Origin of the sequence: Asaia spathodeae NBRC 105894 (assembly GCF_025994195.1) — a bacterium.
GTDB classification, from domain to species: domain Bacteria; phylum Pseudomonadota; class Alphaproteobacteria; order Acetobacterales; family Acetobacteraceae; genus Asaia; species Asaia siamensis.
The window spans coordinates 1-57,671 of sequence record NZ_BAPY01000011.1; the positions used below are offsets into that span (position 1 = coordinate 1).

A 57,671-nucleotide genomic window follows, 5' to 3' on the forward strand; every position below is an offset into this window, starting at 1 on the left:
AATATATAATATAATTTAATAATTATTGAATATAATAATCAAAACCAATGTCTATTTACAAAAGGCATATTGAGGCTATTCAGTCCTTTCAGCCCATTTGGTCATTCCAGCCACACACTCGTCAAGATCCTGTGGCGTCCTTCTTTTGTCATACGACGTCCGCACTTCGCCTCTGTCGTTCACGAAACACGAGAGACCGCTACGCAACGCGAAAATATCTTGAGTTTTGATTTCTCTTGGATCCCAAAAGAAAACCCAAAATCTTTTTTCAAGTATTATAAATCTATCTAAAATTATTGTCTCTTCATTTATTATATTTGGCATGTCAATTAAAGAAGAAAGAACTTTCTTGGCTATTTTCTCGGCTTGGTCTAGGGTTATTTTATTTTTCATCATCTTATCTGTGGGTCTTTATGGTTTTATATATAGAATACTTATATTCTAGGTTCTGTTCATTTTACTTCTCATCTTTTCTGCCCACTCAGATAACGAATAACGCTCTTGTCATTGTAAGCTACGATAGCATGTCCGTCTCTATTCCCTGAACGAAAAATGTTAATGCCCCTGTATCACCGCCTCCGAGTTTCCTCATGAACCGTTCTATAGTTTCGATATTGAGAGTAGTGTATTCTCTCATAGGTCTGGCGACCTTCGATACCATGCACATCATAGGCTCAGGAGCCAAATCAATGGGTCCTGAGCCTGGTGATGAGTAGTCTGATGGGCATTTTTCCCAGAGAAAAGTTACGAGGAAAACGGGGGGGGAGGAGGCAATAAGAGATTATGAGCCATTGCCGGGCATTTCTTCACGCTGTCAAAGTTTTTCCGAGGCGGGATCTGTGCATGACCAAATTGTGAGCGTGAATGATAAGCACTGTGTGCATTTTTTCATGGTTGCTCTGGAAAACTATACGATCATAATGATAATTTTGTTGTGCTGTATTGCAGAAAGGGTAAAAAACCTTAGACGGCAGGTGCCGGTTGACTTGGTCCAAATCTACTGTTCGTTTTGTATGGCGATCAAAGAATGTCGATTGAGCGTATTTGCACGCGAAATGCGAAAGAAGTTGGCAATAAAATGAATATCGAAATAGTCCAGAAGAAGATATGTGAACGTTATGGGTCTGAATTTTTTCCGCCATCCGATTATGATAAGGTGGGAATAAGTCAAAATGTGAAAAATGGGACTCGTCCATTAAATGGGATGAGGATTAATCCAGAGCATAACACTTCAGGCTGGTATATATGGGGTGGTGAGATTCTATCGAAAGATCCTGATTTCTTTCTTCCACTTCACTATTCACATGTGGGGGCTTGGGAGAATTTACTTGTTCCTTATCTTGGTTTGGCTCCGGGGTGGCGGTTCTTGATCACCGAAACTTATGAAGATGTTTGGTTCGATGGCGATAACCTGCTTCGGTAGTGATTGATAATCGCCATCTCTGAGATTGCATCTGGCGACGTCACGCTGAACGGAGCCGTGATTGTGACCACAATCGTCTTGTTTGTCGGGTCAAGCGTTGGCAACATCAAGACGACCTCCGATTGCAATTGTTCCAGCATTCCAGCGCTTAACGGTGGTACTGTCACTACAGATACGCCGTCGAGCAGGACCGTCAGCAGCGCCTTCTGCCAGATGCAGACCCACTGCTTCTTCAAGACCTCTTAGATCCGTGAGGCGAGGTCGCTATACAGGATTATGATTGATGCGAGATATCTCGAGACGCTCCGCACGGGTTCAAGCCTGCGGCTGAAGATGGGGATCTAGGCCGCCCGATAGGTCGCGCAGAGGCGGAATGAGTACCGGGTTGTATGCGGTCACCGATTGGAATGGACGACCGGTCGGCTTTTTCATGACTGCAGGGCTGATCAGCTATCAAAGCGGGGCCGCTGCCCCGCTGAATAATCTTCCTGCAGCGCAATGGATGTCAGGAGATCCCGGGTATGACGCTGACGGGTTCAGGGGCGCTTCGGAAGAGAAAGATAGGAATCCCAGCATTCCAGGTCGGAAATCCCGCGAAAATCTCTTAATTAAGACAAGAGAAAATATGAACGCCGAAATCGCATCGGCATTATGTATGGAAATCTCAGGGATTGTCGGCGGGTCGCAACCCGCTACCACAGATGCGAGATCGTATCCTTCTCAGTCATCCGCCTCGCCTTAAACGTCGTGTCCTGAGCCCAACGCTGTAATCAGGAACGATTACTATGCAATCAATGCATGATCATTGTTCAAGTGCGCGATCGGGCCAGTGCGAATACGTCTCCCATTCGCCACTGTTCGTTGCGATACCGCGCGTCTTCTGCCCAGCTCCCCCAACCGGAATCACGTCGATAATCACCCGTTGTGACGTCAATAGCGGTAGGGTCATGTGTGGCAGTGGCGTCGGGGTGCACGAAAAGTGCATCCGTCTCACAGTAAAGCTCGCAGAGAAAGCAGGTCTGGCAGTCCTGTTGACGTGCGAGCACCGGCACACCGCCAGGACCGCTATCAAAAACATTGCTTGGACAGATCGTTACGCACTCGCCGCAAGCTGTGCATTGTGCATCGAGAATGAGCTCGATCATGCGTGAACTGCCTCCCTTCGGGACTGCACGTGCTCCAGCCCGCTACTGATGACATGATAGGCGGGAACATCCGACGCTTTGGTAATCGCATCTTCACGGCGGTGCATGCCGAGCGTCTCGGTACGCTCCAGAGCACTCGCTGTGCACCATCGCGCCACAGCGAGAAGGGCCTGCGTCTCACGCCGCTGTTGCCGCTGCCGCCAGGAGCCTTCAGGCGCCGAATGGGTCAGACTGTCATGGCAATTCTCGAGTTCACTTGTCGCGGCTCTCAAGCTCCCCGCATTGCGGGAAAGCTGGTTGGGGGCATCGAGCATCACTGCCTGAATTTGCTTGCGTATGGTTTTCTCTCGTGAGTCAGACCCGTTTTGCCCGTTGGAGCATGCCTCATTATCGGTGAATGGTTCCAGCTCTCCGGTGCTGACATGTCCTTCAGCCAGAGCAGCCTCTGCAGCGAGGCAACCCGAACTGAGTGCCCAAGCAGCATTGACGGCCCCACCGCCACTGATCGGGCCGGTCACGCTTTCTCGCGAGGCAACATCACCTGTTGCATAGAGCCCCGGCACCCCTGTCTGCCAGTTTTCGCCTCGTAGTCTGATACCGCCCACGCCCCTGATTGTCCCTTCGCCAACGAGATCGATCGGAAAACGCTCCCGAAAGGGGTCTATCCCCTGACGACGAAAGGGCAGCATGACATTGGGTGAGATAAGAGGCAGTTGAGCGCGGACCTTCTCTGGAGCCGCCGAGAGATCGCAAAGAACCCTGCCTCGAGCGAGCGCCCGCGCCAGACCAAGAAAGCTCTGGCCTTCTGCATCCGGTGCAATTTCCTGTCCTGCATCGTCGAGATAGCGCGCAAAGCTGTAGATCATGGCGCGCGACATGGTAGTGTTATGGGGCACGACGCTGAAAATGGATGAAAACTCCATTCCTGAAAACTGCGCGCCAGCTTCCGCGGCCATCAGATGCCCATCGCCCGTATTATTCGCCGCGCCGAGCAGACGAGACTGAAAGGCGCAGCCTCCTGTTGCGAGAATGACCGCACCAGCTTGTGCGCGGTAAGGCCCGAGCGCTCCCTGGAAATGGACGCCGTAAGCCCCTGCAACGCGCCCCGCCTTGTCACGCAAGAGACCGAAAACCGGGGAGTGATCGAGGATCTGAACACCGACAGCGAGGCAATATGTACGAAGCGCCCTGAGATATTCCGGCCCTCTCAGGGCATTGAGCCGGATCCGACCGTTGTCGTCGGGCTCATACTGATAATGGCGGCCGATATCCGGCAGGGTCTGCCATGTGCGGGCTATGATGCGGTGCATCCATGTCGCTTCGCCGAGGCCTTGCGCTTTATCGAGGCGGGCTTTTACTGCGTCTTCCCGAGCACCGGGGAGAGGGGGAACCCACCAATGACCGGGGCCCGCCGGTGCGGCAACGCCAGAAGTGCCGCAATACCCCTTTTCAAGCAGCAGCACGCGTGCACCGGCACGCGCCGCCGTCAGAGCGGCCCAGCAACCCGATAATCCGCCGCCAATGACGAGGATATCCGACTGATGATGGTGGAGCCCTTCCTTATTCACGGGACAAAGCTTTGGTCAAACGCGTCGTCCAGCTTTCGGGACGGGTTGATAAGTTGCGCCTTGCGATAGGTTGCGATCACACGGGCTTCTTCATTGACCGTTTCATTGGTGATCGGCCCGGGCGCGGTGATCTGTTCCTGCGCCACTTTGTTGGCGACCTCGGGGGGCAGACCAGTCTGATGTGAAAGCAGTGCAGCGAATTCCTGCGGATGAGCGCGCCCCCAGCCATAGGCCTGCGTGATGCGCTTGAGGAAAACCGCAATCTGCGGATGCTTGTCAGTTATCGCCCGCGTGCTTGCGACCATGAAGCCATTATTGGGCATGACATTCTGACCGTCAGCCACGACGCGCGCGCCGGTCTGGGCAGCGGCGAGCGTAACATAGGGCTCCCAGGTTGCCCAGGCGTCGACCGCACCGGAATCGAGCACCGACTTGGCCTGTGACGGTGGCAGAAAGACATAATCAGGGCGCTTTCCTGATGCGCTGTCGAAAAGACTGAGCGCCAGCAGGTGACCGATCGAGCCGCGCCCTGTCGCGATTTTCCGCCCTGCCAGATCGCTGAGGCTGTGCACCGGGCTTTGGGCTGGTACAATGATGGCAGTCATATGGCCACCACCGCGTGGCGGCAGAAGCAGGACAGCGCGGGCCGGAATGCCCGCAGCCCAGGCGAAGAGATAGGGCCCGTCACCTGCAATGCCCAGATCGACAGCCCCGGCACCCAGCGCCTGAAGGAGCGGTGCTGCAGCGTCGAATTCTACCCAGCGAATGTCAAACCCGAGATCCTTGTCAGCATGGGCCGCCTGAAGCAGGGCGCGTTGCATGCCGCGCTGATCGGCCACCACCAGGGTCTCGCCTTGCGCCGCGCATGTTGTCGCCCCCACGACGAGGGCAGCGAATGCAGCCACGCGATGCGCAAGGCGCGGGTATGGACGCGCCGGGGAAGGGCGAAGGGAAGGTCTCGCGACCCGTTGCTTGAAGATCATGGGGCAGTCGTAGCGAGGCCCCGGCGGCGAGAGGAAGCCAAAATACGCTCAAGAGTGACATATGAAAAATTTAACTGACTGAGATGATATTAAAGTCTAGCATATCCACAAATAACACATAAGGAATGTGGAATGGTCGAGCTGGTCATGAACCTGTTTCCCGCGCGCACTGCCTCGCATCAGCGAAGCCTGAGTACTGGCGGGCTTCTTCGGTTCTGCCGGCGCTATCTGTCGGTGGCCCTGCTTCTGGTGCTCTGGCAGGCAGGGGCGCAGGCGGGGCTTATCCCGTCGCGCCTGCTCGCCTCTCCAGTCCAGATTGTGCATACAGCATGGTCGCTCACTCTGGATCGTACACTTCCGCAGAATCTGCTCGTCTCTCTCGGGCGGGCAGGGGCTGGACTTGTGCTGGGCATTGCCGTTGGCGTTGCGCTCGCCCTTGTTGCCGGGTTGTCCCGGGTTGGAGAAGACATTGTCGATGCGCCGATGCAGATGGCGCGTACCTTGCCCGCTCTGGCGTTGGTGCCTCTGTTCATTCTGTGGTTCGGCATCGGCGAGCTTCCGAAGATCCTGCTCGTGGCTCTGGGCGTGAAATTTCCCGTCTATCTTAATCTGTACAAAGGTATACGCAGCATCGACCCGAAGCTGATCGAACTTGCCAAAACTCTCGGCTTGTCGCGGTGGAAGATTATTCGCGATATCATCATACCCGGAGCGCTGCCCGATCTTCTGGTCGGTATCCGCTTTGCCGTGGGTATTTCGTGGCTGATGCTTGTTGTTGCTGAACAGGTGAACGCCGATAGTGGCATTGGCCATATGATGATGGACGCCGAAGATTTCTTGCGCACTGACATCATCCTTGTCGGGCTGGCAGTCTACGCCGTGCTAGGTCTGCTCTCCGATCAGATCGTGCGCCTGGCCGAAGGACGCCTTCTGAGATGGCGCGGGCGGACGGCAGTGCAGGGAGGCAGACGCTGATGAGCGCGAACCCCCTGACAAAGGCCGAATTCGAGCTTGCTGGGAACGCGGTAAGCATACGCCATTTCACGAGACGCTTTGGTGAAACAACCGTCCTGCGCAATCTCAATCTCGATATTGCACCGGGCGAGTTTGTCGCGCTTCTTGGGCATAGCGGCTCAGGTAAATCCACCCTGCTACGTGCCCTGGCCGGACTTGATACGGTGGAGGAGGGGCAGATCGACCGGCCTTCAGCCGTTTCAGTCGTTTTTCAGGAGCACCGGCTCCTGCCTTGGAAAAACGTGACCGATAACGTTACGCTTGGTCTCGATGGCAAGGAATGGAACGCTCAAGCCGAGGCGATACTGCACGAAGTCGGGTTGGGACATCGCCTCGAGGCATGGCCGCTTACCCTGTCTGGTGGCGAAGCCCAGCGTGCCGCACTGGCCCGCGCCCTCATTCGTGAGCCTAAGCTGCTGATGCTCGATGAGCCCTTTGCTGCCCTTGATGCGCTCACGCGACTACGCATGCAGAAGCTGGTTCTTGACCTGTGGAAGCGTCATGACTGCGCCGTCCTTCTGGTCACGCATGATGTCGATGAGGCGCTCGCTCTTGCAGACCGTGCCCTTGTTCTCGAGCGTGGCGAAATCCGCACGGAGGTCGAAATTCCTCTCGCCCGCCCGAGGCGCCACGCCGAACCGGCATTCGAAGCCTTGCGCGAGCGCTTACTGCACGCGCTGGGGGTCACATCGTGACCCCGCAATAGGCTCAGCGATAAGGGGCTATCGCAGGCAATGACGGAATAACCCCGGAGTCCTTGAGGACTTTGGCGACATTCATCTGCTCGTCAATCATCGACTGATCCATGCTGTGGAAACCGAAAGAACGGCTCGAGAGCGCGTGGCTTACGGCATCCAGGGCAAGCCCGGTCTCCTTCGCGAACAGGGCTGCAACCTGCGCCTTGTTCGCCATAGCCCACTCATCCGTCTGAGCGATGGTACTCGAGACCGCAGCCACGATATCATGGGGCTGCTGCGCAAAGGTTTTGCTGATCAGGAAAAACTCGCGGTTATTCACTATGCCTTCAGCGGTGGTCAGGATACGTGTCTGATCGTTGAGCGCGCTGGAGAGATACGGGTCCCATATTGCCCAGGCGTCAATGTGACCATTTTCGAAAGCCGCCCGGGCAGCGGGCGGGGTCAGATAGCTGACATGCACATCGTGAAAGCCCAGCCCGGCGCGCCTCAAGGCCTCCAGCAGAAACCAGTGAACATTGGACCCACGATTGAGTGCGATACGCTTGCCCCGCAGATCGGCCACCTGCCGTATGGCGCTGTCTTTGCGCACCAGAATGGCTTCGGCATCTGGTGCCGGGGGTTCGTAGCCGAGATAAACCAGCCCGCCGGGCTGTGCGGCCTCAGCAAAGACGGGCGGGGCATCACCCGTCTGACCCAGATCTATCGCGCCTGCCGCCAGAGCCTCCAGCAATTGCGGGCCTGCCACGAATTCCGCCCAGCTGACATTTATGCCGTGGGGAGCCAGCGCCTTTTCCATCAGACCGAGATGTTTGGTGACGATCAATGTGCTGTAACGCTGATAGCCGATACGGAGAGCGGGGGCCGCCTTCGCAGCAAACGGAAAGAGTGCGGCGGCGCCCGCTGCGATCAGGGTGGCCCGTCTTGTCACTGTCATCGCGCAAATCCGATCGTGAAAACCAAAACAACGATAATTTGTGGTTGTTAAGAAGATCTACGATTCAGTCTAGATGATTTTTGCCTGACCGGGAAGAGATGTCGCCACGATCAGGGGCGACATTCGGCGAACGACCTCAATGCCTAAGTCGACCCAGAGGATCGCAAGGGGCAGGGAAGCTGATATGGTGAGAGCGGTACTGTATTCAATCAGTTCCACTCTGCGCCGCATCATGCCGCTAAAGCCGCCTCGTTCTGATAATCAACTTGCATTCACGCGCGTCAGCGGCCGCGGCAATATTTTTGCCTGTGACGGGCACTGTCTTGGCTCGCTTATCTTTCCCGCAAAAGCAGCCGCAGCGCCACAACGTTCACAGTGATTATAGAGTGTCCTGGGTGGGTCATACTCCCGAGGGGTATCCCGCCAGCGCAAGTCGTTGTGGTTCACAAAAGTGAGCCCGGTCAACACGCGCCGATCATCCAAGCGTGGCCTGCCATCGCTCTTTGGGAAAAAATGGCGACAGACAGGCCATCTGCTCGTCCGTTAGCCAATACAGGTCGCTCATCCTCTGGCCTCATCGCGTAGCTTGGGACAAAGCTATTTATCCAAATCCATGAGGCCTAAGCCTAGCAAAATCCCTCAAATTCCGCCCCGTCAAGCCTTGCGCGAAGATAACCAAGCTTTGCTCGAACACAATATTATTCAAAATAGGCGTTGAAGAACTCCCCATCGACCTGTCTGTATGTCTGGATCACAAGTCGGGAAAATAGCAAGGACGACATATCCGAAACATCCTTTATGGTCCATCCATCAAAATGGAATGTAATTCTTATAAGACCCACTTTCTTTTCGGTTGAAAAAAACAAACTATCGGAAAGAATATTTATACAAAGTATAGTATTGTGATTATTCTCCATGATCTCACTAATCACATCCTCTTCGCTATCCAATATCGCGCCTGGTTCTCCATCATCGGAGATTTTTTTGAAGTCGCATTGAGCACCCGCTCTAAAACCGCACTCAGCGAGGAATGAGAGAATTACACGTACCCCCTCCTCCCCAGAAACACTGCACTCGCAATACATTTTCATTTTACTTCTCACTAGGTCACGTTGACAGAAGGCCCATACGGTCTACCTGAGACCGGTTTCATCTTCTGCCCGTGGAATAACAGGCAGAGAGAACAGGTATGGCACGAGGCAATCTAACATTTCAGGAGTGGTCGAAGAATTGGCCCGCTCCTTCCTTCTGAACGCGGACGTTAGGTCCGTCCAGCCGGAGATAGCCGCCTGCTCCTAAATGGCATGCTGCAATAGCGACTGTTTCCGCCAAGCGATTCTGATCCACGGGATTCTGCTGGTTCTTCCATCACACAAAGGCCGTAAGGCTTTTCAGCAAACAGACCGGCAACGTGATCGGCACCGAAATCGCATCGAGCGGGATGTTCAACAGGCTTAAACAGATGCGCCGTATCGCAACCCGCTACGATAAGGCAGCCCATGCCCTCCATGAGTGTCCTCAACCCCGCCGCCGCAAGGCATCGGATCAGATATTTTGTCGACGTGACCTGATATTAAGGGACAATTTAATACTGTTTAGATAGAGACAAACGTAATTTTTCTACTTCAAACAGCCCAGATATGGTGGAAGAGATATGTCATAACGAAGTCGAAATGGAAGAGTCTGCAAGAAAAGCGGTGTCGACGGAGGAGACGCCCAATCTTGTCTCCGCATTTCTGTATATCAATGGGAATGACATGCATGTCTCTTTCGTTTTCAAGTCGCCCCCAGATGAAATCGATATTGAGGCAATAGAGTTGATGGTTACGTATATTTTCGCGGATCTCTGGAGGTGGATCGGGAAAATTCAGACCGGGTGGGGTGTTGCTGGTTACGCTCGTCTAAAAGAGGGTGGAAAACAGATCTTTTCCCGCGAGGCGCAAGATATCGGAACCGATCGCTGGGGATCTTTCCGGTTTTTGTAGTGAAATCTTCTTCGTTTATTCGCTCGAACCTTGTCCGGCGATACGTTCGCCAAGGAGCGCCTGCAACACCAGGTGCAACTCGAGATCGGGGCGAGCGCGGCACAGCTGTCTCGGCTGCTTCGCCTGTCAAATGAGCGCCACGAAATAGACGGGTAATCTCGTGTAACGGGAGCTTGAGCCTTCTGGCGCGACTTCCGGAACCAAGCCTGAAAGATCTCTTGCGAATCTAAACGCAGACTCATATAGTCCGCGTTATGGCACTCTATGGCGCAAGCACTGAATATGTTCTTCACAGCCTGATCTGGCTTGTTGAAAACAACGAACCCGTCAGCAGTCTCGATCTGGCTGAACTGCAGGACATACCTGCAGCATTCATGGCCAAGCTTCTCCCGAAGCTGGAAAAAGCCGGACTTCTTGTTGCGTCCGAGGGGGTGCGGGGCGGGTATAGTCTTGCCCGGCCTGCCAGTGAGATCAGCATTCTGGCGGTGGTTGATGTGATTGAAGGGCGGAAAAGCCTTTTCAATTGTCAGGAAATCAGAGGCCGATGCGCCTTGTTTGCCGAAGACCCGCCGCGATGGGCAACCCAGGGCGTCTGCGGCATTCACGCCGCCATGCTGCGCGCCGAACAAGCGATGCGACACGAGTTGACGCAAATCACGCTCGCTGACCTGGCCGGGCAGGTGCGTGACAAGGCCCCTCCAGATTTTATTGGCGACGCACAATCCTGGTTCGATACCAGGATCAAGACACGTCGCGGTGGTGCCGTACGCAAAAACAAATCTCTCAAAAACAAAACGACGATAACGAGGTCATCATGAAGAAATATCTCTGTGCAGTTTCAGCCCTGCTGCTTCTTGCCGGAGCTCAGGCACGGGCAGAGACGCGTGTGACGCCCTTGGTAACGCATGATCTTTCCGGCATTCCCGGCAAGGAGGGGGCTATGCTTGTGGTGGATTACGCTCCTGGAGGCAGTGATCCGATCCATCGTCATAATGCTTCGGTTTTTGTGTATGTGCTTGAAGGGTCGGTTGTCATGCAGGTACGCGGCCAGAAGGCGGTAACGCTTACGAAAGGCGAGACATTTTTTGAAGGGCCAAATGACGTCCATCTCGTTGGGCGAAACGCCAGTCAGACCAAACCCGCAAAATTTCTGGCCTTTTTCGTCAAGGACGCGGGCACGCCATTTGTCCTGCCGGAAAAACACTGAGGGTTCTCTGCCATGAAAATATTTGTTGCAGGCGCCACAGGCGCTTTGGGGCGCCCTCTGATCAAACGTCTGCTCGCTGCCGGTCTCGAAACCTACGGATTGGCGAGCAAGCCAGCCAGCGCCGCCCTTATGACAAGCATGGGCGCAACACCGATAAGCGGTAATGCCCTTGACCGGGAGAGCCTGTTTGACGCGTTGCGAGACGTGCGTCCTGATGTGGTTATCGATCAACTGACGTCTTTGCCTTCCGATCCAGCCGAGATGCCTGAGCGTTTGCCCTTCGACCGGCAATTGAGGCTCGAAGGGGGCGGAAATCTTTTCGCCGCAGCTGAGGCTTTCGGTGTCAGGCGCTATATCCAGCAATCATCGGGCTTCTATCTTGACGGGGAAGGGCAGCTTGCGACCGAGGCTTCGGCACTTCGTATTGCAGCCCCGGGGCACATAGGACAAAGCGCGAAAATGTACGCAGAACTCGAGCGTAGGGTTCTGGGCGCGAGGTCGATGGAGGGGGTCGCCCTGCGCTATGGTTTCTTTTACGGTCCGGGCACGTGGTACTGGAACCAAGGCCCGTTAAGCGACAAAATCAGGAATGGTAATTGCCCGATTTGCGGCGCTGGGCGCAGTGTTTTTTCGTTCGTCCACGTCGATGACGCAGCAGAGGCGACTGTATCTGCACTGACCGCACCGGCCGGACGATACAACGTCGTAGATGATCACCCGATTGAGGCGGCTCGGTTTTTTGCCGCGTTCGCAAAATGGCTCGGCGGGCCGCCGCCTCAGGCAATTGAGGCGTCAAAGACGCTGGCAACATTTGGTGAGGAAGCCCTCTACTACCATAACGAATTGTCAGGGGCCGATAATCGGAAAGCAAGAACGGTTTTTGCTTCTCATTTTCGTCAGCCCCCTTGGCTCTTAGATGACGTCGACAACAGAGCGTGTTGATCCGGCCGAGCGCTGATTTGTTTTTCGAGTATCGGGTATCGGGTATCGAAGTGAGAAAAGCAGCATTGAGCGATCTGTTTACTTGGCACTCAAAAAAAGAGTGCTCTGATTTGATGCTCAATATCAGATGATTGCGAGACCCATTTGGGGAAAAATCCGCTTTTCCAATAACACAGTCGTTGTTCCCCGAGTGGGTCGCTCGATCAAAACGCGCGAGAGCGATGCCCTAGGCGGGTCGCTGAGTATGTCTCTCACAAATATAGGACAGAGCCAGGAAGAGGGAGTTCCGCAGCGCTGCAAAAAAAGGCCGCAAGGAGTGTTCGTAGGGTCGCATCATGCCATCGAGAAACGAGCGGTTATCTTCGGCTGAGCGGGCCCAACATCGCCCATCCCTGACCCGTCAGATCTCCTTGTACAATACCCGTTCTCTTGACCTGTTATTCCATAGTCAGGGAGTGAAACCGGCCTTGCCCCAAACCGATAGGCCTTTTGTCGACGTGACCTGATGCGATCCTCTCAGGTCGAACAGCATCTGCCACCTACATTTATTACAATCGCAGAGTATCGACGGCTGCGTTGGAGGAGGAATTCGGATCATCAACGACTTCTGATAAGATGGTAGAAGAAATGCAGGAGGCTGGAGACGTGCTTTTGGTATCATGTTCGGTGCCGTTCTGAAGAAGAGGTCGGGCGTGTTTTTGACGTGGTGGACCAGAAGGGACACGTCCGTTTTCCAGACGGTCAAGCCGGGAGGCTTGCGTGACTTTTGTTCTACAAATATTACCAAATGCCAAGGACGAACAAATGATTGATTTTGATGATGCAAGAGGTAAAATTGAGACTTATTTGAATAAATCGGGCGTTGATCTGGCTATATCCAGATCAGGAAGTTTCTCGGATGGATGGTATTTTTTTTATCAGTCTAAAAGATACTTGGAAAGCGGAGATCTTTCTGACTTACTGCTCGGAATGGGGCCAATTATCGTGGATAAATTCACAGAAAAGTTCTATGCTCTGGGCTCTTCAAATATAGGCACCAACTACATAGAAGAATATATAAGACAAAAAAAACAATTCTGAAATTATTTTTCAAGAAATATATTAAACAAAATATCAAGAAGGCCTTATAGGCATTTTGGTAACGTGACTTGGTGCGTCTTTCTCATTGACAGCATCGACCGATCGAATATCGGCTTCTGCTTCCGATTTCCGTCGAATTACATCAACCTGACTTCATGATGGGTTCCAAGTCTGACGTCGGAAATAAGCTCGCGCTGTATAAGCGGTCAACTCAGCAGAAGACGATAATATCTAAGGCGTTGAGATGACGCTCTTCTCGACCGGCTTCAGCGCGCACGATTTATCGTTATCCTAGACGATAGGGGAAAAGGTTTCGATTTCCTGATTAATCACGGGCAGGGGCAGCACGAAAGAATTCATCCCGTCACGGTGACGCAACGGGATGAGACGAAGTGCTCACATGGCGGCTTCAAATACGCCTACGATTTCATCGAGCGTGGCTTTGCGGGGGTTGGTCAACATGCAGACGTCTTTTTGTGCGTGCGTTGCCATGATCTTGTGATCTTCCGCCTTCACGCCCAGCTTGGCGAGGCCTGAAGGGATACCAACGGATTTCGACAGCAGGGCAATCGCGTCAATCGCCGCCTCGGCTGCTTCATCGCGGCTCATGAGATCCGTCGGTACGCCCAGAAGGCGCGCAATGCGTGCGTAGCGGTCTGCAGCTGCAATGAGGTTGAACCGGCAGACATGCGGCAAAAGCACGGCATTACACACACCATGGGGAAGATTATAAAATCCTCCCAGCTGATGCGCCATGGCGTGCACATAGCCCAAAGACGCATTATTGAAGGCCATGCCCGCGAGATATTGTGCGTAGCACATGGCGACCCGTGCCTCCATGTTTTCACCATTGCCTACAGCCTTCGCCAGATTATCTGCAATCAACGTGATCGCCTTCTCGGCGCAGGCATCGGTGATTGGGGTGGCGGCGGTCGAAACATAGGCTTCGATCGCATGGGTAAGGGCGTCCATGCCTGTTGCGGCAGTCAGGGCGGGGGGCATGGCGACCATCAGATTAGGGTCGTCTATGGCAATCATCGGGGTGCAACGCCAATCGACGATTGCCATTTTTACATGCGTTTCCGAGTTCGTGATGATGCAGAAACGTGTCATTTCCGATGCCGTGCCGGCTGTCGTATTGATGGCGATCAAGGGGGTCATCGGCACTTTGGAACGATCGAGCCCCTCGTAATCGCGAATATTGCCACCGCCAGCGGTAACCAGCCCAATTCCCTTCGCGCAGTCATGGGCAGAGCCACCGCCGAGTGACACGATGAAATCGCAGTTGTTCTCCTGAAATAACCGCACACCTTCATGCACATTGACGTCGGTGGGGTTGGGCTCGGCTCCCGCGTAAATGACCGTTTCAAGACCGTCTTCCAGCAGGTAGCCGGAGATAGTGTCGGCAACGCCCAGTTTTTTCATCCCGGCATCCGTCACGATCAGAGCCTTTTTTGCTCCGAGCGCCTTGGCGCGGTCGCCCGCCTGTTTCGCGCAGCCGGGGCCTATGAGCGTGATGCAGGGGATGAAGAAACTGTCGGTGTGATCGGCAAGGGCGATATGTGCCATGATAAAATCCTCTAGTCAGACAACGCTTTCGGGCAGCCCGCGCCATGCACGACGATCACCCGCTTGCGTAGTGAACGCGCAAAATTGCCTCCATGATCAACAAAGCCCTCATCAATAAATCTCGATTGAGTTCTTGATGAATGTTTCATATAAAAAGCTATATATAATATTATTGCTTGATATATAATTGCGGTTCAATCAGCACTTGGTTAGTTCTAAATAAATTCTCAGTTTCCAGTATGGTGGCGTCTGGAAGACGTTGCCTGTCTCCACTCAGCATCGTGTCCCTCTGGTTTGACCAGCCGCCAGGGGTATTGATTGTGTCTGGACTGTAAGGTCCTTTGTGGGGTCGTTGAGGAAAGAAGAGGCTCGGCCAGGGAGACGCGTCATTTACGTTCCAGCATCCAAGGCAGAGCTTCTGTCTGCACTCTGTATGAATTTCGACAAGCTCATGATCGATCTGGCGAGAGTTCCCCAGCGCTCTGCCCGCGACAGGACGCTCGCTGGGCATGCTGCAGGGACGGTCATAAGCCCTGCAGATCTGGTCTCTTATCTGCTTGGATGGAATCTGCTGGTTCTCAAATGGCTCGATCGGGATGACAGAGGCCTTGGCGTCGATTTTCCGGAAACGGGTTTCAAATGGAACCAGCTTCGGCTTCTGGCACAGAAATTCTATGTTGATTACGCTGATCTCAGCTATCCGGAGTTGCTGGAGCGTCTCTCCATAGCGAAGCAGCACCTTATTGCGACCATCAGCGCCAGAACCGACGCAGAGCTCTATAGCCGTCCCTGGTATGATAAATGGTCCAAGGGGCGCATGATCCAGTTCAATACGGCTTCGCCTTATGCAAACGCGCGAGGCCGTATCCGCAAATGGCTCAGGGATAATCAGAACGCTTCATCAGTTGTGATGGGCGTGAGCCGCAATGAGAGCGATGTGGCGTGACAGCGCAGAGGGAAGGATGACCTCCCGCGCCTCCTGCTCGGAAATCACGTCCCTATTTCCCGGTATCATTCAGGCATTCCGGCGTTGCGCCCTAAAGTGCGAGCATGGTGAGCTTATGAACTGGTCGGCGGGGGAACGGCTGTACGTTTGGAAACACAGGTTCAGGCCGGACGCTGGTGCGTTGCCACTGTGAAGCAGCAGTGAAACGGAAGCTTTCCCACCGTGGAGAGTGAAGCTGCGACTTATGGGAGGACCCAGACCGATACGATATCAATCAGGCAAGCGCGATGACATCTGGTATGGCAACTCGGCGAAGGACAATGCGCCCGCCCATCAGTATCGGTTTCAGAGATGAGAGCGGCCGATTTTGCGCGCCTTCAACCGAAAGGACGGGCATTTATCGGCGACCCAGGCGTGCCGCTCAGCCCACTCGGTGCAGGAGCGACAATTCTGGCGGGGGAGAGAGCGAACTCTCTCCCCCGTGCTTTCAGAGCGCGGCGAGCAGGGCTTTGGTGAGTTCAGCCGTGCCGGTCTCACCGCCGAGGTCGCGCGTGCGCACGCCGTCGACGCGGATGACGCGGTCAATGGCGTTATCGACGCGGGTCGACAGATCCTGACGTCCCACATGCGCGAGCATCATGCTGGCTGCCATCAGCATGGCAAGCGGGTTGGCGACACCCTTGCCTGCAATATCCGGGGCAGAGCCGTGCACAGCCTCGAAAATGGCCGCGTCGGGACCGATATTGGCACCGGGTGCCATGCCCAGACCGCCGACCAGACCTGCCGTCAGATCGGAAAGGATATCGCCGAACAGATTGGTGGTGACGATCACGTCATACTGCCATGGATCGGTCACGAGCTGCATGGCGCAGGCGTCGACGATGCGCTCTTCTACGGCCACCTTGCCTTCATATTCCTTCGCAACCTTGCGTCCTTCCTCAAGGAAGATACCGCTGAAGATCTTGAGAATATTGGCCTTGTGAACCAGCGTGACCTTCTTGCGTCCATTGGCGACGGCATAGTCGAAGGCAAAGCGCACGATACGGGCGCATTCGCGGCGCGAGTTGAAGCCGGCGCCGTAGGCCAGACCCTTGGGGTCGTCACCATCGGGCAGATAATGCTCCATGGCGGCATAAAGCCCTTCGATGTTCTCACGAACGACGACCAGATCGACCTTGTCGAAACGACCGCCCGGAACAACCGTGCGCGTCGGGCGCAGATTGGCGTAAAGGCCGAATTCCTGACGCATCGTCACGTTTACCGACTTGAACCCGGCGCCAACCGGTGTCGTCAGCGGCCCCTTGAGCGCAAGGCCGGTCTTGCGGATGCTGTCGAGCGTGGGCTGCGGCAGAGGGGCGCCGAATTTCTCGATTGCACCGAGCCCACCCGACTGATGGTCCCACTCGAAAGGCGCCCCGATTTTCGCCAGAATCTCGACAACCGAAGCGGTGATCTCGGGACCGATACCGTCGCCTTCGATAAGGGTCGCGGGGATCATGTGATCAGCCATTCTGTCTTTCCTTTGTCAGTTCGTAATCGGCGCACAGGCAGCAGCGAGCCAGGTCCTGTCCGTTTCGTCCAGAAGCGGCCCGATGCGCGCAAGCGTATCCTCATGATAGGCATTCAGCCAGCGCAGCTCTTCGGGTTCCAGTAACGATGCCATGATCAGCGTCCGGTCGAAGGGCGCGAAGCCCAGCACCTCGAATTCGAGAAAAGCTGTTTTCGCCTTCACTGGCGCGGGGCGAACCAGAAGCAGGTTTTCCAGCCTGATGCCATACTCGCCCGGCAGGTAATAGCCGGGTTCATCAGACAGGATCATACCGGCTTCCAGCCCGATTGGACGTGCAACGGAGCTGATATTCTGCGGCCCTTCATGCACCGAGAGATAGCTGCCGATGCCATGACCGGTGCCGTGATCATAGTCGAGCCCGGCCTGCCACAAGGCGTATCGTGCGAGCGCGTCGAGGCGGTGCCCTGTCGTGCCAGCGGGGAAACGCGCGCGCGCAAGGGCGATATTGCCCTTGAGCACACGGGTAAATGCGTCACAGAGCGCGGCAGGAGGGGCATCCGGGCCATTCCAGATGGTGCGCGTCACATCCGTCGTGCCTGCGCTGTACTGGCCGCCGCTATCGATCAGATAGACCTGATTGGCTTCCAGTACGCGGTCTTCACCGGGCAGGGCGCGGTAGTGGGGCAGGGCGGCATTGGGACCGACTGCTGAAATCGCAGGGAAGCTCTCGCCGTGGTAGTCAGGTGACGCCGCACGGAAGTCATTGAGAATCTCGGCAAGCCTCGTCTCGCGCAGCCCGGTGCCCTCCCTGCTTACGAAATGCAGGAAACGGCAGAGCGCTGTGGAATCGGTCAGATGCACCTTTCTGGCGCCATTCTGCTCGGTCTCGTTCTTGCAGGCGCGCGGCAGAGCGCAGAGATCGACCCCGCGGGCCAGCTTTGCTCCGGCCTCGGAGAGAGTCTGAATGAACCAGAGCCCGGTCTGGGCCGGATCGAAACGCACGACCTGCCCGTTCAGCGCCTTGAGGCGCTCGGGCAGGTCCTGAGGTGGCAGGATCGAGACAGCCCGGAAAGAGACCGCAGCATCCGGGCTGAAGCGGCTGATATCGACAAAAACCTCAAGAGACGCATCGTGATGCAGGATGCCAAAAGCGAGAACGACCGGCGTATGGGGCACGTCGTCGCCGCGTATATTCAACAGCCAGGCGAGCGAGGTCGGATCGCAGACAAGCATCGCCTCCTGACCCGCCTTGCGCAAGGCACCGCCGATCTTGCGTCGTTTGGAGAGACTATCCTCTCCGCTGAAGGCTTCTTCCTGAAAGCGGACTTCACTCTCAGGCGGGAGCGGCTTGTCCGACCAGGCCGCGTCGATCGGGTTGGCGTCCAGAGCCACGAATTCATGTCCGTCGCCGATCAGGGCGTTGAGCTGTACCTCGCTGACCAGCCTTGGATCATAACCGATCCTGAGCCCCTTGCCATTTGCAGCGAGCCACGTGCCGGGCGGCTCATTCGTGACATGCAGACACTCCCACTGGGAGGCATCCACCTGGTCGCGTAGTTGGCTGGTATAGCGCCCGTCAGAGAAAACGGCCGCCTTGTCACGCAGCAGGATGGCCATGCCCGCAGAGCCGGTAAACCCTGTCAGCCAGGCGAGGCGCTCGGCATAGGGCGCTACATATTCGCCCATGAATTCATCGCCGCGTGGAAGAAAGAAGCCGTCAACATGGCTTGCTTCAAGCGCCTTCCTGACGAGGGCCTGACGATTGGCAAGGGGAATGAGGCTCATCTCACGATCTTTCAAACTGGGAGCGGGTTTCAGGAGCTCTCGAAGAGCCGGTACATGAAAACGAGGTCGAGCCAGCGTCCGAACTTTCGGCCCATCTGGGGCAGGGCAGTGCTCTCGCTGAACCCTGCGGCACGATGAAGCGCGATAGAGGCCGTATTGCTGGCGGTGATGGCGCCAATCAGCACATGCATGCCGGATTGCTCGGCATGGCGGACCATCTCATCCAGCAGGAGGCGCCCGATACCGCGACGCTGTGCCTCTCGCGAAACATAGACAGAGTGTTCGACTGTCTGGGCATAGCCCTCATAGGCCCGAAAGGGCCCATAAGAGGCAAAACCGAGAATTCTGCCGTCATCCACGGCGACAACCACCGGAAAGCTCTTTGCCTGCCGATCGGTCATCCATTGGCGACGTTCGTCCAGCGTGCGGGGCGACGTCGCCCATATTGCCTCGGAAGTGGCGATTGCATCGTTGGTGATCGCCAGAATCTCCGGCAGATCGGCCTCCGTTGCGTCGCGAAGTTCAATCACGGCGGCGCAGGACCAATGTGGACCACTCACCTTCGTAATACTGCTTTTCAAGCACGAGACCCTGACGTCTGTGCGCGGCCAGCACCATGCGAGCCTGGGTGGTGAGAAGCCCGGCGAGAATTACCGTGCCGCTTGGGGCCAGATGGCTGGCGAGGGACCGTGCCATCTTGCAGAGAGGGCGGGCGAGGATATTGGCAAAGACCAGATCATACGGTGCCTTGGCGCGCACGGCAGGGGTCAGCCAGCCATTGCCCAGCCGTGCATCAATCAGTGGGCCAATGAAATTCAGTTTCGCATTGCTGGCCGCAACGCGAACAGACCAGGGCTCGATATCGACAGCGAGAACACGCTTGTGAAAAAGCTGGGCTGCGGCCATGGCCAGAATGCCGGAACCACAGCCCATATCGAGAATACGGGTCGGTTTGCGCCACGCCATGTCTTCCAGCGCTCTCAGACAACCCCGGGTCGAGCCATGCTCGCCTGAACCGAAGGCGATGCCGGCATCGAGCGTGATCGTCAGGCGATCGCGTTTGTGGCTCGGGGCCAGATGCGTGCCGCGAATGGCAAAACGCTTGCCGACATCCTGCTGCGGGAAGGCCTCATAGGTGCGCGCCAGCCAGCCTTCGGCTTCTGTGCGCTCGCGGGTCAGTTCGGCGTCGACGCCCGTCATGAGACGGGCAAGGGTCAGGGCGCGTGCAAGTTCCTCTTCGCCATGGCCGACATCCTTTACGCCTTCGACGCGCCAGATATTCTGGTCTTCATTGGCTTCGAAGATGCCGACGGTGGTGCAGACCGTCAGCATGGCCTGTTCGAAAAGCGGCACCGCCTCATCGGCAACAGTGACTGAAATGGTTTCAAGCGCCGAAGCGTGTCGTCTGGATGCGCTCACGAGACCTGTTCCACAAAATGCGCCATGATGCGTTTTTCGCCTGCCTTTTCGAAGTTGATGTGCAGCCTGTCGGATTCGACGGCCAAGACGGTGCCATAACCGAATTTCTGATGAAACACGCGGGCGCCGATGGCAATTCCGTGTGAGGCATCTGCCACGACATCGGTCACGCGCGGCGCGGGGCGCCCGTAGCCGCCCCTCGTGCTGGTTAGCGGGCCAGAGGCGAAGATGGAGCTTTGCGCCGCCAGTTGACGGCGCTCCTGCATGGCTTGGCCGCTATGCTCGACCGTATCGGCTGGAATCTCGTCGATGAATCGGCTGGGCATGGAATCCTGCCAGTTGGCATAGATACGCCGACGGGCCGCATGGAGGATAACGGCTCTCTTGCGAGCACGGGTTATCCCGACATAAGCCAGACGACGCTCTTCCTCGAGGCTCTTGAGCCCGCCCTCGTCAAGACTGCGCTGCGACGGAAATACGCCTTCTTCCCAGCCGGGCAGGAAGACCGTGTCGAATTCCAGCCCCTTGGCACCATGCAGGGTCATCAGGCTCACAGTATCCGCACTTGCCTTGTCCTCGGTTTCGGTCACGAGAGCAACGTGCTCGAGAAACCCTTCGAGCGAAGCAAAATCACCGATAGCGCGCAGCAATTCCTTGATGTTGTCGAGCCTGCCTGGTGCCTCGGGCGTCTTGTCGTCACGCCACATCTGCAGATAGCCACTGTCTTCGAGCAATTGCTCGCTTGCCACGACATGGCCCTCGCTCTCTCGCGTTTCACGCGCACGCTGGAACGCCTCCATGAGACCACCAAGCGCTTCGCGCCCTTTGCCCTTGACCATGCCCGTTTCGAGCGCGTGTGCCACACCGACGCTGAGAGGCGCATTCAGCAGGCGGGCTTCGTGGTGCAGCTTCTGAAGTCCGGCCGCGCCCACGCCACGCTTGGGAACATTGATGATACGCTCGAAAGCAAGGTCGTCCGCGGGTTGTGCCAGAACCCGCATATAGGCCATGGCATCGCGGATTTCGGCCCGCTCGTAAAAACGCAGACCACCGACCACGCGATAGGGAAGGCCCAGCGTCAGGAACCGCTCTTCGAAAGGACGTGTCTGAAACCCGGCGCGCATCAGAATGGCGATCTGCGAGAGGGGGTGGCCCTCGGCGCGCAGTCGCTCGATCGCCCCTGCCGTAATTCGGGCTTCCTCATCGGAATCCCATACGCTGATGATCTGGACTTTCTCGCCCTGTGCGTCTTCGCGCCCGGGGCGCAATGTCTTGCCGAGACGGTCGGAATTATGCGCGATGAGCCCGGAGGCAGCAGCGAGAATCTGCGCCGTGGAGCGGTAATTACGCTCCAGACGCACAACCTTGGCACCCGGGAAATCCTTCTCGAAACGCAGGATGTTTTCGATTTCTGCTCCGCGCCATGAGTAGATCGACTGGTCGTCGTCACCGACGCAGGCGATGTTAGACGGACCGTGATCCCGCTTGGCAAGGAGGCGAAGCCACAGATACTGGATGGTATTCGTATCCTGGTACTCATCGACCAGAATATAGCGAAACAGACGGTGATACTGCGCCAGCACATCAGGCTGGGTGCGCAGGATCTCCAGCGTATGCAGCATCAGATCCCCAAAATCGCAGGCATTTACGGCTTTCAGGCGATCCTGATAGGCGGCGTAAAGCTTGCGGGCATGGCCGCCTGCGAAATCCGTATCCTCGGCAGGGGTCACCTGCCCGGGCGTCAGTCCGCGGTCCTTCCAGCGCTGGAAGACGCCCAGCAATGCCTGAGGCGGCCAGCGCTTCGTATCGAGGCGGAAAGGCTCCATGATCTGGCGCACGAGACGGATCTGGTCATCCGTGTCTAGAATGGTGAACCCTGTCGTCAGCCCGACATATTCGGCGTGTCGACGCAGCATGCGGGCGCAGAGCGCATGAAACGTGCCGAGCCAAAGCCCGTCGGCTGTCTCGCCCAAGAGAGCGCCGACGCGCTCGCGCATCTCGCGTGCAGCCTTGTTGGTGAAGGTGACTGCCAGAATCTGATAGGGGCGTGCGCGCCCCTCGAGAAGAATATGTGCAAAACGCGTCGTCAGAACGCGCGTCTTGCCGGTACCGGCCCCGGCAAGAATAAGCAGCGGCCCTTCAGTGGTCTCGATGGCCTCACGCTGCTCGGGATTGAGCCGGTCGAGATACTCGGGGGAGGAGGGTGAGATGAGGGATTGCGTCACCTGATCGATATAGAATGTAATGCCGCGATGGCCAAACCCTCATTTCCTCCAGTCGAAAAGAACCTGCTCAGGGGCACGGGCCCCCAGGGGCATCGAGAACGCATGCGGCACCGGGTACTGACCAATGGGGCCGAGACTCTGGCTGATTACGAACTGTTGGAGATGCTGCTCTATTACAGTATTCCCAGAAAGGACACGAAGCCCCTCGCCAAGGCTTTGCTGCATCGCTTCGGAAGTCTTGCCTCCGTCTTCGATGCGTCTGGCAGAGATCTCCGGGCCATGGGGGTCAGCGAACAGGCTATCTTGCTGCTGAAATTCCCTCCCGTCGTTGCCGAAAGGCTGGCCCTTGCAGAGGAGCGTCTGAGGCCCAGGCTGGGTAGCTGGGACCAGCTCTGTTCCTATCTGTCCGGCAGCATGGTCAGCGCCGTACCTGAACAGTTCAGGCTGCTTTATCTCGATAACCGCAACCGGCTTCTTGCAGATGAACCAGTCGATGATTTCGCTTCGACGGCGCCGATCTTCAGGCGGGGGCTGGCGTTGCAGGCGGTTGCGTTGATCGGCATTCAAAAAACTTTGGCGAGCTTCCATGCAACGACCTCGCCCCTGAAGTTGTTCGCCCAGAGACTGAGCCATGAGGCAGGCGCCCTTTCCATGACCCTTCATGACGTGGTGATTGTCTCTGAGAGGCGTACCCCGCTCAGCCTCAGGCAGAGGGGGCTTCTCTGAGCCGGTTCAGGCGCGGGCGAGTGCCTTGAGCTGGGCTCCGATTGCCGATGCAAGCCCGTCAGGTGATGCAACCAGCAGGTCTGCACCGGCTTCGGTGAGTTCCTTCTCGCCACCATAACCCCACAAGACCCCAATGCCTCGTATCCTGTTGGCATGCGCGCCCGAAATATCGAAGCGACGGTCGCCGATCATCAGGGTGTGGTCAGCGCTCAGCCCTTCCTGTGCGAGAATACGCGCAATCATCTCAGGTTTCTCACCCCCTGTATCGTCATCTGCCGCCCCGTGAATGCGATCGAAGTATTTGTCGAGACCGTGACCTGCCAGAATTGTCTGCGCCAGTGATGCCGGCTTGGATGTCGCTGTGAAAATACGGATCGGAGAGCGCGCCAGGGTCTCGATCAGTTCGGCCATGGCAGGAAAGACCGGCGTCTGGAAGCGGCCATGCGTGTCATAGAAACGACGATAGAGGGCAATCGCCTCATCAACGCGCGTGTCGCCGTAGAAGCCGATGACTTCGGCCATAAGCTCGGCAAGTGGTGGCCCGACAACCCAGGTCAGGTCGATTGTCTCGTCTGGCACATGGCCAAGTGCTGAGACGACTTTATAAAGTGTTTTGATAATACCAATGCGTGAATCGATAATCGTCCCGTCAAGATCAAATAAAACAGAATGTTCACTCGTAAACCTGTCGAAATCAGACATAATATTCCCTATAGACCTTGGCGGGGGAGATGTTGAAAGAAGTAAACCACGATAAAGTTGCAGATGGTCAGGATTTCGAACCAGGGAATGGCGGATCAGAATCCTCTCCAATTGGATGGGCAGAAATCCCGCATCGGGCAGTGGTTGCGGGCCAGGGCCCTGTTCTGTCTGATGAAGTGCTTCTGCATCTGTTTTGTGAAGCTATCGCAATCAGGCCCGAGCGTCTTCAGCCTACTGTCGATGCGTTTCTTATCCGTTTCGGGTCTCTCGCAGCTACATTCGCTTCAGATGACAAGGCTTTGAGCGGTCTGCTGCATATAGGGCCCCATATCCGTACGGCGGTCCATCTTGTCCATGATGCCGCGATGCGAGTCAGCCGAGCCCGTCTTGGGCGCGATGATATCTTCACCAATCGCAAGCTCATGCTCGATTATCTGATTTCCCGACTGGCACGTGAACCGATCGAGCAGTTTCGTATCCTGTTTCTGGACGAGAAAAATCGTCTGCTCGCCGACGAAGCGCAGACCCGGGGCACAGTAAACCATACACCGGTCTATCCGCGCGAAGTGGCAAGGAGAGCGATGGAGCTCGGCGCGAAAAGCCTCATCCTGGTTCATAATCATCCCAGCGGAGACCCCACCCCATCAGATGGTGATATCTCCATGACTCACGACACCCAGCGAGCAGCCGCTCTCATTGAGGTGCGCGTTGCCGATCACATCATCATCGGCAACGGTGCTTATGTGAGCTTCAGTGAGCTAGGCCTCCTGCGGGGCTTTCAGGGCTGAGTCGAAACGTGCCGCCACCCCGTATGGGCCGGGCAGGGCGCCCAGTGGGAAAAGGGCATTCACATGTCCCATCTTGCGTCCGGGGCGGCACTCGCTTTTGCCATAGAGATGCAGCGCCAGTCCGGATTGCTCGAGCACGGCATCGCAAAGCGCCATCCCTTCAGGCCCGATGAGATTTTTCATGACCGCATCGCTATGGCGAAACGGGTCGGGCAAGGGCAGATCGGCAATGGCACGGATATGCATCTCGAACTGATCGATCAGGCAAGCATCCATTGTCCAGTGTCCGGAATTATGCGGGCGGGGCGCAATCTCGTTGACGAGAAGCGTACCCTTGGCTGAGACGAACATCTCGACGCCGAGAATACCCACGAGACCGATGGCTTCTGCAATCCTGAGAGCAAGGGCCTCCGCCTCTGCTGCAAGGGCTACAGGGATGCGGGCCGGAGCCAGGCTGATATCCAGAATGCCGTCGCGATGCTGGTTTTCAGTGACGCTGAAGCAGCGCACGGCGCCACTTGCGCTGCGTGCGACCATTACGCTCAGCTCACGTTCGAAATCGACAAATCCTTCCGCGATAAGTGGATACGGGAGGGTCGAAGCGAGCGCATCAAGGGTTTCGGCATCTGTAATGCGAAACTGCCCCTTGCCGTCATAACCGAAACGGGTGGTCTTCAGCAGGAACGGATAGCCAAGTTCAGACGCGACACCACTCAGAGAGGCTTCATCAGGTACCGAGACCCAAGGGGCTACAGGGATGTCCTGCTCCCCCAGGAAGCTCTTCTCGAGAATGCGGTCCTGGCTGATGGCGAGAACGCGCCCGGCCGGGTGGACGGGGCAAAGCGATGCAAGGAGCTCAAGACCATCAGACGAGATGTTCTCGAACTCGAAGGTAATGACATCAACGCTTTCGGCAAACTGCCTCAGGACAGCTTCATCGTCATAGGCGCCGATGGTGACATGGCGCGCGGTATCATGAGCTGGCGGGTCGATTTCCGCGCTGAGGATATGCACCTGATAGCCAAGACGGGATGCCGCCACCGCGGACATGCGTCCAAGCTGGCCGCCCCCGATAATGCCGATCGTTGCCCCTGTGGGCAGCGCAGTATGGCTCATGATTCGGGGGTATCGGCCACAGAAGCCGTCTGCATGGCACGCCATGTGTCGAGACGCGCCTGAATGCCCTCATCGTTGAGGGAGAGGATAGACGCAGCCAGCAGGGCGGCGTTGATTGCACCGGCCTTGCCGATGGCAAGTGTGCCTACGGGTACACCACCCGGCATCTGAACGATGGAAAGAAGCGAATCCATGCCCTTGAGCGCATGCGACTCAACAGGCACACCCAGAACCGGCAGGGTCGTCCATGCCGAGACCATGCCCGGAAGATGTGCTGCGCCGCCAGCACCTGCGATGATGACCTGCAGGCCGCGACCACGGGCAGAGCGCGCGTAATCAGCCAGACGGTCAGGCGTGCGATGGGCGGAAACGATACGCGTTTCGAAGCTGATATCGAGTTCAGCCAGCTTCTCGGCCGCGAAATTCATTGTCGTCCAGTCAGACTGACTGCCCATGATAATACCCACCGAAGGGGTCTGGGCCGCATCCGTCGATTGACGGTAGAGATCGAGTTCTTCGCTCATTCAGGCAATATCATCCGGTATCAGGCGGTTCTCGATGAAGTTGATCTCGTCCTTGAGGACGAGTTTGCGCTTCTTGAGCCGCTGTAATTGCAGCTGATTAAGAGGATGCTGCACCAGCCTGTCTATGACCGTATCGAGGTCGCGGTGCTCGCTACGGAGCTCATGCAAACGGCGAAGCATGACTTCTTGATCAACGAGCATCGTTCTCTTTCCGCTTGAATGACAGGTGCCAACCCGAAAATCCTACAACAGGGTTGGCGGCTGGTGCCATCTCTTCTTAGTTCTGACCGTCTTCGAAGTCTGACAATTCCGCGACGACAGGCACGGTATGACCCTCACGGGCCAGACGCTCATTGGCGGCCTGAACGGCAGCGTTCAGATCGGTCTGGCTGCAAAGGCCGAGAATGACCGGATCACGCGGCTTGATGTTGGCGCTGTTCCAATGCTGGCGATCACGCACCTTGGCGATAGTATCCTTGGTGGTGCCGAGCAGCTTTATGATCTGCAGTTCCGAAAGCTGCGGAAACTGACGCAACACGAAGGCGATCGCGTCGGGACGGTCATTGCGTCGTGCGATCGGGGTGTAGCGTGCGCCCTTGGCGCGACGCGCAACCGGGTTAGCCTTGGCCGAGAGCTTCAGGCGAGCATCAGGGTTGCCTTCGCAACGCGTGATCTGTTCCTGGGTCAGCTGATTGTTCTTGACCGGGTCATAGCCATTGATGCCGGCAGCAACTTCACCATCGGCGATAGCCTGCACTTCAAGCGGGTGCATGCCGCAGAACTCGGCGATCTGGGTGAAGGTGAGGGCGGTCTTGTCGATCAACCACACTGCGGTGGCTTTCGGCATAAGCGGCAAGGTCATCTCGGTCTATCCTGCGTGAGGAGCATCGCTCCAGCAGGCACCGATCGAAATGTGACGCCCCGGTGGACCGGGGTGATCTGCACGGCACCTGCTGGATGCATTGCAAAGTCTGCGCTGATATGGTCTGCGAAATGCAGAAGGGTCAAGCCCTTCCGCATCAAAATGAAGAAAAAACCGGCGTTTCCCGGGGTTGTCACATCTAGGCCGAATGTTGTTTCGTCACGAGCCGTAGAAGCTCAGGCGGCATGGCCGACCGGTGTGTTCTGCTGTGCGGTGCCGGGTGTTGTCCCCAGGGTGGCAGTGCCAAGTGTGATGGGAATGCGCCGGGGTTTCAATGCCTCGGGCGTAACCTGACGCACGGTGATGGTCAGAAGGCCATTGAGAAGCTCGGCCCCCGCAATCTCGATATGGTCAGCCAGGGCAAACCTGCGTTCGAAAGCACGGGTGGCAATGCCGCGGTGAAGGATTTCTCCGGTGCGGCCATGGCGTGGCACACTGCCTTTGATGATCAACTGATTGTCAGCGAGATAGACTTCAACATCGTCCGGTCCAAAACCCGCAAGGGCCATGGTGACGCTGTAGACGTCGTCGGCAGCTTTCTCGATGTTGTAGGGGGGATAGCTCGCATTCGCCGGGGCGTTGGATACGGCATCGTCGACAAGGCGGGCGAGACGGTCAAACCCGATTGCGGAGCGAAAGAGCGGAGCGAAATCGTAGGACATGATGTGAACCTCCTTCAAGGCAGATCCGACAGCTTGTCTCCAAAATGGCAGACAATGCTGCATGAGGGTAATGTCGCGACCCCTTGAGGGCATCGTGACCACCTGCATGTAGGATCGTTTCCGGGCAGGACAAGATCCTGCCCGGGAAGGAGCGCCTGGATTACTTCTTGGCGGCGCGGGCGCCGATGCCGGCGAAGCGCTTGTTGAACTTGGCAACCTGGCCCCCGGTGTCGAGCATGCGCTGCACGCCAGTCCAGGCCGGATGGGATTTCGGGTCAACGTCAAGACGCAGCGTATCACCAGCCTTGCCATAGCAGGAGTTCGTCTTGAACTCGGTGCCATCGGTCATGATGATCGTGATTTCGTGGTAGTCGGGGTGGATGCCGGGCTTCATATGGGTTGTCCTTGCTGGAAAGCTCCGATGCCGACCGGAGCGGATGGCGGGGCTATAACGGAAAGAAACGGTCAGGGGAACGACAAAAACGCAGAAACTTTTGCCTCGCCTACGTTTTTTCTACCCCGTAAACCTCTTTTATCCCACATTCCGAGCCGAAGCCGCCCGCCGGGCATGAAAACTCCGCGCGGGGCGCTCGTGTTTTAACTCGTTACAAGCAGGAAAAGGATTATTCATGGCTGATCTGAGATCAAGGCTGCACACACCCGGCTGGGTTGCGGAATTCCAGAAATTCATCATGCGCGGCAACGTCATCGATATGGCGGTGGGTATCATCATCGGTGCTGCCTTCACCTCGATCGTGACCAGTCTCGTCAAGGACATCCTGACCCCGGGCATCGGCTTGCTTACGGGAGGGATCGATTTCTCGAACATCTTCGTGACACTTAAGGGGCCGGTGCTCCCCACTCTCGCCGAGGCGCAGAAGGCGGGCGCGGTCACGATCAATATCGGCGTGTTCCTCAACGTTGTGATCCAGTTCCTGATCGTGGCTTTTGCTGTGTTCTGGCTCATCAAGCTGGTCTCGCGTTTCCAGCGCAAGCAGGAAGCTGCTCCCTCGGCACCGCCTGCGCCGACAAAGAGCGAGGTTCTGCTTACCGAAATTCGTGACCTGATCGCGAAAGACACCAATTGAGCCTTCTGCGCGCGCGCCGGCTTGGCGCGCGCTGCAACTGGGCGCATGATCATACGATGCGCCGCTTTCTTACGACGACCCTGCTTTGTGGCTTCACCCTTCTTTCTGCCTGCGCGGGAAAAGGTGAAGACACCGTCTTGCAAAATCGCTCTCCCAGCGTTCTGCTCACCAGCTATGCTATCGCCAATGGCATGGCCGAGCATGGGATGATCACGCGCATTCTGCAGCACAAGGCCACAAAGGCGGATATCGCCCGCCTTATCGCTGTTGATCATAATACGTGGCAGCTCATCAGACAGGCGGCCTATTCGCCGACTGACCAGAATTTCCGTCTCGCTGACGCTGGTATCGTGCAGATACTCGATTATGCGACCCCGGTTCCTCAGCCATCTGACGGGGTGACGCCGGGAGCATCATCTCCTGCGGCTCCGTAAGCCACAAGGTGCAACAAAGAAAGGGGCCGAAAGGCCCCTTTTTCGTGTCTGACTGGTGACGGGCTTATGACGCCTTGCTGCGGCGCAGGCGCTTCTCACCCATGAGAAGCAGGAGCGGCGCGGCGATAAAGATCGACGACGACGTGCCTACGACAATGCCGAACAGCATCACTGTCGCAAAACCGGAAAGGCTGTGACCGCCAAAAATCGCGAGCGGCAGAGCTGCAAGAAAGACCGTCATCGAGGTGCCCAGCGTACGGTTCAGCGTCTCGTTGATCGACAGATCGAGCAGTTCCCGCAGCGGCATCGTACGATATTTGCGAAGATTCTCGCGCACTCGATCATAGACGACCACCTTGTCGTTGGTGGAATAGCCAAGGATGGTTAGAATGGCGGCCACCATCACCAGATCGAACTGAAAGCGGGTGATAGCCAGAAAGCCGACAGTCTTGGTCAGGTCCAGCACGAGGGTAATCACCGCGCTGACGGCGAACTCCCATTCAAAACGCACCCAGATATAGATCAGGATCATGGCAAGGCTCAGGCCGAGCGCCAGCAGGCCGTTACGGAACAACTCGCTCGAAACCGAGGCGCCGACAGCATCTGCACGCAGCACCTGTGTGCCGGGCTGCGCTTCAATTACTGCATGGCGCACTTCATCAACGAGCGCCTGCGTCGCCGCTTCCTGGTTAGGGCCGGGTGGGGGTGTGTCGAGCTGGATCAGCACATCATTATCGGCACCAAATCTCTGCAGACCGGCAGCACTGATGTTGTGCGCCGCCAGTGCGTGACGCAGCTTGTCGAAATCGGTCGGGCCCTGTGTCTGGGCTTCGACCACGATACCGCCGTGGAAATCCAGCCCCAGTTTGAGGCCTGGCACGAAAAACAGCACGACAGAGAGTGCCGAGAGAATGGCCGAGGTTGCGAGACCGGCATAGCGGCCGCGCATGAAGGGGATATGCTTGTCTTCGCGGACGAAGCGGAAAAGGGGACGTGAGAGCATCGCTTCAGACCGGAAGTTCTGTGGGACGGGCGAGGGCGTACCAGCGCACCATCAGCAGGCGCGACAGCAGCATCGTGGTGAAGAGCGTGGTAACGATACCGATCGTGATCGTGAGCGCGAAGCCACGCACAGGGCCGGTGCCGAACACGAACAGCATCACATGGGCCAGAAAGGCCGTGGCGTTACTGTCTATGATGGTCGAGGATGCACGCTCGAAACCAGCCTGCATCGCCGCAAGCGGCGTGCGACCGCGCTTTACCTCTTCGCGAATGCGCTCATTGATCAGGATATTGGCATCAACGGCCATGCCCAGTGTCAGCAGCATACCCGCCATACCTGGCAGGGTCAGTGTTGCTTCGAAAAGCGAGAGAATGGCCGTCATCAGGACAAGGTTCGCGAGAAGCGCGACATTCGCATAGAGGCCGAACCGCCCATAGAAGAGCGCCATGAAAAGGATGACGAGGACGAAACCTATGCCAAGGCTGATCGCTCCGGCACGGATCGAATCAGCACCGAGAGACGGCCCGATAGAGCGCTGCTCAATGACGGCAAGCGGTGCAGGCAGCGCGCCGGCGCGCAGCATCACAGCAAGGTCGGTTGCCGTCTGGGCGCTGAAATTCCCGGTGATCTGACCATTGCCCTGGGTGATCGGGGTGCGGATTACAGGGGCTTCGATCACCTTGTTGTCGAGTACGATAGCAAACCGGCGTCCGACATTCTGGGTCGTCGTGCGGGCAAAAGCACTCGCGCCAGCACGGTTGAACGAGAAGCTGACCGCCCATTCTCCCGTCTGCTGGTCGATCGTCGCCCCGGCGTTGGTCAGTGCAGCGCCGTCGACCTCGACATGATCCATGACGGGCAGGAGTGCGTTGTCGGCGCTGAGATCGGGCAGCATTGTCGCTCCCGGCGGGGCGATGCTGCCACCCGCGCTATTGGCAAGCAGGCGGAACGTCATCTTGGCGGTCGTGCCAAGCAGACGCTTGACGTGCTCCGGGTCGCTGATGCCAGGCAGCTCAACGACGATGCGATCGTCGCCCTGGCGGGTGATCTCGGGGTCAACGGCGCCGGTGGCATCGATACGACGGCGCACGATTTCGATGGACTGGCTGACAGCCTCGCGCGCGCGCTGTTTAAGCGCCGCCTCATTGAGCGTTAGAACGAGACGATCATGGTCGAGGGCTGCGGTGACTTCATTGCCGGTGCTCGTCAGGCTACCAAGAGCGGCAAGGCTGGCTTGCGCCTCGCTCGCATCACGCGGCAGGAAGCTGAGCGTGCGGGCCGCATCATCCTTGCGGAAGTCGCGATAGCCGAGGTTCTTCTCGATGAGAGTCTGCTTGGCCTGATCTTCGAGACCCTGAAGACGGTCATCGACAAGGCTCTTCTGATCGAGTCGAAGCAGAAGATAGGAGCCGCCTCGCAGGTCGAGACCCAGATGGATCTGATGCCAGGGCAGTTTGGGCGAGGGCGCGCGCATGAAATTGGGCAGGCAGAGAAGAAGCCCGAGGAAACAGACCCCGAGAACTCCCAGCATTGTAGGCCGACTATAGTACATCATCGAACTGAGCGGCGTCCTTCTTTGTAACGACCGGAGATCAAAAGCTACCGCAGGGCGGTCAGGCTGCGGGAAGATGCCGGGTGGCGCAGCGCGTTGCAACCTCCCACTACGCCCTGCTACACCAAAAACATGAAATCAGTTGCTCAAGAGCCAGGAAAACAGATGCTTAAGGTCGGAATTGTCGGGGCCGGACATTTCGGACGGTTTCATGCCCTCAAGGCGCGAGACTGCGCCCGGGAGGCTCTCATCGCCCTTTTCGACCCTGATCCGGCGCGGGCTGCGGTGGTCGCGAAGGAAGCAGGTTGCGCCGTAGCGGAAAGTCTGGAGGCGCTGATCGGTCAGGTTGATGCCCTCATCGTGGCTGCGCCCGCCGAGCATCACTTCCCGGTCGCCTCAGCCTGTCTTAAGGCCGGGCGGCATGTCCTTGTTGAAAAGCCGATTGCAGCAACGCTTGAGGAAGCCAATGCGCTGGCGGCGCTCGCCAAGGAAACAGGCTGTGTGCTGCAGGTGGGTCATCTCCTGCGCTATTCTGCCGAGCACCGCGCTATCTCCGAGCGTATCGGCAAGCCGCTCTATATCGAGGCCACGCGTATTGCGCCCTTCAAGCCGCGCGGAACCGATGTGTCGGTCATTCTCGATCTGATGATCCATGATCTGGATCTCGTTCTGTCGCTCGTAGACTCGCCCATCGAGTCAATCGATGCGGTTGGTGTGGCTGTGTCGAGCGAGCATGAAGACATTTCCAATGCCCGCGTGCGGTTCGTCAATGGCTGTGTCGCCTCCATTTCAGCAAGCCGTATCTCCCTGAAGACGGAGCGCCGCATGCGTGTCTTTTCGGAAGAGGGCTATCTTTCCGCCGATTTCGTCCAGCAGGAACTCACTATGATTGGCCGCAAGCGCGGCCTGCCCCTGCCGGGGACGGGAGGCTTCAGGCGTGAGGCCTTGAAGTGGAAAGATTGCGACTGTCTCGCCGCCGAACATGATGCTTTTGCCGCATCATGTCTGGATGGGGCACCGATCCTGGTCGATGCCGAGGCCGGGATCAGGGCACTCGATGCCGCCATCAGGGTCAAGGCCAGCATGGATGCTTCCCGCAAGACCATGGAGCTTTCCGGGCTGATCAATGGCTGAAGCGATCCGGCGCCATCAGGCGCCGGCTTCGAGCTCTTCTTTCTTCATCTCAAGGAGCAGCCAGGCCTCTTCGGCTTCCGTCAGCGCGGCCTCTGCCTTTGTCAGTTCGTCACTGACCTTGGCAAATTTCTGTGCATCGCGGGAATAGAGGGATGGGTCTGACAGGATATCACGCTGGGTGACGATCAGCTTCTCGAGGCGGGCGATTTCCTGAGGCAGTTTCTCAAGAGCCAGCTTGTCTTTGTAGCTGAGCTTCTTGCTCAATCTCTCTGTCTTTGCGGCATTTCTGTCGGAAGCACTCTTTTCCTTCGGGTTGCCTGAGGCCGCGCTTCGCTCCGCAGGTGCGGCTCCGCCGGTCTGCGCGAGCATATCGCTGTAGCCACCCGCATATTCGATCCATTGTCCGTCTCCCTGCGCTACCAGCACAGAGGTCGCTACACGGTCAAGGAAGTCACGATCATGGCTTACGAGCAGAACCGTGCCGGGATAATCGTCGAGCATTTCCTGAAGCAGGTCGAGCGTTTCCAGATCGAGGTCGTTTGTGGGTTCGTCGAGCACCAAAAGATTGGATGGCTGGGCGAGGGCGCAGGCCAGTGCCAGACGCCCGCGTTCACCACCAGACAAGACGCCTACAGGGGTACGTGCCTGCTCCGGCCGGAACAGGAAGTCTTTCATATAGCCGATGACATGACGCTTTTCAGAGCCAACCTGCACCATGTCGCCGCTGCCGCCGGTCATGGTGTCAGAGAGGGTGATGTTCGGATCAAGGCTGGCCCGGCGCTGGTCAAGGGTAACAAGCGACGTGGACGGGCCGATCTGCACACGGCCGCTATCCGGCTGATCTTCGCCGGTCAGCAGGCGCAGGAGCGTCGTCTTGCCCATGCCGTTTGCGCCAACGATACCAAGCCTGTCGCCCTTGAGTACGCGAAGATCGAGGTCCCTGACCACGACGCGTTCGCCAAAAGCCTTGGTCACATTTTCGGCCAGAGTCGTGAGCTTGCCTGTGCTCTCGGCCTCTGAGACGGAGAGCTTGAGTGTGCCGCGGAACTGGCTGGCGATCTCCTTGCGTCTGGAACGCAGGCCAGCCAGTTCTGCAACGCGGCGCACATTACGCTTGCGTCGAGCTGTAACACCGTAGCGCATCCAGTCTTCTTCACGCGCGATTTCACGGTCGAGCTTGTGAGCCGCGAGCTCTTCCAGGGCGAGCACTTCTTCGCGCCAGTCTTCAAATCGGGCGAATCCCTGATCGAGGCGACGGGTAATGCCCTGTTCCAGCCAGACCACGGCGCGGGAGAGAGTCTCAAGCAGGCGTCGATCATGGCTGATTACGATCATGGCGGAGCGCATCGATGCAAGCTCACGCTCCAGCCAGGTGATGGTGGGCAGATCGAGGTGGTTTGTCGGTTCGTCCAGAAGCAGCAGATCGGGGCGGGCCGCCAGTGCGCGAGCGAGGGCGCAACGCCGCGCTTCGCCGCCAGACAAGGTTGACGTGCTTTCTTCACCTGTAAGACCGAGCTCGGCAAGCATACTGCGGGCGAGATAGTCTTCTTCAGGCGGAAGATCCTGCGCAACGTAATCGTAGCTGGTAGGAAAAGCCGTCAGATCGGGTTCTTGCGGCAGATAGACGATCTTGATGCCAGGCTGGATAAAACACTGGCCTGAATCCGGCAGGATTTCTCCGGCAGCGATGCGGAGAAGCGTCGATTTTCCTGATCCGTTACGCCCGACAAGGCAGAGCTTCTCGCCGGGGGCAACCCCGATTTCGGCGCCATCCAGAAGCGGGCGCCCGCCGAGAGAATAGACAATATCGCGAAGATGAAGGATCGGTGCGGCCATAGGCCCTATGTGTCGCACAGCTCCTTGCGATGCAAGTCAGATTGCTTTCAGTCCGCCGGTAACGGCCTGATAGGTCGTGATGGCCAGGGTCGTTGGTTCAAAGGGCTTGGTAATGATGAAGGACGGTTCTTCCTGTTCGCCGGTAAGCAGGCGCTCAGGATAGGCGGTGACAAAAATAACCGGTGCCTGATGATCTTTCATGATGCGACCGACGGCATGCATGCCGTCACCCCCGCCGCCAAGATTGATGTCAGCCAGAATAAGCCCCGGCTTCGTCTCCTTGGCAATACGCACCGCATCGGCTTCTGTATAGGCCACGCCAGCAATGCGGTGACCGCATTGCTGGACAACATCCTGAATATCCATGGCAATGATCGGCTCATCTTCAATGATGAGTACGCTGGTCTCGGCGACAGAGCGTAAACCGTCATTGGCCTGGGCAATATCGGCGAGGATCTCGCTCTCGCTTCGATCCAGAATCAGGGCGACGGCGCTGAGAGGGACCTCTTCTAGCGATGTCAGCAACAGGACCAGCCTCTGGGTCAGAGACAGGGGTGAGGGCGCATGCGCCGCCTCGTTTTCCTTGGTGAAACACTCTATGATAGAGCGGTAGAGACGATAGCGTGTGCTGATCTCATGACCGCCTTTTCGGCTGACCATATCCTTCAACGCCAGAGCGACGAGTTGATCGCCCTGTATCTGATTGCCTTCCAGAGCCCTTGCAAAACGTCGCGCAAAGGGCAAGGCTTGTATAAGGTCTTGGCGCTCTGCATCGACCATTGAGTAACGAAGCTCCGAAAATAATTCGCGAACAAAACGCGGTCTATCGCGTCAGGATGGCACTTTTTCACGCTTCAGCAAAGAGGAATGCTGTGACCCGGATTGAGGAGACCGCGCCCTGAGTGCGGACCAGCCCATAAGGAAGGACGGCCAGTCAGGTGGCGCGGACCCCGTGAGGCGCGGTATCGCCGTGCATCTGTCGGATCTGCGCGGCTTTGCCCGTTACCTTACAAGAGACGTCACGGCAGCGGATGACCTCGTGCAGGACGCGGTCCTGCGCGCGCTGGGCGCGCGGGCGCAGTTCGTGGAGGGGACAAACGTCAAGGCGTGGCTCTTCACCATTCTGCGCAATATTTTTTATGAGCAGAAACGCCGCAAGGTGAAAGAGACCGAGATCCTCTCCGAAATCTCACTCGGCAGCGAAGAGGGTCGGGGGGGCGATCAGGGCTATCACGATAACGTGCTTGATCTCTCGGTATTGCTCTGGCGATTGCCTGAGGTTCTGCGTGAGGCGCTCATTCTCGTAGGCGCGCAGGAAATGAGCTATGAAGAGGCAGCGGAAATCTGTCTCTGTCCGGTGGGAACGATGAAGGCGCGCGTGTCGCGCGCGCGCGCCAAGCTGGCTGAGATCACGGCCATGCCGGGCGCACAGGCGACTGCCGCAACGGGCATCTGAGCCTGACACGCGACCCGGAAAAAGGGAGCGCGGAAAAATAAAATCAAAAAATAGCAATCTGATGCAACCGATCTTCCGCGCCGTTCATTGATCGGATGAAAAGCACTGAGCGAAGAAGGATTTTCGCATGACCAGCTTCCACGACCAAGTTATCCAGATCCTCCCCAAACTGCGTATCCAGGCGCTCTCCCTCACGCGGAATCGTTCGGCTGCCGAAGATCTGGTTCAGGATGCGGTCTGCAACGCCCTTGCCGCTCAGGACAGCTTCATCCCTGGCACCAATTTCTCGGCCTGGATGCATCGCATTCTTCGCAACCGCTTTATCTCCGATCTGCGCAAGCGTCGCGAAACGACCGATATCGAAGACGTGCCCGCTTCCTCCTTCGCCAGTAACGCAACGCATGAAGACAGCCTTGCTCTCAAGGATCTGTCGATGGCCCTCTCGCGTCTTCCTGCAGACCAGCGCGAAGCGCTCGTCATGGTGGTGGTGCAGGGCATGAGCTATGAGGCTCTGGCCGAGGCAACAGGTTGCGCTGTTGGTACTGCCAAGAGCCGCGTGTTCCGTGCGCGTCGCCAGCTCGAGGCCTGGATGACCGGTGATCTGCCCGCCAATGACAAGCTTCGTGTCAAGGTCGCGGCGCTTCGCGCAACCCTCGACGACCGTCGTCGCAAGGGTCTGAAGTCTGACGATCTTTTCACGTTCTGAGTGGTCCGGCGTCGTTTTTACGCCACTCACTCTGAATTGTGAGGCTTTTTAGCCATAATCGAGAGAGACGATCATGTATCGTCTCTCTCGATTGCTATTGTGGCTTCCAATTTATTCAAAATACGTTGATTAAATTTCGGTAGTGCAACTCAGGCGCTGCCCCCCTGTTAAACCCGCATGGGTCGAATTCTTTTTTTGAGGTGATGACATGACTGGGGGAAAGGACGGCGTGCCGGAGAAGTCCCGCCAGGATAAAACCTCATCCGACAGCGACAATCCTTTCGACATTTGGCTAAAGCGCGGTCTGCATCAGCTATTCGACGATGTGGCGAATGAGCCAATCCCGGACGAGCTCCTCCGTCTCATCGAGGAAGACCGCGACGAGCGATCTTCATGAAGAATTGCCTGATCTGATCATTATGAACTCCCGAAAGTCAGGCGGGTGACAGCCTCACCCTTCAAGCAGCTCAAGAATTTTCGTGTGAAATCTGGCCTTTTTGATACGGTCGGGTCTCGTGTCATGGCGCTGATCATATGCACGTCTCTGCCACTGGCATGCGTCGCTGGTATGCTAGCCTGGCACACCTATCTCGTGACCTCGAATAACAGTTTCGAACGGACGCAGGGCGATGCGATCAGCGCCCGTCACGAGATTACGACAGATATCGATCGCACGCGGGGCACGCTTCAGGTTCTCGCCAGAATTGGGCTTCATGAGGAAATTGCGCCTCGCGCTTTCCAGCTCATTCAGTCGATCAATGAACAGCGATACTGTTCCCTTGTCCTGAACGACCACTTTGGGCGCCCAGTCACATCCCTTCAGGCGGCAATGGGCAGGGACGCCGTCTGCGCTCCTGAAAATCAGGCGTCTGCACAGCCAGCTACAGCACATACCGAAGCCTCACGACCTGACGTAGAGGTGCTTTTGCAAGGTCCGGCTCCCCTCATCCGTATTATTGTGCCCCTGGAGTATATCGACCGCTCCGGAGAAACCGTAGCCGGTCGGCTCATTGCGCTACGTCCTCTCGTGAACGCTCAACTCGTCAACGCCGGGCAATATACGCATCCTGCAACGGACCCGGAAAACGGCGCGACAGATCTGTGGCTCTACACGGGAGAGACAGCGCCAGTTGCGCTCACGGCCAACAGGAAGATCCCCAACCCATGGTCAGTCGAGGTTCTTGCGAAACTAAAGAATGATGCTGCAGCTGACCTGCAGACAGATCATTTTGAGGTCGATGGGGTCTACTACACAATGGCCCCCGGATATGGGCCGGCACGAATTGTCGCGGTGTCGACGCGTAGTATTGCCGAAACGCGCGCGCTACAGCTTTTTCTCGCCAGAGTCATGCTGATCGTCCTCATCCTCATCGTTGAGTTGCTGCTTGTGGCCTTGGCTGCGCAGCGATATCTGGTCGAGCCGCTGGAGAAGCTGGCTTTCAGCGTTGCGGACTGGCGCCGTCATGGCACCTTCCAGCCCGACCTGCCTCGCGCACTCCCTCTGGAGATAAGGCAGATGGAACGCGCCTTCAGTCGCGCAACCAAACGTCTTGATCGTCATGAGGCGCGCCTCACACGCGCGACCAAGCAGCAGGATCTGCTGATCAAGGAGATCCATCATCGCGTCAAAAACAATTTGCAGATTGTTGCGTCATTGCTGAATTTGCAGGCCAACCGAATAAAGCTACCTGAGGCCAGGGAAGAGTTTCACCTTGTTCGTGACCGCGTGAGGTCACTGGCAACACTGCATCGACATCTTTACCCGGACGGCGGGCTATCCGCGCTCGATATCAGGGCATTCCTCGAGGAACTTGCCAGTCAGATTTTTACCGCGAATAATCGCTGTAACAAGGGGCGCGTCAGTCTCTCGCTTGATATCGAAAGCGTTCCGATCACCCCTGATCAGGCCGTTCCGCTCTCATTGATTGTCACTGAGGTGGTCACCAACGCGTTGCGCTACGCATTTCCTAACGAACGTTGCGGCTCGGTACAGATACGTTTGGCCCGAAACGAAGATGGTGCTGTTCTCACGATCCAGGACGACGGAATTGGCCTTGATGCCACTGCACAGTCTGACGCTGAGAAGAGGGAAGGTATCGGATTGCAGTTGGTGCGTGGCTTCGCGCGACAACTTGGCGGCACGCTCGAAATCAATTCAGCGGTTGGAACGGTGTATACTCTTGCTTTTCCGATACAACCAGTGCGCCGCACCATTCTGTGAAACGAGGTAAATCTCGCGTTAAGCGTTGAACGCGCAATTATTTCGACATCGCGGTTTCGATTGCATGGAATCGACGTCTGATCGGGAGTTGTCCTGAGGGTCAAGAAGTAAAATGCGCGCTTTTGTCGTGCAGTTCTAGCATTGGCGCAACTCTGGAAATCGGTCGCGGTATCTTGCCTTCGAGTATGTGTTCCAGATGTTAGATCCGCTTTTGTTAAGCGCCGCCACCAATGAACTAAGTCCGTGATTGTTCGTGGAATGTGTGCCGTAATATTGTGTTTCCTCTCAGGGGTTGACGCAGGGCTTGATCGGAAGGGGTCGAGGTAAGCCCTGCCAGAAGATGAATCTCTCTGACTCTTTACGAACTAAACTGCTTAGAACCCCTGACGGAGGTCTAGCTGTCTCCCAGTTCCGGAAGGGCCGCTGAAAAAGGTCGCTTCTCTCGCGTTCATTCTACATTTCCATATCAGGGCGATCAGATAAAACGAGCGTTGCCGAAATTGAGATACGTGCAGCAGAGTATTACCCAAGCATAATGAGGTCAGATGTGGCTGCCTCTGTGAGTTACTGCATAGGCTTGGGATGCCTCCGCCTAACTCTGTTCCATGAGTCAGGCTGGCCAAAAACGGAAATTAACAATATGAACTTAATCTCTCCGAGTTCATGACAAAAAAGTTAAAATGTTTAACGGACAACACAATATGTTGACGAAACGGGCTCTTGTATAGAAAAATATCCTATTAAGCGGGGGTCTCTCCGTCGAATAAAGGCGAAAGATCGTTAATGCTTCGTTCACAGACCAGGCGCGTGTTCTGCCGAAATTCTCTGGCCTTGAGCGCTGGCATTGCGAGCTTTGGCGCTTCGACTGTCAGCAGGGCCGCCACAATCGACCCGGACTGGGATATCTATAAGAAGCAGTTTCTCCTTCCTGATGGGCGGATTGTTGATAATGGCAACAATAATGTTTCGCACTCGGAAGGGCAGGGATATGGGCTTTTTTTCGCCTCGACATTCAATGATCGAGACGCCTTCGCGAGCATTCTGAGCTGGACAAAAGACAATCTCGCGCACAAGGACGGAAACCTGCACAGCTGGCGCTGGATGCCAGCTGCGCCGCACGTAACTGACACCAATAACGCCTCCGATGGTGATCTCATGATCGCATGGGCGTTGCGTCGTGCGGCGATGCTATGGGGGAGGGAGGACTACGCGGAACAGGCGCAGGCTATTGTTCAGGAGCTGGGGCGGAAATGTGTTCGAAAGATTGGCAGCAGGCTCGTTCTTCTGCCGGGTGCACGTGGTTTCGATAGACCGAAGGGTGTGACCGTCAATCTCTCCTATTACAATATGCCAGCTCTCATCCGTGCCGCGAGGCTGGACCCGGCAGGCCCCTGGAACAGTCTGATCGATGGTGGGCAGCAGCTTGTGCAAAGCAGCCGCTTTGGCCTTTGGGGGCTGCCCCCGGATTGGCTGATGATAGATCGCAAGTCTGAGCGCCTCACGCCTGCTTCAGGTTTCCCGCCGCGATTTTCATATGATGCAATTCGGATTCCGCTCTACCTTAAATGGGGCAACCGGATGCCCGCAACTCTGTCGCAGGCGCTCTACGCCGTAAGTCAGAATTACACGATGAGCGGCCTGCCAGGATGGATCGACGTGAAAACCGGAGAGCGCTCCAACTACAACGCGCCGCCCGGTTTCAGGGCTGTCTATCAGTTCGCGCTCAACGGACCCGATGCTCTTCCAAAATTGCCAAGTGTAAAGGAGAGCGGTGACTACTACTCGGCTTCATTGACACTGCAGGCGCGGATAGCCGCGATGGAGATGGTATAATGCCAGATAGATTCAGAATTCTTGAAGACTCTTTCGATGGTGAGCCGTCACCTTCCGGAGAGGGGTATCCTGACTTCAATGCGTTATCCCGGCTTAGCGCTGAAACCCCGGTGAGTGAGGCGCAGGAAGCGCCTCTCGATACGGCTCCTGCATCGCAGGGTGCTGAACCTGCGCCAGGACTTGCCAATTTGCTCAACCCCAATGTCGCCAGTAGTTCCTCTGTGGCAGCACCCAACGACGGTAGTATGACCAGTAGAAGCCTTCCCTTATCGGGTAGTGAGACGAGTTTCGGTTTCAACAAAAGCACCGAATCACAGCCCCTGCGGAAAAGCGCGCTTCAGGATCCCCCACCGGTGAAATCGGAGGTTGCTCTCGCCTGGCGAAAAATGCCCTTGCGAGACGTGTTCGCCACGCTTCGCGCCCCTGCCTCGGAGCGCATTGCGGGGCAAAATCGATTGCGAGGCATGTTCCGACGCTGAAACGTAATTTCCGATATCGTTTGCTGGAAACAAGAAGAATTAATGACACTGATATGTGTGGCCTCCCCAAAGGGTGGCGTTGGAAAAACCATGGTGGCGGCGCATCTGGCTGATGAAGTCAGGCGCGCGGGTGCGCCCAGAGTGGTGGTCGTCGATCTCGATCCGCAGAATGCGCTTCGACTGCATTATGGCATTCCTATGTCGGAACGTTTCGGTATAAGCAGCTGTATCGTTTCGGGACGCCCCTGGATCGAAGCGGCGAAACTGAGCCCTCACGACGTGATCGTTTATCCGTATGGATCTCAACCGGTCAGGGTGCAGGCCGAACTCGAGCACGCGCTGCAGCTTCGCCCCAATCTCATCGCCCAGGAAGTATTTGCGCTTTCTCAGCAGCCCGAGACGATCGTCATTGTCGATACATCACCTGGTTATTCCGTATCTCTTTCGTCTCTTCTGCCTATTGCAGACATGGTCGTGACCGTGATGACACCAGAGGCCTCATGTGTCTCGCTGGTGCCTGAGATACACGCGGGCAGTTGCTATCAGCTCGATGCAACTACGCCGCTCCGCTTCGACCATCGCATCGTTATCAACCGCTTTGACCCCATGAACCGGGTCAGTGCCATGGCGATGCCGCAACTCGTCAGGCGTTTTGGCCCCATGCTTCTCGGAACGATTTATCGAGACGAACATATTGGTGAGGCTTTCGCGAGCCAGAAACTCATCAATCATTACGCACCCCACTCACGCGCGGCTGCAGATCTCGATCGAGTTGGATCGCAGTTTATCCAGAGTATTCAGAACCTGCACTGATAGGCAAAATCTGTAATGAATCATGTGAGAAATGGCATTGCGTTTCTTGAGAACTGGATGGACAGCGCCAGCCGGTCGCCTTTCAGATCCACTCTCAGAACGTCACTGATTTCAGTGGCGCTGCTTTGCGTCATTCTCGCTGCATTCGTGCACCTCACGCTTGCGAGCCAGACAATCGTCTGTTTCATCGGTATCGGCCTGTTTCTCTACATCAATCGCTATCCCGGCCCCCGTGCGACCCTGGCACTAAAGGGGCTGTCGATCATCGTCTCGCTAAGATACCTGAGCTGGCGCCTTACCGAGACTCTGAATTTCAGCTCCTGGACGCAGACTGTGCTCGGCACGGTCTTGGTCACGGCCGAGATATACGCGTTCATCATGCTCATTCTGAGCTATTTTCAGTCTCTGCATCCGTTGCGAAGGCAGGTAGCACCCCTGCCGAGCGATACGGCGTCATGGCCCAGCGTCGACATCTATATCCCGACATATAATGAGGAGTTGCGGATTGTCAGGCAGACGGTTCTGGCAGCGATGGGGATCGACTGGCCCAATGACCGCATCAATGTCTATATTCTGGACGACGGCCATCGCGATGAGTTTCGTGAGTTCGCCGAATCCTGCGGCGCTGGCTATATTGCACGCTCAGAGCATACGCACGCAAAGGCGGGTAATCTCAATCACGCGATGATCTTGACCAAGGGCGATCTCATCGCGATTTTTGACTGCGATCACATCGCCAAGCGTAACTTTCTTATCGAAACCGTCGGTCCATTCATAACCGATGAGCGTCTCGCGCTGATACAGACACCGCATCATTTCTATTCGCCCGATCCGTTTCAGCGCAATTTTTCCCACGGTGCCTTCGTGCCACCGGAGGGCAATCTTTTCTATGGCTTGATCCAGGACGGGAATGATTTCTGGAACGCAACCTTCTTTTGTGGCTCCTGCGCTGTAATCCGACGAAGTGCCTTGCAAGAAATCGGGGGGGTCGCGATCGAAACAGTGACGGAAGACATGCATACTGCGCTGAAACTGCAGCGGAGGGGATGGTCGACCGCCTATCTCGCAAAACCATTGGCGGCGGGGCTGGCGACGGAGCGTCTTATCCTCCATGTCGGCCAGCGCATGCGCTGGGCTCGTGGCATGTTGCAGATATTTCGTCTCGACAACCCGCTCATGGGCCCGGGCCTCGATTTCGCACAGCGCCTTTGCTATTTCGCTGCTATTGCAAGCTTTCTTTTTGCCATCCCGCGGCTGATCTTTCTTGTCGCGCCCATGGCGTATCTTCTGTTTAGCCAGACACTCATTGATGCGTCGCCTTTTGCAATCGCTGTCTATGCTGTGCCGCATCTGGTCCACAGTGTCCTGACCTCTGCCCGCACCAACAAGAACTGGCGTTATTCACTCTGGAGCGAGGTCTATGAAACGACGCTTGCGCCATTTCTTGCCCGTGTCACCGTTATGACCCTGCTCTTTCCCAGAAGGGGCAAGTTCAATGTCACCGAAAAAGGCGGAATTCTGGATCGCTCTTATCTCGACTGGAGCGCCATTTATCCGAACGTTTATCTGGTTATCGCTCTTCTGGCGGGTTTCGGCTTTGGTGTTTTCCGCCTGCTGCACAATCACAACGATTACATTGTCACAAACGCTTTGACGATGAATATTGTCTGGATCTCGATCAGTATTGTTATCGTACTCGCGGCGATATCGATCGGGCGGGAATCAATGCAGGTTCGCAGATCGCCGCGCGTGAACATCAGTATGCCGATCACGGTTCGTGCGGAAGACGGTCGTCTGTTCGACTACGTGTCCGAGAATTTCTCCTACGGAGGGTGCCTTCTGCACGGTGCAGCAACCGACGTTCCGTTCTCCAAAGCGGGGAATGTCAATGTGTTCGTCAAGGATATGGCAGAGACTTATAATCTTCCGGCGTCGATCGTGCGCGTGTCGGAAACGGGTAGTCTGGCGCTTCGCTGGGCGCCTACCACAATATTGCAGGAAGCCCAGATCATTCGCGTCACCTTCGGGCGTCTGGATGCCTGGCATAACTGGGCCGACTACAAGCCGGATAGTTTGCTTCGTTCCATTATTCTGATTTTGCGCAGCATCCTCGATTTGCTGAATCCAGCGACCTTTCACCAGAGAAAGCCTAATACCGTGCTCAAGGGTCGTGTCATACAACCAGTGCCACAGAAAACTGCCGTGCTCGTTCGCCCCAAGGCTGGCATGTTACAGGTCTTGCCGTATCTGCTTCTTGCGACGGCATTTGGCACAGCGTCTCAGGCCTGTGCGCAGGAAAACCCGGCGGATTTGCCGCTCCCAAGTTCCGTTCGCGCGGCGCCCGCGCCAAGCGCGCCTGCGATCGCCGGCTCCGTTGATCCCGGCATCACCGGGCAGGGGGCGTTACACGCTGTCACGCCATCGAAAAGTCAGGAACCGCAGGCCGCTGTTCCCGCCGCTCCTGCGTCCGCGCCTGTCGTCGCCGATCCTTCAGGCAGTAATGTCGCCGCACCTGTTGCGCCGGAGCTGGAGAATGCCAGAACGACGTCATGGAGTTTCAAGCAACTTCGCAGTGCTGACACTCTGATCATGACGCCATGGATACCGATTCAGGGGCTCAATTTCGGCGTGGCACCGACTGAAGTCGTGACGGCGGCGACCCTGTCACTGCACGGCTCGCTTTCACCGGATATGCTGCCAGCCGGGAGCGGCGTGACGATTTTTCTCAACGATCAGTTTATTGGGGTGATCCATCCCGACAAGGCGAACCCGCAATTCGGGCCACTGAATTTTCCGGTCAATCCGCTCTTTTTCAAAGAGCGCAACGTCCTGACCTTCCACTTTGCCGGACAATATACGCTGAGTTGCGGAGACCAGACGAGTTCGGTCCTCTGGGCGAAGATACTTGGGCAATCGACACTTTCGATCACCTCAGCCCCGTTACCACCCGCCCGCGATCTCGCGGCCCTGCCGGCCCCCTTCTTCAATGATGCCGTATTGACCCCGTTACGCGTGCCCTTCGTTCTGTCTCGTCAGAGCAGCCAGCACACTCTCGAGGCCTCCGCTGTTCTCGCGTCCTGGTTCGGGGCGCTCAGCAGCTATCGCGGTGCAAGCTTTCCCGTGATGGCGCAGATGCCGCCATCTGGAAACGCTGTGCTGGTCGGCCCAGCCGATGCCATCGGGGAGTATCTGGCGGGAGAAGCGCCCATCAATGGGCCGACCATTCTAGAAAAACTCAATCCTAATGACCCCTTCGGCGCTGTGCTTATCGTGACTGGTCGCACAGATGAAGACGTTTCCTCGGCTGCCCGCTCGCTGGTGTTCGGCAGCAGCGGTTTCCCTCATGCCTCTCGCATTGTAGCTCCCTCTATTACCGCCGCGGTGCGACATCCATTTGATGCGCCGGCTTTCATCACGCGCACTCAACCTGTCCGCATAGGCGATCTCGTATCCCTCTCTTCGCTGCAGGGTTACGGGTATGTGCCCGGAACCATCTCTGTTCCGTTCCGCACTACTCCCGATATCTACACATGGCGCGATCGCCCGCTAACGATGCATTTCACGGTTCGCGGTCCGCTGGGTACCGAAATCGATAAGAAACGCTCTCATGTCGATGTCAGCGTCAACGGGATCTATCTCAAAAGCGTCTCTCTCGCACCGCCTTCGGACATTCCGGAATGGCTGAGACATTTCTGGCCTGATGCGTCCCGAGCTCAGTCTGCCTCAGTATCTATCCCGGTATGGACGCTCTACGGCGCGAATACTCTTGGTTTCTATCTTGAAGGACGCCCTTTGGGACGGCGCGACTGCAGCGGTATGACACAGGATCTCAGAATGAGCATCGATCCGGATTCGGTGATCGATCTGAGCCGTGCCTATCATTATACGACGCTCCCGAACCTGGCCTATTTCGCGAATTCCGGTTTCCCGTTCACTCGGATGGCCGATCTGTCGGACACAGCCATCGTTATTCCTGCGTCTCCCAATGAGGGAACGGATACGGCCTTTCTGGATCTCATGGGTATGATGGGGGCAATCACCAGTTATCCAGTGTCCGGAGTGTCGGTGCTGCACAGCAACGCTGTGGCTGAAAATGAAACGCGCAATCTCATCGTCATGGACACGGTGGCAGGCTCCCCGGCCGTGGAGCGTTTCCTGCGCGGAACGCCTTACAGTTTCAGTGGCGGTACGCTCAATTACACCAGTTCGGTGCTGCTGGAGCCATTTCGCCTTCTGTCGCGCAGTCTGAGCAGCACGTCGCCGACCGAAGTGGCCACGCCATTACGCACGCTCAACGCGACGACATCGCTGAGTGACGGCGGCGCCATAATCGAACGTCGCTCGCCGTTTTCAAACGATGCAACCATGCTGCTGATGCTGAGTGAAAACCCCCAAGGACTTGAGCGTCTCGTTCAGACGATGCGCGATCCGAAAATGCAGCCAATGATTCAGGGCGATCTGTCGATCGTCAACGGCAGCCATGTCCTGGCGACACGTAACCTGCCGACCTATGCGGTCGGATCGCTGCCTTTCTGGTTCTGGCCGGACCTCTATCTTGGTGACCATCCTTTCCGGATTATCTTGCTGGCTGTGATCGGGGTTGGGCTTGGGGTACTGATTCTCTTCCGCGTTCTGACATCTCATGCAAGGCGCCGCGCAAGGGAGATCCAGCGTGACAAATAAGTTCCGCCGCGCGCGTATGGCGCTACCGACGATCGCCTGCACGCTTGCCGTTCACGCCCACGCAGCCCCCCCGGGTGATGCCGCTCCTGTTCCAAACGGGGGGCAGGAATCCTCGCAACCTGCTCGTGTTCTTCAGCCTTCCGATAACAGCCGCATCGTGCCCTCCGTCATTCGGCGCGCGCGATACTGGCTTGAGCATGATCGTATCGATGACGCACGCATTGCCCTGAACCAGGCGATACAACTGGCGCCGAACGACCCTGATGTGCTCGCGCTTCAGGGCCAGATGAGCCTGAGAGATGGCGATATCGCGGCAGCCCACAAGATCATGAAGCAGATCAGGGATCAGAACACGGATCCCGATGCCGGACGTCTGCTCGATATGGATCTGCAGGCGCGCTCTGCACCGGGAGCCGACATCCAGAATGCGCGCGAGCTTGCGCGTAAAGGCGCTACGGCGCAGGCCGCTGCGGCCTATATCAAGGCGTTTCCGGACCGTCCGCCGGCGCTTTATGCGCTCGAATATTACCGCACTCTGGCTGGTGTTCCCGACCAGCGTAGCAAGGCGCAGCAGGGGCTGGCAAAGCTCGTGCGGACATCTCCCGACAATATCGAATACCAGATCGCCTATGCTCAATCTCTGGTATGGGATGAAAAAACCCGGGTGGCAGGGATAAAGCGCTTCGAAGCTCTGGCCAAAATGCCTGGCCTGGCGGAGAATCAGAAGCAGCAGATCAATGGTACGACCAGGCAGTCAGTGCTCTGGCTGCCCGCAACCAAGGCATCCGATCCCGTAATCAGTGACTATCTTGTTTCCCATCCGGAAGACAAGGACATCCAGGCATTGCGCGGGCGTGCCATATCCGGTCTGACCCGTCCCGACGAACTGGCTCGCCAGAGAGGGTGGGACGCCCTGCGTGAAAATAATCTGTCGGGCGCAGAAGCCGCGTTTCGTCAATCACTGACCCTTTCTCCCAACGATGCCGATACGCTTGGTGGGCTTGGCGTGACCTTGTTGCGTCTCAAGCGCGACGCCGAGGCAAAGACCTTTCTCGATCGGGCGATGGCAGCCGATCCTGCCTCTGCCGACCGCTGGCGCGCTGCCTCCAATGGGGCGGTGTTGAGCGATACTTATGCAAAGGCGAATTACCTGTTCGCCAAGGAGCGCTATGCGGAGACACTCGCCCTCATCAATCCGTTGATTGCGCGTTCACCGCAGCAATCCTGGCTACGGGCCATGCGCGCCGATATTCTCGAGCGGACCGGTCGTCGCGATGACGCCATTGCGGCCTATCGTGATCTGGTGAGAACGTCTCCCGGCAATGTCTCCTATCGTGAGCGTCTCGTCCGCGCCCTGATTGAGGATAGGCAATTCGACGAAGCGAGAACGGTATTGGAGCAGAGTCCGATAGCGAATGCGCAGCTCCGGGCCCTTTTATATGACACCGAAGCGGCTCAGGCGCCGAACAAGGCTGAGCGTCTGATGATCATGCAGAGAGCTGATCGCGACAACGCACTCTCACCTTGGTCCCGTCTCCATTATGCGCAGGCTCTGCTTTCGGAAAACCGGCATCGTGACGCGGATGACGTCATGGCACCGCTGGTTCAGGAAGCATCGGCAAACGACAGCCAGGCGGTGGCGGCAGCGCTGTTCTATTCAGCCCAGACCGGCGACCTGCAATCGGTTCGCCGCCTGAGGCCGCTTCTTTCTGAAAAGGCCATGACGCCTGAACTCCGCGCTGTTTTGCGAAGTGCTGCGTTTCGCGAGGATATGGCCAACGCTCCGGCTGATCGCGATGCGGCGCGGTTCTATTTTGCGCATCTGCTCGATGGCGGCGACCCCGATGGATCGCTCGCTCAGCAAGCAGCGATCATGCTTTACGACCGGGGAGATGCCACCGGTGCAGCGCAGTTGCTGACAATCCAGATGAGCCGCATGAGCGCTGGCATGACGCAGGCTCAGGAGCTTGCTTATGCCGGAGCCTTTCTCCATATGCATGATCTGGAGAGAGCACGCCGTCTGATCGCCTCCGCCAGAGCGAGGCCACTCACGTCAGAGCAAGAGGCATTGCTCACTCAGCTTGATACGAGCCTCGCCGTGTCGACGTCTGACCGTCTGAATGAGCGCGGTGACCGGGCAAAGGCCTATGAGGCTCTCGCGCCAGCGCTCAACCGTGCAAGCCCTCCGATTGCGGCGAACCTGGCTCTCGCGCGGCTTTACAGCTCCGGCGGACAGAATGCGCAGGCCTATCAGATCAATCTGCAGGCCGTACAACATGATCCTGCGGATCTCGATGCCCGCCTCGCCCTTATCGAAACTGTCATAGCGATGCACCGCTATGCTGAGGCAAGCGGCTATGTGCAGCAGATGAACGCGATCGCGCCGACAGACCCGAGGAGCTGGTACGCCGCTGCCCAGCTCGACAGGGCAAGAGGCAATATTCGCGCAGCCGTGCGCGAGCTGGCTCAGGCAAGGCTGCTCAGGATCGAGCAGCTTTCCCCGGGCCCGAACGCGGGCTACAGAAGCAACAACCCCTTTGCTGCGGAAGATGCCACGCTCGCGACGAATGATACGGATCTCCTTATCCGGCGTATGGATGGTGATCTGAACGAGATCACTGACTCGCTTGCGGCCTCGGTCAACATCACCCCGGGTATCGATACGCGATCGGGCTCAGGGCTGAACGGTCTCAACAATGTGACGGCAGATGTTTCGGGTAGATTGCCTCTGGGTACCGGGCATCTCACATTGGGCGCTACGCCGACTTTCCTGAGTAGCCGTTCCTACAATTCCGGAGATACCACCGGGCCGAGCTATATCGGTTATAACCCTCTCGCTGCCGTGCAGGGCGGGGCGCTTAATCAGCGTAGCTCGTTCAATGCCACAGGTGTCGCGCTGAGTGCTGCCTATGACTGGCGCTGGCTGAGTCTGGATGTCGGAAGCTCGCCGCTCGGCTTTGCGGTCAATAATATCCTGGGTGGCGTCAAATTCAGCCCACAAATTGCTCGCAAGACTATCCTGACGGTTGGCGCCGAGCGGCGCGCCGTGCAGGACAGTGTGCTGTCTTACGCCGGCCTCAAGGATGCGTCCGGAGCGACATGGGGTGGGGTTGCCCGCAATCGTGTCTACGCCCAGCTCGCCTATGGGGATTCCAATGCCTCGCTCTATGTCCGTGGCGGCGGATCGTATCTGACGGGTCGCAATACCAAAAGCAACACGGGCTATGAGGCTGGGGCAGGGGGGCAGGTTCGCGTCTGGGATCACGGTACGCAGAACATCCATGTCGGCATGGATTTGACCTGGTTCGGCTATGATCGTAACGAATACAAATTCAGTTTTGGCAATGGCGGTTATTTCTCGCCTCAAGACTTCCTTGCATTCACCTTTCCCGTTACTTACGCCGGATCTTACAAGCAGCTTGACTGGCGTGTGGTCGGGCGTGCCGGGTATCAGACCTATCATTCCAGTCAGGCTGAAACCTTTCCGAACAGTGCTGCCGATCAGAATCTGCTTGCTAATATCGCGCCACTTTACGCCTATCAGTCCGGCGATTCCGGCAATGGTCTCACGGGTGGCGTCAATGGCACTGTCGATTACCGTGTAACGCCCAATCTCAGACTAAGCCTCAATGCAGATTATCAGCGTGCTGGGCCTTGGAATGAAGTTAGAGCTTTTGTCGCTGCCAAATACAGCTTTCTGGGGACGAAATGACCGCGCCTGATTATTCCCTTTTCCTGCACTCTCTCGCCAGCGAACTCGATATTCAGGCGGGGGCCGAAGAACGCGATGCGCTTCTCCAAAGCGTTGGCCTGCGCGCGGCGACACGCCTGCCGCTGCCGGCTTGTGAAACCACTGAAGATTTTGAGCTCGAATGCAACGCGCTCCTGCGTCTGATGGGATGGGGTAGGATTGCCCTTGCCCTTTCACAGGAAAAACACTGTCTCACACTCACCATCAATGAGCCCTTGCGCTTGGGGGCTCTCGGTACGCCGTCTGGGCAGTGGTACGCTGCTTTCTATGCAGGGCTACTCACGGGCTGGTTTCAGCAGACCGGCGAGGCGGTGACACTCCATCAGGATAAAGACGCCTCAACATCCGAGATCCTTGTTTTTGACGCCAAGGGTTGAGGCAATAATCTTACGACATGGGAGAAAGCAGCGTCCGTGAGCCCCAATAAGGACTTTTGGGCGCCAGACATATTGATGATTGTGGGTTTAAAAATCGCCGGCCTCAGAACTGGGGGCTGATCTTTTATTCACTGTAAAGGTGCGGATCAATTTCGAGCGTAGCCCAACAGATCAACGGTTGGGCCCCTCGCTGCCAAAGACCGAGCTATGTGGGGGTCGCTTGATACGTCAAGCGGTTCCAAAAACACCATGAACCAGTCGAAGGCTTGGGTGTAGAGTGCGCGGCAGCGTTTTGCCTCTAGGTCATAAAGGCTCATTCAGAACTTCGTGCGCGCAGCGTAACAAAAGACAATGCGGTCTACGGCGTACTGATTGAAGCGAGACGATTTCGGTCCATTTCATCGCCCAAGACCAATAGGGCTCTGCGACCTGCACGTGTTTTGCAAGTAAGTCCTTCCTTCTCCCTAGGTTTGACAAAACGAGGGAGAAGGAAGGGGCTGAGCCTTACCAGACGGTGAAGCCGCCATCGACGCTGACGATCGACCCGGTCATGAGGCTGGCGGCGTCTGAAGCCAGGAACTGCACGACAGAGGCCACTTCTTCCGGCTGTCCGACGCGGCCCATCGGTGTGCCGTCGATCCAGCGATCATAAAGCGCGGGCTTCTGCATACCGAAGCGTGTCAGTGTGGTCTCGATATAGGTCGGAGCCACGGCATTCGCACGAATACCATGCGGAGCCCACTCTGCAGCGATCGAGCGGATATACTGATGGACACCGGCCTTGGAGGCGTTATACGCGGCCTGTTCCTGCGGGCGGTTCACGATCAGGCCGGACATCGAGCCAATTGCGACAATCGAGCCGCGCTTCTGCTTGATCATAACCTTGCCGACGGCCTGACAGCACCGGAATACACCATTCAGGTTGACGTTGATCTGCTTGAGCCACTGATCTTCAGTCATATCCTCGGCCTTGACCTCGGAAATGCACATGCCGGCATTAGCCACCATGATGTCGAGCTTGCCGTGTCTCGAGACGATGGTATCGACCGCCTGCGTGACGCTGGCTTCGGATGTGACATCCATCGCGACGCTGCAAGCCTTCAGACCCTGCTCTGCCAGGCTCTTGGCTGACTCAGCGGCCTTGTCGCCATCAAGGTCGGCAATCACCACATGAGCGCCAAATTCTGCCAGAGCGGTGGCACAGCAAAGACCGATATTCTGGGCGCCACCTGTAACGACAGCAACACGTCCATCAAGGCGAAGTTTTTCCATGTACATGGGAAGAGACTTTCAAGTTAACCGGCGAGACGGTGGCGCATGAGCTTTGTCAGCGCCATCCCTCTTGCGTCGAAAAGGTGACAATTTTCAGCGAGCAGGCGCAGACGAATGGCGCTATCGACCTCGCCCCCGTGATCGCCGTCGGTCTGAACGATAATCAGGGTGCCATCCGGCAGGGCGACGTGCAGAAGTGTCAGCGCGCCAAGGCGCTCAACCATGCGGATGATGCCCTCTATCTGTCCGGCAGGATCGAGCACGATATGCTCAGGCCGCACGCCCAACGTCATGGCTTCCGCCGAGGCGCTGTCGCCCGGCAGTACCGGCACGACAACAGGATCGCCATGATCGAGAGCCACAGCGATGCCATTCTCACTGAGGGTGCGTACAGTTACTGGAAGGAAATTCATCGGCGGTGAACCGATGAAGCGGGCAACGAAGAGATTGCGCGGATGATGATAGAGCTCGAGCGGCGAGCCAACCTGCTCGACCACGCCTTTTTGCAGCACGACAATCTTGTCTGCCATAGTCATGGCCTCGACCTGGTCATGGGTCACGTAGATGGTCGTGGCCTTCAGGCGGCGATGCAGCGTGGCCAGCTCGACGCGCATCTGGCCGCGCAGTGCGGCGTCAAGATTTGAGAGCGGCTCGTCAAACAAAAAGACCTTGGGGTTGCGCACGATGGCACGACCGATCGCCACTCGCTGCCTCTGCCCGCCGGAAAGCTGGCCGGGTTTATGCTTCAGATAGGAATCGAGCTGAAGCGTCCTAGCGACATCGGTAATTTTCTGGCGTCGCTCCGCCTCCGGCATTCCAGCCAGCTTCAGACCGAATTCCATGTTTTGATAGACGTTCATATGCGGGTAGAGCGCATAGGACTGAAAGACCATGGCAAGCCCGCGTTTGGCGGGCTCGACGTCATTGACGCGCTTGCCATCGATCATCAGATCGCCACCTGAGATTTCTTCCAGACCGGCAATCATGCGCAGAAGGGTCGATTTGCCGCAGCCTGAGGGGCCGACGAAAACAACGAATTCCTCGTCATTGATGTCGAGCGAAACGCCCTTGATGATTTCTTCCGCGTGATAGGTCTTGCGGATATCGCGCAGTTCAACTTTGGCCATGGGTCACTCCAAAAGAGCGTGAGAGGCGGGCAATCAGGATCATTTTACGGCGCCAAAGGTCAGGCCGCGCACAAGCTGCTTCTGGCTGAACCAGCCAAAAACCAGGATCGGTGCAACAGCGAGCGTCGAGGCGGCGGAGAGCTTGGCGAAAAACAGCCCTTCAGGAGACGAGAAGGACGCAATGAAGCTCGCGAGCGGTGCCGCATTCGAGGAGGTGAGATTGAGAGACCAGAAGGCCTCGTTCCAGCACAGAATGAGTGAGAGCAGGGCGGTCGACGCAATACCGGGCAGGGCGAGCGGCAGCAGGACCACGCTGATCTCCTGCCAGCGATTGGCTCCGTCCATGCGGCCTGCCTCGAGGATGGGCACCGGCACCTCCTTGAAGAAGGTGTACAGCATCCAGACGATGATCGGCAGGTTGGTGAGCAGGTTGATGATGGCCAGACCAATGACTGTATCAAGCAGCCCGGTGGATTTGGCGATCAGATAGACCGGCACTAGTACACCGACCGGCGGCAGCATGCGGGTCGAGAGCATCCAGAGCAGCGTGCCCCGCGTCCGCTTTCCGGGAAAGAAGGCCATGGAATAGGCAGCAGGTACTCCCAGAAGCAGCGCGCCGCCCGTCGCCAGAACGGACATAAAAACCGTATTGAAGGTGAAGTGCCAGTAATTCTCCTGGGCAAACACGTCATGATAGCTTTGCAGCGTCGGGTGAAAAATGAGATGCGGCGGTGTCGAGATGGCATCCATCTCGCTCTTGAAGCCGGTCAGGACCATCCAGAAAATCGGAAAGAAGATCCACAACGCCACCGCCCAGCCGATGATGCCGAGGGCGATTTTGGGCAGGCGTTTCGTTTTGCTTGCCATGGTCTCATGCCTCCAGATTGCGGGCGACCGCACGGACGAGGAAGGCCGCGATGACATTGGCAATGATGATGGCAATCACCCCGCCAGCCGACGCACCACCAATATCGAATTGCTGCAAGGCACGAGAGAAAATCAGGAAGGCAAGATTGGTTGAGGCAATACCAGGGCCACCCGAGGTCGTGACGGAAATCTCGGCGAACACGGTCAGGAGATAGATCGTCTCGATCATGATCACGACCGTGATGGCACGGCTCAGATGCGGCAGAATGATATAGCGAAAGCGGGCAATTGGTCCGGCGCCATCCATGCGTGCGGCTTCTTTCTGCTCATGATCGAGCGACTGCACAGCAGTCAGCAGAATGAGCACGGCGAAGGGCAGCCATTCCCATGCGACGATCATCATCACCGTCTGCATCGGATAGTGAGCAAGCCAGTCTATCGGCTGCAGACCAATGGCCCTCATGAACGCACTATACACCCCGTAAATCGGGTGCAGCATCAGGTTCTTCCAGAGCAGCGCCGAGACTGTGGGCATAACGAAAAACGGCGAGATGACCAGAACGCGGGCGATACCGCGGCCCCAGAAATCCTGATCGTACAGCACCGCAAGCAGAATACCGCCGCCGACGCTGATCACCAGCACGCCCAGAACGAGCAGAACCGTGTTGAGCAGGGAATAGAGGAAATCAGGGTCAGTCAGGAGATAGACGTAATTACTGAATCCCGCGAACCCCTTCAGTGTCGGGTCGACAAGATTATAGTTCTGGAAGGAATACCAGAGCGTCAGGACAAGGGGGAGCAAAGACCAGATCAGCAGGATGATGACAGCAGGAGAGAGAAAGACTCCCGCGCCGGATTTGCGTTTCACCCGTTCCGGTGTGGTAATGACGGCTTCCATAGGCAAGCTCCGCAGGCGGCTGGCCGCCTGTACTGGCTGTGAAGGAAAACACTGGGGAAAGAACGGGACGCCTCTGACGGTGGGGTGCCCCGGGACTGGGAAAGATGGTGTTCAGGAAGAAAGTGCCTCTCGCATCAGCGCGCGATAGTGAAGCTGCCCTTCATGCATTGCCTGAAAAACAGCGAATTTTGCGTCGTGATAGCGCTTCGTGCGCTCGTCGGGTGCAATCTCCGCACCGACACGCGCCATCTGGGACATGGCGCTGCGCATGTCGGCATAGGCGCCTCCAGCAACGGCGCCAAGAATGGCCGAGCCAAGAAGCACGGCGTCCGTCTCCTGCGGCAACATGATGCGACAGCCCGTGGCATTGGCATGTTCACGCAGGAACACTGGGTTCTTCGTGCCGCCGCCCGTCGCGAAAATGGTATCGATCGCATAGCCCTTCTCGTTAAGGGCGCGAATGATATCGCGTGTGCCATAGGCCAGAGCCTGAATGGTCGCGAGATAGAGCCTGGCCAGATCGTCGATTGTCGCCGAAAGGCTCAGCCCGCTCACCATGCCCTTGAGTGTCGGGTCGGCATGCGGCGAACGATTGCCATGAAAATCGGGCGATACGTGCAAGTCTGCGGTCAGCGCGCCGGGGAGGGCGCCATGCTCGAGCTGGGCAAGCCGCTCATTCAGCAATTCATAGACGGTGCGTCCTTCGGCCTTGGCCTTTTCGGCCAGAGCCGGACCCTGGGCATGAGTGGAGATCACGAAGTCGACCAGTGAGCCGACCGCTGACTGGCCTGCCTCGTTCAGCCACATCCCTGGCAGCATCGCCTCGGAATAGGGGCCCCAGACGCCGTCGACATAACGGGCATCACGCGACACGGCCATGTGGCAGCTGGACGTGCCGCCAATAAGGGCGAGGCTGCGATCAAGCGCCGCATCATCAAGCGTTTCGCCTGACGCCGCGCCCAGAACACCAATGCCACCGGCATGGGCATCGATAGCGGAAACCCCAACGGGAATGCCGGCTGCGAGGCCAAGTTCGCGTGCAGCGACGTCGCTCAGTCCGTCTCCAACTGCTTCGCCCAGAGAGCGCACCGTGTCGCCAATGCGGCGATAGTGCTCGTCAGCGAGTTCACCAAGACCAATGGCCTTGAAATAACTGTCATCCCATCCTTTGTCATGGGCGAGATAGGTCCATTTGCAGACGGTCGAGCAGCAGCTGCGCGAATCTGCCCCTGTGGCTCGCCAGGTCAGATAGTCCGGCAGGTCGAAGAAATACCCGGCACGGCTGAAGGTCTCGGGCATATTGCGCTTGAGCCAGAGCAGCTTGGGCGTTTCCATTTCCGGCGAGATGGTGCCACCGACATAACGCAGCACATCATATTTGCCTGCATTGATCTCATCGGCCTCTTTCATGGCGCGATGATCAGCCCACAGGATCACATCCTGCTCGGACGCCCCTTTCGGATCAACGGAGAGCGGCTTGCCCTCACGGTCGAGAACGACGAGCGAGCAGGTTGCGTCAAAACCTATCCCGCGAACCACAGGTGAGTCATCGGCGAGTTCGGCCATGGCGAAGCGGACGCATTTGCAGATGGCAGCCCAGATATCGGTCGAGGATTGCTGAATGAAATCGGCCTTGGGGCGCCATGTCTGGGTCGGAATGACGCAGGAAGCAAGCTTTTGCCCGGTCAGAGAAAACACACCGGCGCGCGCGCTGCCTGTGCCGACATCCACGCCAATCACTACGTCCATGGGAACCCATCCAAACTCTTACGAATTCGTCATATTCCCACTCAGGTTCTGGGATGCAACTCACCAATGCGTGTGATCTGTCTCAATATGTATGAGATATCGCACAAAAAAACCCGCCATCCTGAGATGACGGGCTTTTCGGGCTCGATGCGGAACATCTTGCCTTAGAAGTCTACGCCCGCCTGCAGGAAGACGTTACGTCCGACAAAGAGGTTGCCGTACTGATAGACGTTCGAATTGGTCGCGCCATCCACAACATAAGGGGGCTTCTTGTCGAACAGGTTCCGCACACCTGCCTGGAAGCTCCACCGGTTCAGCTGATAGCCAAGGGTGATGTCGTGTGAGAAAATCCCAGGTGTCTTGTAACGTCCACCTGTGGCCTTTGTCAGATCAACTGTCTGGTTATTCCAGACCATGCCGCCCGTGTAGCTCATCATATAGGTGAAGCTGAAGGCATCATGGCGCCAGGTCGCAGTCGTATAGTTACGGACGCGCGGCTGGCCCGACCCATTATTATAG

Annotated in this window: 51 protein-coding genes and 1 pseudogene (1 of these 52 running past the window's edge); 23 read left to right on the top strand and 29 right to left on the bottom strand. The window is 57.0% G+C overall.

What is annotated here, in order from left to right:
* Positions 1 to 1,027 precede the first annotated feature (1,027 nt).
* The gene (locus tag AA105894_RS07945; protein ID WP_267311242.1) at positions 1,028 to 1,423 is read left to right on the top strand and encodes an immunity protein Imm33 domain-containing protein; all 396 of its coding nucleotides are present in this window, start codon (positions 1,028 to 1,030) and stop codon (positions 1,421 to 1,423) included.
* Positions 1,424 to 2,232: 809 nt separating this feature from the next.
* Here AA105894_RS07945 and AA105894_RS07955 read toward each other — a convergent pair.
* From AA105894_RS07955 to AA105894_RS07965, 3 genes are read right to left on the bottom strand one after another with little or no spacing between them, the layout of a single operon-like run.
* The gene (locus tag AA105894_RS07955; RefSeq protein ID WP_267311243.1) at positions 2,233 to 2,568 is read right to left on the bottom strand and encodes a 4Fe-4S dicluster domain-containing protein; all 336 of its coding nucleotides are present in this window, start codon (positions 2,566 to 2,568) and stop codon (positions 2,233 to 2,235) included.
* A complete protein-coding gene (locus AA105894_RS07960) occupies positions 2,565 to 4,136 on the bottom strand; it encodes an FAD-dependent oxidoreductase (RefSeq protein ID WP_267311244.1) in 1,572 nt (523 codons plus the stop codon). The genes AA105894_RS07955 and AA105894_RS07960 overlap by 4 nt, the downstream gene beginning before the upstream one ends.
* Positions 4,133 to 5,041: an aliphatic sulfonate ABC transporter substrate-binding protein gene (locus AA105894_RS07965; RefSeq protein ID WP_267311245.1), complete on the bottom strand. Its 909-nt coding sequence runs from the start codon at positions 5,039 to 5,041 to the stop codon at positions 4,133 to 4,135. The genes AA105894_RS07960 and AA105894_RS07965 overlap by 4 nt, the downstream gene beginning before the upstream one ends.
* 225 nt (positions 5,042 to 5,266) lie before the next feature.
* Here AA105894_RS07965 and AA105894_RS07970 point away from each other — a divergent pair, with 225 nt between their 5' ends.
* Positions 5,267 to 6,094, top strand: coding sequence for an ABC transporter permease (locus AA105894_RS07970; RefSeq protein ID WP_267311293.1), 828 nt, complete (start codon positions 5,267 to 5,269; stop codon positions 6,092 to 6,094).
* A complete protein-coding gene (locus tag AA105894_RS07975; RefSeq protein WP_267311246.1) occupies positions 6,094 to 6,828 on the top strand; it encodes an ABC transporter ATP-binding protein in 735 nt (244 codons plus the stop codon). Before AA105894_RS07970 ends, AA105894_RS07975 begins: the two co-directional genes overlap by 1 nt.
* A gap of 13 nt (positions 6,829 to 6,841) precedes the next feature.
* On the opposite strand, the gene AA105894_RS07980 is transcribed toward AA105894_RS07975, so the two are convergent.
* On the bottom strand, positions 6,842 to 7,765 hold the full coding sequence (locus AA105894_RS07980) for an aliphatic sulfonate ABC transporter substrate-binding protein (RefSeq protein WP_267311247.1): 924 nt from the start codon (positions 7,763 to 7,765) through the stop codon (positions 6,842 to 6,844).
* A 342-nt stretch (positions 7,766 to 8,107) separates the two neighbouring features.
* Positions 8,108 to 8,330: pseudogene (locus AA105894_RS07985) on the bottom strand (transposase); the annotation flags it as partial.
* 1,108 nt (positions 8,331 to 9,438) lie between these two features.
* Here AA105894_RS07985 and AA105894_RS07990 point away from each other — a divergent pair.
* The 5 genes from AA105894_RS07990 (at position 9,439) to AA105894_RS08010 (ending at position 12,979) form a co-directional block, all read left to right on the top strand.
* On the top strand, positions 9,439 to 9,750 hold the full coding sequence (locus tag AA105894_RS07990; RefSeq protein ID WP_267311248.1) for a hypothetical protein: 312 nt from the start codon (positions 9,439 to 9,441) through the stop codon (positions 9,748 to 9,750).
* Between the two features lie 254 nt (positions 9,751 to 10,004).
* Positions 10,005 to 10,568 carry an RrF2 family transcriptional regulator gene (locus AA105894_RS07995; RefSeq protein WP_267311249.1) on the top strand — a complete coding sequence of 188 codons (564 nt, stop codon included), beginning with the start codon at positions 10,005 to 10,007 and terminating at the stop codon, positions 10,566 to 10,568.
* Entirely contained in the window at positions 10,565 to 10,957 is a 393-nt protein-coding gene (locus tag AA105894_RS08000; RefSeq protein ID WP_267311250.1) for a cupin domain-containing protein, read from the top strand. The genes AA105894_RS07995 and AA105894_RS08000 overlap by 4 nt, the downstream gene beginning before the upstream one ends.
* 12 nt (positions 10,958 to 10,969) lie before the next feature.
* Positions 10,970 to 11,899 (top strand): NAD-dependent epimerase/dehydratase family protein, encoded by a 930-nt coding sequence (locus AA105894_RS08005; protein WP_267311251.1) that lies wholly within the window; start codon positions 10,970 to 10,972, stop codon positions 11,897 to 11,899.
* A 759-nt stretch (positions 11,900 to 12,658) separates the two neighbouring features.
* Entirely contained in the window at positions 12,659 to 12,979 is a 321-nt protein-coding gene (locus tag AA105894_RS08010) for a YrhB family protein (RefSeq protein WP_267311252.1), read from the top strand.
* A gap of 396 nt (positions 12,980 to 13,375) precedes the next feature.
* On the opposite strand, the gene mdh is transcribed toward AA105894_RS08010, so the two are convergent.
* On the bottom strand, positions 13,376 to 14,548 hold the full coding sequence (gene mdh, locus AA105894_RS08015) for an iron-dependent methanol dehydrogenase (RefSeq protein ID WP_267311253.1): 1,173 nt from the start codon (positions 14,546 to 14,548) through the stop codon (positions 13,376 to 13,378).
* Between the two features lie 343 nt (positions 14,549 to 14,891).
* On the opposite strand from mdh, the gene AA105894_RS08020 reads away from it, so the two are divergent.
* Positions 14,892 to 15,494 carry a ClbS/DfsB family four-helix bundle protein gene (locus AA105894_RS08020; RefSeq protein WP_304500470.1) on the top strand — a complete coding sequence of 201 codons (603 nt, stop codon included), beginning with the start codon at positions 14,892 to 14,894 and terminating at the stop codon, positions 15,492 to 15,494.
* A 487-nt stretch (positions 15,495 to 15,981) separates the two neighbouring features.
* Here the strand turns inward: AA105894_RS08020 and AA105894_RS08025 are convergent, their stop codons facing one another.
* The 5 genes from AA105894_RS08025 to AA105894_RS08045 are packed head-to-tail and all read right to left on the bottom strand — an operon-like array spanning position 15,982 to position 22,433.
* The gene (locus tag AA105894_RS08025) at positions 15,982 to 17,004 is read right to left on the bottom strand and encodes an isocitrate/isopropylmalate dehydrogenase family protein (RefSeq protein ID WP_267311254.1); all 1,023 of its coding nucleotides are present in this window, start codon (positions 17,002 to 17,004) and stop codon (positions 15,982 to 15,984) included.
* A 15-nt stretch (positions 17,005 to 17,019) separates the two neighbouring features.
* Positions 17,020 to 18,789 (bottom strand): aminopeptidase P family protein, encoded by a 1,770-nt coding sequence (locus AA105894_RS08030; protein ID WP_267311255.1) that lies wholly within the window; start codon positions 18,787 to 18,789, stop codon positions 17,020 to 17,022.
* A 29-nt stretch (positions 18,790 to 18,818) separates the two neighbouring features.
* Complete coding sequence (locus AA105894_RS08035) at positions 18,819 to 19,319, bottom strand: GNAT family N-acetyltransferase (RefSeq protein WP_306414308.1); 501 nt, start codon at positions 19,317 to 19,319, stop codon at positions 18,819 to 18,821.
* Positions 19,312 to 20,208 (bottom strand): 50S ribosomal protein L11 methyltransferase, encoded by an 897-nt coding sequence (locus AA105894_RS08040; RefSeq protein ID WP_267311256.1) that lies wholly within the window; start codon positions 20,206 to 20,208, stop codon positions 19,312 to 19,314. Before AA105894_RS08040 ends, AA105894_RS08035 begins: the two co-directional genes overlap by 8 nt.
* On the bottom strand, positions 20,205 to 22,433 hold the full coding sequence (locus AA105894_RS08045; protein ID WP_267311257.1) for an ATP-dependent helicase: 2,229 nt from the start codon (positions 22,431 to 22,433) through the stop codon (positions 20,205 to 20,207). The genes AA105894_RS08040 and AA105894_RS08045 overlap by 4 nt, the downstream gene beginning before the upstream one ends.
* A gap of 102 nt (positions 22,434 to 22,535) precedes the next feature.
* On the opposite strand from AA105894_RS08045, the gene AA105894_RS08050 reads away from it, so the two are divergent.
* Positions 22,536 to 23,159, top strand: a complete 624-nt coding sequence (locus AA105894_RS08050) for a JAB domain-containing protein (protein WP_267311258.1) — start codon at positions 22,536 to 22,538, stop codon at positions 23,157 to 23,159.
* Positions 23,160 to 23,165: 6 nt separating this feature from the next.
* On the opposite strand, the gene AA105894_RS08055 is transcribed toward AA105894_RS08050, so the two are convergent.
* Positions 23,166 to 23,861 (bottom strand): HAD-IA family hydrolase, encoded by a 696-nt coding sequence (locus AA105894_RS08055; RefSeq protein WP_267311259.1) that lies wholly within the window; start codon positions 23,859 to 23,861, stop codon positions 23,166 to 23,168.
* 29 nt (positions 23,862 to 23,890) lie between these two features.
* Here AA105894_RS08055 and AA105894_RS08060 point away from each other — a divergent pair, with 29 nt between their 5' ends.
* Positions 23,891 to 24,649 (top strand): JAB domain-containing protein, encoded by a 759-nt coding sequence (locus tag AA105894_RS08060; RefSeq protein WP_267311260.1) that lies wholly within the window; start codon positions 23,891 to 23,893, stop codon positions 24,647 to 24,649.
* On the opposite strand, the gene AA105894_RS08065 is transcribed toward AA105894_RS08060, so the two are convergent.
* From AA105894_RS08065 to rpmE, 6 genes are all read right to left on the bottom strand, one after another.
* Entirely contained in the window at positions 24,620 to 25,765 is a 1,146-nt protein-coding gene (locus AA105894_RS08065; RefSeq protein WP_267311261.1) for a 5-(carboxyamino)imidazole ribonucleotide synthase, read from the bottom strand. The genes AA105894_RS08060 and AA105894_RS08065 overlap by 30 nt on opposite strands.
* Entirely contained in the window at positions 25,762 to 26,289 is a 528-nt protein-coding gene (gene purE, locus AA105894_RS08070; protein WP_267311262.1) for a 5-(carboxyamino)imidazole ribonucleotide mutase, read from the bottom strand. Before purE ends, AA105894_RS08065 begins: the two co-directional genes overlap by 4 nt.
* Complete coding sequence (locus tag AA105894_RS08075; RefSeq protein WP_188427354.1) at positions 26,290 to 26,490, bottom strand: YdcH family protein; 201 nt, start codon at positions 26,488 to 26,490, stop codon at positions 26,290 to 26,292. It lies immediately after the preceding gene.
* Between the two features lie 76 nt (positions 26,491 to 26,566).
* Positions 26,567 to 27,151: a DUF1013 domain-containing protein gene (locus AA105894_RS08080; RefSeq protein ID WP_267311263.1), complete on the bottom strand. Its 585-nt coding sequence runs from the start codon at positions 27,149 to 27,151 to the stop codon at positions 26,567 to 26,569.
* Positions 27,152 to 27,387: 236 nt separating this feature from the next.
* Complete coding sequence (locus tag AA105894_RS08085) at positions 27,388 to 27,873, bottom strand: Hsp20 family protein (RefSeq protein WP_267311264.1); 486 nt, start codon at positions 27,871 to 27,873, stop codon at positions 27,388 to 27,390.
* Positions 27,874 to 28,033: 160 nt separating this feature from the next.
* Positions 28,034 to 28,267 carry a 50S ribosomal protein L31 gene (rpmE, locus tag AA105894_RS08090; RefSeq protein ID WP_188427357.1) on the bottom strand — a complete coding sequence of 78 codons (234 nt, stop codon included), beginning with the start codon at positions 28,265 to 28,267 and terminating at the stop codon, positions 28,034 to 28,036.
* Between the two features lie 235 nt (positions 28,268 to 28,502).
* Here rpmE and mscL point away from each other — a divergent pair, with 235 nt between their 5' ends.
* Together mscL and AA105894_RS08100 are read left to right on the top strand one after the other, a co-directional pair.
* Positions 28,503 to 28,961, top strand: coding sequence for a large-conductance mechanosensitive channel protein MscL (mscL, locus tag AA105894_RS08095; protein ID WP_188427358.1), 459 nt, complete (start codon positions 28,503 to 28,505; stop codon positions 28,959 to 28,961).
* A complete protein-coding gene (locus AA105894_RS08100) occupies positions 28,958 to 29,395 on the top strand; it encodes a hypothetical protein (RefSeq protein WP_267311265.1) in 438 nt (145 codons plus the stop codon). The genes mscL and AA105894_RS08100 overlap by 4 nt, the downstream gene beginning before the upstream one ends.
* A gap of 64 nt (positions 29,396 to 29,459) precedes the next feature.
* Here the strand turns inward: AA105894_RS08100 and secF are convergent, their stop codons facing one another.
* Together secF and secD are read right to left on the bottom strand one after the other, a co-directional pair.
* Positions 29,460 to 30,398, bottom strand: a complete 939-nt coding sequence (gene secF / locus AA105894_RS08105) for a protein translocase subunit SecF (RefSeq protein ID WP_267311266.1) — start codon at positions 30,396 to 30,398, stop codon at positions 29,460 to 29,462.
* A gap of 4 nt (positions 30,399 to 30,402) precedes the next feature.
* A complete protein-coding gene (gene secD, locus AA105894_RS08110) occupies positions 30,403 to 31,950 on the bottom strand; it encodes a protein translocase subunit SecD (protein ID WP_267311296.1) in 1,548 nt (515 codons plus the stop codon).
* Positions 31,951 to 32,115: 165 nt separating this feature from the next.
* On the opposite strand from secD, the gene AA105894_RS08115 reads away from it, so the two are divergent.
* Entirely contained in the window at positions 32,116 to 33,084 is a 969-nt protein-coding gene (locus AA105894_RS08115; protein ID WP_456304023.1) for a Gfo/Idh/MocA family protein, read from the top strand.
* Positions 33,085 to 33,099: 15 nt separating this feature from the next.
* Here AA105894_RS08115 and AA105894_RS08120 read toward each other — a convergent pair whose 3' ends face one another.
* A complete protein-coding gene (locus tag AA105894_RS08120; protein ID WP_267311268.1) occupies positions 33,100 to 34,920 on the bottom strand; it encodes an ABC-F family ATP-binding cassette domain-containing protein in 1,821 nt (606 codons plus the stop codon).
* A 36-nt stretch (positions 34,921 to 34,956) separates the two neighbouring features.
* The gene (locus AA105894_RS08125; RefSeq protein ID WP_188427363.1) at positions 34,957 to 35,700 is read right to left on the bottom strand and encodes a PhyR family response regulator anti-anti-sigma factor; all 744 of its coding nucleotides are present in this window, start codon (positions 35,698 to 35,700) and stop codon (positions 34,957 to 34,959) included.
* 172 nt (positions 35,701 to 35,872) lie between these two features.
* On the opposite strand from AA105894_RS08125, the gene AA105894_RS08130 reads away from it, so the two are divergent.
* The 3 genes from AA105894_RS08130 (at position 35,873) to AA105894_RS08140 (ending at position 37,479) form a co-directional block, all read left to right on the top strand.
* Positions 35,873 to 36,376, top strand: a complete 504-nt coding sequence (locus tag AA105894_RS08130; protein WP_267311269.1) for a sigma-70 family RNA polymerase sigma factor — start codon at positions 35,873 to 35,875, stop codon at positions 36,374 to 36,376.
* 127 nt (positions 36,377 to 36,503) lie between these two features.
* Positions 36,504 to 37,082 (top strand): sigma-70 family RNA polymerase sigma factor, encoded by a 579-nt coding sequence (locus AA105894_RS08135; protein ID WP_188427364.1) that lies wholly within the window; start codon positions 36,504 to 36,506, stop codon positions 37,080 to 37,082.
* Positions 37,083 to 37,290: 208 nt separating this feature from the next.
* Positions 37,291 to 37,479, top strand: a complete 189-nt coding sequence (locus tag AA105894_RS08140) for a NepR family anti-sigma factor (RefSeq protein WP_188427365.1) — start codon at positions 37,291 to 37,293, stop codon at positions 37,477 to 37,479.
* A 174-nt stretch (positions 37,480 to 37,653) separates the two neighbouring features.
* On the opposite strand, the gene AA105894_RS08145 is transcribed toward AA105894_RS08140, so the two are convergent.
* Entirely contained in the window at positions 37,654 to 37,797 is a 144-nt protein-coding gene (locus AA105894_RS08145; RefSeq protein WP_267311270.1) for a hypothetical protein, read from the bottom strand.
* Between the two features lie 114 nt (positions 37,798 to 37,911).
* On the opposite strand from AA105894_RS08145, the gene AA105894_RS08150 reads away from it, so the two are divergent.
* The 6 genes from AA105894_RS08150 (at position 37,912) to bcsD (ending at position 51,239) form a co-directional block, all read left to right on the top strand.
* Positions 37,912 to 39,303: a sensor histidine kinase gene (locus tag AA105894_RS08150; protein ID WP_267311271.1), complete on the top strand. Its 1,392-nt coding sequence runs from the start codon at positions 37,912 to 37,914 to the stop codon at positions 39,301 to 39,303.
* A 783-nt stretch (positions 39,304 to 40,086) separates the two neighbouring features.
* Complete coding sequence (locus AA105894_RS08155) at positions 40,087 to 41,136, top strand: glycosyl hydrolase family 8 (protein WP_267311272.1); 1,050 nt, start codon at positions 40,087 to 40,089, stop codon at positions 41,134 to 41,136.
* Between the two features lie 521 nt (positions 41,137 to 41,657).
* On the top strand, positions 41,658 to 42,428 hold the full coding sequence (locus tag AA105894_RS08160; RefSeq protein ID WP_267311273.1) for a cellulose synthase operon protein YhjQ/BcsQ: 771 nt from the start codon (positions 41,658 to 41,660) through the stop codon (positions 42,426 to 42,428).
* Positions 42,429 to 42,443: 15 nt separating this feature from the next.
* The gene (gene bcsA, locus AA105894_RS08165; RefSeq protein ID WP_267311274.1) at positions 42,444 to 47,111 is read left to right on the top strand and encodes a UDP-forming cellulose synthase catalytic subunit; all 4,668 of its coding nucleotides are present in this window, start codon (positions 42,444 to 42,446) and stop codon (positions 47,109 to 47,111) included.
* The gene (locus tag AA105894_RS08170) at positions 47,101 to 50,823 is read left to right on the top strand and encodes a cellulose synthase subunit BcsC-related outer membrane protein (RefSeq protein ID WP_267311275.1); all 3,723 of its coding nucleotides are present in this window, start codon (positions 47,101 to 47,103) and stop codon (positions 50,821 to 50,823) included. Before bcsA ends, AA105894_RS08170 begins: the two co-directional genes overlap by 11 nt.
* A complete protein-coding gene (gene bcsD, locus AA105894_RS08175) occupies positions 50,820 to 51,239 on the top strand; it encodes a cellulose biosynthesis protein BcsD (RefSeq protein ID WP_267311276.1) in 420 nt (139 codons plus the stop codon). The genes AA105894_RS08170 and bcsD overlap by 4 nt, the downstream gene beginning before the upstream one ends.
* Positions 51,240 to 51,743: 504 nt before the next feature.
* On the opposite strand, the gene AA105894_RS08180 is transcribed toward bcsD, so the two are convergent.
* The 6 genes from AA105894_RS08180 to AA105894_RS08205 form a co-directional block, all read right to left on the bottom strand.
* The gene (locus AA105894_RS08180; protein WP_267311277.1) at positions 51,744 to 52,517 is read right to left on the bottom strand and encodes an SDR family NAD(P)-dependent oxidoreductase; all 774 of its coding nucleotides are present in this window, start codon (positions 52,515 to 52,517) and stop codon (positions 51,744 to 51,746) included.
* A 17-nt stretch (positions 52,518 to 52,534) separates the two neighbouring features.
* Complete coding sequence (locus AA105894_RS08185) at positions 52,535 to 53,638, bottom strand: ABC transporter ATP-binding protein (protein ID WP_267311278.1); 1,104 nt, start codon at positions 53,636 to 53,638, stop codon at positions 52,535 to 52,537.
* 39 nt (positions 53,639 to 53,677) lie between these two features.
* On the bottom strand, positions 53,678 to 54,505 hold the full coding sequence (locus tag AA105894_RS08190; RefSeq protein ID WP_267311279.1) for a carbohydrate ABC transporter permease: 828 nt from the start codon (positions 54,503 to 54,505) through the stop codon (positions 53,678 to 53,680).
* Positions 54,506 to 54,509: 4 nt separating this feature from the next.
* Positions 54,510 to 55,403, bottom strand: a complete 894-nt coding sequence (locus AA105894_RS08195; RefSeq protein ID WP_267311280.1) for a carbohydrate ABC transporter permease — start codon at positions 55,401 to 55,403, stop codon at positions 54,510 to 54,512.
* A 111-nt stretch (positions 55,404 to 55,514) separates the two neighbouring features.
* Positions 55,515 to 57,152 (bottom strand): FGGY-family carbohydrate kinase, encoded by a 1,638-nt coding sequence (locus AA105894_RS08200; RefSeq protein WP_267311281.1) that lies wholly within the window; start codon positions 57,150 to 57,152, stop codon positions 55,515 to 55,517.
* Positions 57,153 to 57,316: 164 nt separating this feature from the next.
* Positions 57,317 to 57,671: the 3' portion of a TonB-dependent receptor domain-containing protein gene (locus AA105894_RS08205; protein WP_267311282.1), read on the bottom strand. The gene runs 2,576 nt beyond the window's last position; only the last 355 of its 2,931 coding nucleotides appear in the window; the start codon falls outside the window, past its right edge; it ends in the stop codon at positions 57,317 to 57,319.

Excerpts from the sequence above, each read along its gene's own strand:
- AA105894_RS07945 (WP_267311242.1), top strand. The coding sequence starts at position 1,028 with ATGTCGATTGAGCGTATTTGCACGCGAAATGCGAAAGAAGTTGGCAAT.
- AA105894_RS07955 (WP_267311243.1), bottom strand. The coding sequence starts at position 2,568 with ATGATCGAGCTCATTCTCGATGCACAATGCACAGCTTGCGGCGAGTGC.
- AA105894_RS07970 (WP_267311293.1), top strand. The coding sequence starts at position 5,267 with ATGAACCTGTTTCCCGCGCGCACTGCCTCGCATCAGCGAAGCCTGAGT.
- AA105894_RS07975 (WP_267311246.1), top strand. The coding sequence starts at position 6,094 with ATGAGCGCGAACCCCCTGACAAAGGCCGAATTCGAGCTTGCTGGGAAC.
- AA105894_RS07980 (WP_267311247.1), bottom strand. The coding sequence starts at position 7,765 with ATGACAGTGACAAGACGGGCCACCCTGATCGCAGCGGGCGCCGCCGCA.
- AA105894_RS07990 (WP_267311248.1), top strand. The coding sequence starts at position 9,439 with ATGGAAGAGTCTGCAAGAAAAGCGGTGTCGACGGAGGAGACGCCCAAT.
- AA105894_RS07995 (WP_267311249.1), top strand. The coding sequence starts at position 10,005 with ATGGCACTCTATGGCGCAAGCACTGAATATGTTCTTCACAGCCTGATC.
- AA105894_RS08000 (WP_267311250.1), top strand. The coding sequence starts at position 10,565 with ATGAAGAAATATCTCTGTGCAGTTTCAGCCCTGCTGCTTCTTGCCGGA.
- AA105894_RS08005 (WP_267311251.1), top strand. The coding sequence starts at position 10,970 with ATGAAAATATTTGTTGCAGGCGCCACAGGCGCTTTGGGGCGCCCTCTG.
- mdh (WP_267311253.1), bottom strand. The coding sequence starts at position 14,548 with ATGGCACATATCGCCCTTGCCGATCACACCGACAGTTTCTTCATCCCC.
- AA105894_RS08025 (WP_267311254.1), bottom strand. The coding sequence starts at position 17,004 with ATGGCTGATCACATGATCCCCGCGACCCTTATCGAAGGCGACGGTATC.
- AA105894_RS08030 (WP_267311255.1), bottom strand. The coding sequence starts at position 18,789 with ATGAGCCTCATTCCCCTTGCCAATCGTCAGGCCCTCGTCAGGAAGGCG.
- AA105894_RS08050 (WP_267311258.1), top strand. The coding sequence starts at position 22,536 with ATGCGGCACCGGGTACTGACCAATGGGGCCGAGACTCTGGCTGATTAC.
- AA105894_RS08055 (WP_267311259.1), bottom strand. The coding sequence starts at position 23,861 with ATGTCTGATTTCGACAGGTTTACGAGTGAACATTCTGTTTTATTTGAT.
- AA105894_RS08060 (WP_267311260.1), top strand. The coding sequence starts at position 23,891 with ATGTTGAAAGAAGTAAACCACGATAAAGTTGCAGATGGTCAGGATTTC.
- AA105894_RS08065 (WP_267311261.1), bottom strand. The coding sequence starts at position 25,765 with ATGAGCCATACTGCGCTGCCCACAGGGGCAACGATCGGCATTATCGGG.
- purE (WP_267311262.1), bottom strand. The coding sequence starts at position 26,289 with ATGAGCGAAGAACTCGATCTCTACCGTCAATCGACGGATGCGGCCCAG.
- AA105894_RS08075 (WP_188427354.1), bottom strand. The coding sequence starts at position 26,490 with ATGCTCGTTGATCAAGAAGTCATGCTTCGCCGTTTGCATGAGCTCCGT.
- AA105894_RS08080 (WP_267311263.1), bottom strand. The coding sequence starts at position 27,151 with ATGACCTTGCCGCTTATGCCGAAAGCCACCGCAGTGTGGTTGATCGAC.
- AA105894_RS08085 (WP_267311264.1), bottom strand. The coding sequence starts at position 27,873 with ATGTCCTACGATTTCGCTCCGCTCTTTCGCTCCGCAATCGGGTTTGAC.
- rpmE (WP_188427357.1), bottom strand. The coding sequence starts at position 28,267 with ATGAAGCCCGGCATCCACCCCGACTACCACGAAATCACGATCATCATG.
- mscL (WP_188427358.1), top strand. The coding sequence starts at position 28,503 with ATGGCTGATCTGAGATCAAGGCTGCACACACCCGGCTGGGTTGCGGAA.
- secF (WP_267311266.1), bottom strand. The coding sequence starts at position 30,398 with ATGCTCTCACGTCCCCTTTTCCGCTTCGTCCGCGAAGACAAGCATATC.
- secD (WP_267311296.1), bottom strand. The coding sequence starts at position 31,950 with ATGTACTATAGTCGGCCTACAATGCTGGGAGTTCTCGGGGTCTGTTTC.
- AA105894_RS08115 (WP_456304023.1), top strand. The coding sequence starts at position 32,116 with ATGCTTAAGGTCGGAATTGTCGGGGCCGGACATTTCGGACGGTTTCAT.
- AA105894_RS08120 (WP_267311268.1), bottom strand. The coding sequence starts at position 34,920 with ATGGCCGCACCGATCCTTCATCTTCGCGATATTGTCTATTCTCTCGGC.
- AA105894_RS08125 (WP_188427363.1), bottom strand. The coding sequence starts at position 35,700 with ATGGTCGATGCAGAGCGCCAAGACCTTATACAAGCCTTGCCCTTTGCG.
- AA105894_RS08135 (WP_188427364.1), top strand. The coding sequence starts at position 36,504 with ATGACCAGCTTCCACGACCAAGTTATCCAGATCCTCCCCAAACTGCGT.
- AA105894_RS08140 (WP_188427365.1), top strand. The coding sequence starts at position 37,291 with ATGACTGGGGGAAAGGACGGCGTGCCGGAGAAGTCCCGCCAGGATAAA.
- AA105894_RS08145 (WP_267311270.1), bottom strand. The coding sequence starts at position 37,797 with ATGAAGCCCAATTCTGGCGAGAACCTGAAGCGTGCCCCGCGTGCGATC.
- AA105894_RS08150 (WP_267311271.1), top strand. The coding sequence starts at position 37,912 with ATGGGCAGGGACGCCGTCTGCGCTCCTGAAAATCAGGCGTCTGCACAG.
- AA105894_RS08155 (WP_267311272.1), top strand. The coding sequence starts at position 40,087 with ATGCTTCGTTCACAGACCAGGCGCGTGTTCTGCCGAAATTCTCTGGCC.
- AA105894_RS08160 (WP_267311273.1), top strand. The coding sequence starts at position 41,658 with ATGACACTGATATGTGTGGCCTCCCCAAAGGGTGGCGTTGGAAAAACC.
- bcsA (WP_267311274.1), top strand. The coding sequence starts at position 42,444 with ATGAATCATGTGAGAAATGGCATTGCGTTTCTTGAGAACTGGATGGAC.
- bcsD (WP_267311276.1), top strand. The coding sequence starts at position 50,820 with ATGACCGCGCCTGATTATTCCCTTTTCCTGCACTCTCTCGCCAGCGAA.
- AA105894_RS08180 (WP_267311277.1), bottom strand. The coding sequence starts at position 52,517 with ATGTACATGGAAAAACTTCGCCTTGATGGACGTGTTGCTGTCGTTACA.
- AA105894_RS08185 (WP_267311278.1), bottom strand. The coding sequence starts at position 53,638 with ATGGCCAAAGTTGAACTGCGCGATATCCGCAAGACCTATCACGCGGAA.
- AA105894_RS08190 (WP_267311279.1), bottom strand. The coding sequence starts at position 54,505 with ATGGCAAGCAAAACGAAACGCCTGCCCAAAATCGCCCTCGGCATCATC.
- AA105894_RS08195 (WP_267311280.1), bottom strand. The coding sequence starts at position 55,403 with ATGGAAGCCGTCATTACCACACCGGAACGGGTGAAACGCAAATCCGGC.
- AA105894_RS08200 (WP_267311281.1), bottom strand. The coding sequence starts at position 57,152 with ATGGACGTAGTGATTGGCGTGGATGTCGGCACAGGCAGCGCGCGCGCC.